31 protein-coding genes and 4 pseudogenes are annotated in these 43,434 nt (G+C 69.8%); 10 read left to right on the top strand and 25 right to left on the bottom strand.

The features are described from left to right. From ACFYXM_RS33185 to ACFYXM_RS33140, 10 genes are all read right to left on the bottom strand, one after another. Positions 1 to 660 (bottom strand): alpha/beta hydrolase (locus ACFYXM_RS33185; RefSeq protein ID WP_389295061.1); only part of this gene is annotated, 660 nt, incomplete at its 3' end. Between the two features lie 449 nt (positions 661 to 1,109). Continuing rightward, positions 1,110 to 3,230, bottom strand: coding sequence for a xanthine dehydrogenase family protein molybdopterin-binding subunit (locus ACFYXM_RS33180; RefSeq protein WP_389295059.1), 2,121 nt, complete (start codon positions 3,228 to 3,230; stop codon positions 1,110 to 1,112). Next, positions 3,227 to 4,219, bottom strand: a complete 993-nt coding sequence (locus tag ACFYXM_RS33175; RefSeq protein ID WP_389295057.1) for an FAD binding domain-containing protein — start codon at positions 4,217 to 4,219, stop codon at positions 3,227 to 3,229. The genes ACFYXM_RS33180 and ACFYXM_RS33175 overlap by 4 nt, the downstream gene beginning before the upstream one ends. Then, complete coding sequence (locus ACFYXM_RS33170; RefSeq protein WP_389295055.1) at positions 4,216 to 4,818, bottom strand: 2Fe-2S iron-sulfur cluster-binding protein; 603 nt, start codon at positions 4,816 to 4,818, stop codon at positions 4,216 to 4,218. Before ACFYXM_RS33170 ends, ACFYXM_RS33175 begins: the two co-directional genes overlap by 4 nt. A gap of 295 nt (positions 4,819 to 5,113) precedes the next feature. After that, the gene (locus tag ACFYXM_RS33165; RefSeq protein ID WP_389295053.1) at positions 5,114 to 7,003 is read right to left on the bottom strand and encodes a glycerophosphodiester phosphodiesterase; all 1,890 of its coding nucleotides are present in this window, start codon (positions 7,001 to 7,003) and stop codon (positions 5,114 to 5,116) included. A gap of 342 nt (positions 7,004 to 7,345) precedes the next feature. After that, positions 7,346 to 8,950: an MDR family MFS transporter gene (locus ACFYXM_RS33160; protein ID WP_389295051.1), complete on the bottom strand. Its 1,605-nt coding sequence runs from the start codon at positions 8,948 to 8,950 to the stop codon at positions 7,346 to 7,348. 57 nt (positions 8,951 to 9,007) lie between these two features. Next, on the bottom strand, positions 9,008 to 9,613 hold the full coding sequence (locus ACFYXM_RS33155; RefSeq protein ID WP_389295049.1) for a TetR family transcriptional regulator: 606 nt from the start codon (positions 9,611 to 9,613) through the stop codon (positions 9,008 to 9,010). A 553-nt stretch (positions 9,614 to 10,166) separates the two neighbouring features. Further along, positions 10,167 to 10,610: a DUF6083 domain-containing protein gene (locus ACFYXM_RS33150; protein WP_389295047.1), complete on the bottom strand. Its 444-nt coding sequence runs from the start codon at positions 10,608 to 10,610 to the stop codon at positions 10,167 to 10,169. Positions 10,611 to 10,825: 215 nt separating this feature from the next. Continuing rightward, the gene (locus ACFYXM_RS33145) at positions 10,826 to 11,362 is read right to left on the bottom strand and encodes a hypothetical protein (RefSeq protein WP_389295045.1); all 537 of its coding nucleotides are present in this window, start codon (positions 11,360 to 11,362) and stop codon (positions 10,826 to 10,828) included. A 108-nt stretch (positions 11,363 to 11,470) separates the two neighbouring features. Continuing rightward, positions 11,471 to 11,905, bottom strand: coding sequence for a hypothetical protein (locus tag ACFYXM_RS33140; RefSeq protein WP_389295043.1), 435 nt, complete (start codon positions 11,903 to 11,905; stop codon positions 11,471 to 11,473). Between the two features lie 9 nt (positions 11,906 to 11,914). Here ACFYXM_RS33140 and ACFYXM_RS33135 point away from each other — a divergent pair, with 9 nt between their 5' ends. Further along, positions 11,915 to 14,407, top strand: a complete 2,493-nt coding sequence (locus tag ACFYXM_RS33135; RefSeq protein ID WP_389295041.1) for an alpha/beta fold hydrolase — start codon at positions 11,915 to 11,917, stop codon at positions 14,405 to 14,407. 671 nt (positions 14,408 to 15,078) lie between these two features. Here ACFYXM_RS33135 and ACFYXM_RS33130 read toward each other — a convergent pair. Together ACFYXM_RS33130 and ACFYXM_RS33125 are read right to left on the bottom strand one after the other, a co-directional pair. Next, on the bottom strand, positions 15,079 to 16,239 hold the full coding sequence (locus ACFYXM_RS33130; protein WP_389295039.1) for an alanine racemase: 1,161 nt from the start codon (positions 16,237 to 16,239) through the stop codon (positions 15,079 to 15,081). Positions 16,240 to 16,431: 192 nt separating this feature from the next. Beyond that, on the bottom strand, positions 16,432 to 17,190 hold the full coding sequence (locus tag ACFYXM_RS33125; RefSeq protein WP_389295037.1) for a GntR family transcriptional regulator: 759 nt from the start codon (positions 17,188 to 17,190) through the stop codon (positions 16,432 to 16,434). Between the two features lie 264 nt (positions 17,191 to 17,454). Between ACFYXM_RS33125 and ACFYXM_RS33120 the strand changes: the two genes are divergently transcribed. The 6 genes from ACFYXM_RS33120 to ACFYXM_RS33095 all read left to right on the top strand — a co-directional run bounded on the left by ACFYXM_RS33120 (position 17,455) and on the right by ACFYXM_RS33095 (position 24,137). After that, positions 17,455 to 18,564: an ABC transporter substrate-binding protein gene (locus ACFYXM_RS33120; RefSeq protein ID WP_389295063.1), complete on the top strand. Its 1,110-nt coding sequence runs from the start codon at positions 17,455 to 17,457 to the stop codon at positions 18,562 to 18,564. Further along, positions 18,561 to 19,487, top strand: a complete 927-nt coding sequence (locus ACFYXM_RS33115; protein ID WP_389295035.1) for an ABC transporter permease — start codon at positions 18,561 to 18,563, stop codon at positions 19,485 to 19,487. The genes ACFYXM_RS33120 and ACFYXM_RS33115 overlap by 4 nt, the downstream gene beginning before the upstream one ends. Then, a complete protein-coding gene (locus tag ACFYXM_RS33110) occupies positions 19,475 to 20,302 on the top strand; it encodes an ABC transporter permease (RefSeq protein WP_389295033.1) in 828 nt (275 codons plus the stop codon). Before ACFYXM_RS33115 ends, ACFYXM_RS33110 begins: the two co-directional genes overlap by 13 nt. Continuing rightward, positions 20,299 to 21,435, top strand: a complete 1,137-nt coding sequence (locus ACFYXM_RS33105; protein ID WP_389295031.1) for an ABC transporter ATP-binding protein — start codon at positions 20,299 to 20,301, stop codon at positions 21,433 to 21,435. Before ACFYXM_RS33110 ends, ACFYXM_RS33105 begins: the two co-directional genes overlap by 4 nt. Positions 21,436 to 21,553: 118 nt before the next feature. Continuing rightward, positions 21,554 to 22,243, top strand: coding sequence for an HAD family hydrolase (locus tag ACFYXM_RS33100; protein WP_389295029.1), 690 nt, complete (start codon positions 21,554 to 21,556; stop codon positions 22,241 to 22,243). Positions 22,244 to 22,247: 4 nt separating this feature from the next. After that, on the top strand, positions 22,248 to 24,137 hold the full coding sequence (locus ACFYXM_RS33095) for a phosphocholine-specific phospholipase C (protein ID WP_389295027.1): 1,890 nt from the start codon (positions 22,248 to 22,250) through the stop codon (positions 24,135 to 24,137). A gap of 346 nt (positions 24,138 to 24,483) precedes the next feature. On the opposite strand, the gene ACFYXM_RS33090 is transcribed toward ACFYXM_RS33095, so the two are convergent. Then, positions 24,484 to 24,990 carry an RICIN domain-containing protein gene (locus ACFYXM_RS33090; RefSeq protein ID WP_389295025.1) on the bottom strand — a complete coding sequence of 169 codons (507 nt, stop codon included), beginning with the start codon at positions 24,988 to 24,990 and terminating at the stop codon, positions 24,484 to 24,486. 224 nt (positions 24,991 to 25,214) lie between these two features. Continuing rightward, positions 25,215 to 25,532 carry a hypothetical protein gene (locus ACFYXM_RS33085; protein WP_389295067.1) on the bottom strand — a complete coding sequence of 106 codons (318 nt, stop codon included), beginning with the start codon at positions 25,530 to 25,532 and terminating at the stop codon, positions 25,215 to 25,217. A gap of 143 nt (positions 25,533 to 25,675) precedes the next feature. Between ACFYXM_RS33085 and ACFYXM_RS33080 the strand changes: the two genes are divergently transcribed. Beyond that, entirely contained in the window at positions 25,676 to 25,867 is a 192-nt protein-coding gene (locus ACFYXM_RS33080) for a hypothetical protein (RefSeq protein ID WP_389295065.1), read from the top strand. Here ACFYXM_RS33080 and ACFYXM_RS33075 read toward each other — a convergent pair. Beyond that, positions 25,807 to 26,202 (bottom strand): annotated as a pseudogene (locus ACFYXM_RS33075) (TniB family NTP-binding protein); the annotation flags it as partial. The gene ACFYXM_RS33080 and the pseudogene ACFYXM_RS33075 sit on opposite strands and share 61 nt — an antisense overlap. Positions 26,203 to 26,222: 20 nt before the next feature. Beyond that, a complete protein-coding gene (locus tag ACFYXM_RS33070) occupies positions 26,223 to 26,633 on the bottom strand; it encodes a hypothetical protein (RefSeq protein WP_389295023.1) in 411 nt (136 codons plus the stop codon). 280 nt (positions 26,634 to 26,913) lie between these two features. On the opposite strand from ACFYXM_RS33070, the pseudogene ACFYXM_RS33065 reads away from it, so the two are divergent. After that, positions 26,914 to 27,469 (top strand): annotated as a pseudogene (locus ACFYXM_RS33065) (PIG-L deacetylase family protein); the annotation flags it as partial. Positions 27,470 to 27,526: 57 nt separating this feature from the next. On the opposite strand, the gene ACFYXM_RS33060 reads toward ACFYXM_RS33065, so the two are convergent. The 6 genes from ACFYXM_RS33060 to ACFYXM_RS33035 form a co-directional block, all read right to left on the bottom strand. Beyond that, entirely contained in the window at positions 27,527 to 29,452 is a 1,926-nt protein-coding gene (locus tag ACFYXM_RS33060; protein WP_389295021.1) for a glycoside hydrolase family 9 protein, read from the bottom strand. After that, on the bottom strand, positions 29,449 to 30,708 hold the full coding sequence (locus ACFYXM_RS33055) for a sensor histidine kinase (protein ID WP_389295019.1): 1,260 nt from the start codon (positions 30,706 to 30,708) through the stop codon (positions 29,449 to 29,451). Before ACFYXM_RS33055 ends, ACFYXM_RS33060 begins: the two co-directional genes overlap by 4 nt. 65 nt (positions 30,709 to 30,773) lie before the next feature. Then, the gene (locus ACFYXM_RS33050; RefSeq protein ID WP_389295017.1) at positions 30,774 to 31,439 is read right to left on the bottom strand and encodes a winged helix-turn-helix domain-containing protein; all 666 of its coding nucleotides are present in this window, start codon (positions 31,437 to 31,439) and stop codon (positions 30,774 to 30,776) included. A 598-nt stretch (positions 31,440 to 32,037) separates the two neighbouring features. Next, positions 32,038 to 33,372: a cytochrome P450 gene (locus ACFYXM_RS33045; protein WP_389295015.1), complete on the bottom strand. Its 1,335-nt coding sequence runs from the start codon at positions 33,370 to 33,372 to the stop codon at positions 32,038 to 32,040. A 373-nt stretch (positions 33,373 to 33,745) separates the two neighbouring features. After that, positions 33,746 to 39,631 carry a SpaA isopeptide-forming pilin-related protein gene (locus tag ACFYXM_RS33040; RefSeq protein ID WP_389295013.1) on the bottom strand — a complete coding sequence of 1,962 codons (5,886 nt, stop codon included), beginning with the start codon at positions 39,629 to 39,631 and terminating at the stop codon, positions 33,746 to 33,748. A gap of 193 nt (positions 39,632 to 39,824) precedes the next feature. Next, on the bottom strand, positions 39,825 to 40,400 hold the full coding sequence (locus ACFYXM_RS33035) for a DDE-type integrase/transposase/recombinase (protein ID WP_389295010.1): 576 nt from the start codon (positions 40,398 to 40,400) through the stop codon (positions 39,825 to 39,827). A gap of 662 nt (positions 40,401 to 41,062) precedes the next feature. Here ACFYXM_RS33035 and ACFYXM_RS33030 point away from each other — a divergent pair. Further along, positions 41,063 to 41,362: pseudogene (locus ACFYXM_RS33030) on the top strand (transcriptional regulator); the annotation flags it as partial. Here ACFYXM_RS33030 and ACFYXM_RS33025 read toward each other — a convergent pair. The 3 genes and pseudogenes from ACFYXM_RS33025 to ACFYXM_RS33015 all read right to left on the bottom strand — a co-directional run. After that, a pseudogene (locus ACFYXM_RS33025) lies at positions 41,360 to 41,488 on the bottom strand (XRE family transcriptional regulator); the annotation flags it as partial. The pseudogenes ACFYXM_RS33030 and ACFYXM_RS33025 sit on opposite strands and share 3 nt — an antisense overlap. Positions 41,489 to 41,518: 30 nt before the next feature. After that, positions 41,519 to 42,214: a hypothetical protein gene (locus ACFYXM_RS33020; protein WP_389295008.1), complete on the bottom strand. Its 696-nt coding sequence runs from the start codon at positions 42,212 to 42,214 to the stop codon at positions 41,519 to 41,521. A gap of 233 nt (positions 42,215 to 42,447) precedes the next feature. Next, a partial coding sequence (locus tag ACFYXM_RS33015; RefSeq protein WP_389295006.1) for a winged helix-turn-helix domain-containing protein occupies positions 42,448 to 43,434 on the bottom strand: 987 nt, incomplete at its 5' end.

Genomic DNA, 43,434 nt, shown 5'->3' with positions numbered 1-43,434 from the left:
AGGGCGGCTACGGCGGCGGCGACGACTGACCCGACCGCTCGACCCCACACACAACCCCGGCCCGCCGGAATCGGGCCGGGGTTCCGTGTGTTCACGGCGTCCACGAGGGCCGGGGGCGCGGCACCGGCAGCAGCGGAGACATCGGCGCCCGACACCGCGCCGACAGCGTGATGCCGGCTCACCCCCTCGACGAAGCCAACCGCAGGACGACTGTCCGCCCTGCTTGACGCAGCTCCGGTCCCCCGCAGGCAGCCTGCAGGTGGCCAGGTAGCGGTTGACCTGGTCGTCCACGCAGGCATTGCCGTACGTGCCGTACAGCGTGTGCCGGTTGGCGCCTTGGAGAGCGACCAGCCTGGAGCTGGGCAGCAGGCCGCGCAGCGCGACGCTGCCGGTGTACGGAGTGCGCGGGTCGTTGGTGGCGGCGATCAGGGCCGACGCGTCGTGACGCACCTGGGTGGGCTCCTCGCGAGGCCGGTCCCAGAAGGCACACGGCCCGATGTTGTTGGTGATCGGGCCGATGACCGGGTGCGCGGCACGGCTGCGCTCGATGTCCCGCCAGTACGACTCGGGGTCGTGCGGGGCGGCCACGTCCCCGCAGAGGATCGCGGACTGCGCACTGCCGGTCCGCGAAGCCTCACCGCCGAGCGTCGACCGGAGCATCGCCGCGAACTGGGGGAGAGCCGGGTCGGGTTTCCCTTCGCGGCCTCGGCCAGGACGGACACCTGCTCGCCGAGGACGGCCCGCGCCTCATCGGTGTCGTCGGCGATCCCGATGAAGACCACGAAGGGCACCTGTGTGTCGTCGAGTCGGAACACCTCGGGGCGGTACCGATCGTCAGCGGCTGCCGGGCGGCCGCGTCGGTGACGCGTTCGACCGTGGTGAGCACCTTGTCACGTGTGCGGCCGAGTCCGTAGGCGCTGTCGCGCCGAGCCGCGCACGGCGCGGTGCGCCGCCGCATGCCGTATCCACATGCCACGTGTCCCGTGCCTCGTGCGGCGGATCGGCCGACGTAGCCGGGAAGGGCTCGCGCCGCCCCCGACCACGCCGGGCGTGCCGGCCCGGCTCCGGTCACCCGGTGCCCGACCACGTCCCCCGCGCCCAGGCCGTCCTCAGGACGTGGTGAGGATCCGGTCCGGGCGGATCGGCAGGTGCCGGTGGCGTACCCCGGTCGCGTGCCACACCGCGTTGGCGATCGCGGCCGCGACGCCCACGACACCGATCTCGCCGATGCCCTTCATGCCGACCGGATCGTCCGGTACGGGATCGTCGACCCAGTCCGCCTCGATGAGCGGCACATCCGCGTGCGTGGCGAAGTGGTAGCCGGCGAGGTCGGCGCCGACATGGGCCCCGGACGCCCGGTCCCTGACCGCCTCCTCGTGGAGAGCCATGGACAGGCCCCAGGTCATCCCACCGATGAACTGGCTGCGGGCGGTGAGCGGATTGACGATGGTGCCCGCCGCGAAGATGCCGAGCAGCCGCCGCACCCGCACCTCACCCGTGCTGACGTCCACGGCGACCTCGGCGAACTGCGCCCCGAAGGAGTGCCGTTCCTTCTTCGCCAGTGAGCCGACGACCTCGGCGGTGTCCGACCGGGTGGTGATTCCCTCGGGCGGGATCCCGCCGCCGAGAGCCAGCCGCTCGACCAGTTCCTCCGCCGCGAGCGTCACCGCCCAGGCCCAGGAGCGCGTCCCCATCGAACCACCGGCGATCATCGCCGGGCCGAGGTCGCTGTCCCCGATGCGCACACGGACACGGTCCGGAGCCGCCTTCAGCACCTCGGCGGCCACGAGGACCATCGCGGTCCGCGCCCCGGTACCGATGTCCGCCGCGTTGACCCGCACGGTGAACGTCCCGTCCGTCTCCGCGGTCACGGCAGCAGTGGACGGGCCGACTCCGGACGGATAGGTGGCGGCCGCCGTTCCGGTCCCGAGGCGCCAGCGCCCCTCGTGGCGCACGCCCGGACGCGGGTCGCGGTCCGCCCAGCCGAACCTTCGGGCCCCCTCCTCGAAGCAGGCGAGCAGGTTGCGGCTGCTGAACGGCAGCCCCGACACCGGCCCCGTCACGGGTTCGTTGCGCACACGGAGCGCGATCGGGTCGATGCCGCACTTCTCCGCCAGTTCGTCGAGGGCGGATTCGAGGGCGAAGGACCCCGGTGCCTCGCCGGGCGCGCGCATCCAGGACGGGGTGGGCACGTCGAGCCGTACGAGCCGGTGAAGCGTGTGATGCGCGTCGGCGTCGTACATCACGCGTCCCAGCACGGCGCTCGACTCGATGAACTCGTGCACCGTCGAGGACAGATTCAATGCCTGGTGATCGAACGCGCGCAGCCGCCCGTCCGCGTCGGCACCGAGCCTGACGCGCTGCGCCGTGGGGCTGCGGTAGCCGACGAGGGAGAACATCTGGCGCCGGGTCAGTACGACACGGACCGGGCGGTTCAGCATGGTCGTGGCCATGACGGCGGCCACCTGGTGCGGGCCGACACCCTTCGAGCCGAAGGCACCGCCGACGTGCTCGGACCGTACGCGCACGCGAGCCGGGTCGAGCGAGAAGAGCTTGGCGAGTTCGCCCGCCACCCACGCGCTGCCCTGGTTGGAGTCGACGACCTCGAGCCGCCCGCCGTCCCAGCGGGCGGTCGCCGCATGCGGCTCCATCGGATGGTGATGCTCCTCCGGCGTGGTGTACTCCTCGTCCACGACGACGGCGGAATCGCCCAGCAGGGCCTCCACGTCCCCCTTCTCGGCCTCGGCCGGCACCATCGGGTTGTTCCGCGGCGTGTAGGCGTCGGTGCGCCCGGCGTCGAACGCCACGTCGTGCGGTTCCTCGTCGTACCGGACCAGCAGGGCCTGGGCGGCCTCCCGAGCCTGCTCGGACGTCTCCGCCACGACCAGCGCCACCGGCCAGCCCGCGAAGGGCACGCGGTCGTGCTGGAAGAGTCCGAGGACCGGGTTCGGCCGCCCCAGCATGCCCACGTAGTCGGTGTCGACGCGCGGCGCGTTCCCGTGGTGCAGCACGGCGAGCACGCCCGGCATCTCCAGGACGGGGGCGTCCTCGACCCGCCGGACACGGCCGCGGGCCACGGACGACAGCACCAGCCGGCCGTGCGCCAGATCGGCGAAAGAGATCTCCCCGGCATAGCGGGCCGCCCCGGTGACCTTGGCCCGGCCCTCCACACGGGCGTGCCCGGAGCCGACGGCTCCCGTCGGCGCGGCGGCCTCGGTCGTCGTGGTCATCGGGCGGCCTCCTCGGCGAGTTCGGTCAGAACGGTGACGGCCAGGTCACGCACCAGCGCCACCTTGTACGTGCTCCCCGGCAGCGGCCCGGCCGCCGTCAGCTCGGCGTCCGCCGCGGCGCCGAACGCCTCCGCCCCGGCCGGTCCACCGACCAGTGCCCGCTCGGCCACCCGGGCCCGCCACGGCCGGGACGCGACCGCCCCGAACGCGAGACGCACATCGCGTACGACACCCTCCCGGACATCGAGCGCGGCGGCGACGGAGCCGATCGCGAACGCGTACGAGGCGCGCTCGCGCACCTTCCGGTACCGCGAGCCGGCCGCGGAAGGAAGCGGCGGCAGCGTGACGCCGGTGACCAGCGCGCCGGGTGGCAGGGCGGTCTCGATGTGCGGGGCGTCGCCCACCGGCGGATACAGCCCGGTGATCGGCAACTCGCCCGGCCCGTCAGCCGTTTCGTACACGACGACGGCGTCGAGGGCGGACAGCGCGACCGCCATGTCCGAGGGATGGACGGCGACGCAGTGTTCGGACGCGCCGAGGATCGCGGAATTGCGGTGCTCGCCCGCGATCGCCGGGCAACCACTGCCAGGTGAGCGCTTGTTGCAGGGACCGCTGACGTCGGTGAAGTAGCCGCAACGGGTCCGCTGGAGCAGATTCCCGCCCACCGTGGCCATGTTGCGCAACTGGCCCGAGGCGCCGGCCAGGACCGCCTGCGCGAGCGAGGGGTAGCGGCGCCGCACGTCCGGATGGGCCGCCAGATCACTGTTGGTGACCGTCGCCCCGATGCGCAGCCCGCCGTCGGCCGTCGGCTCGACCCGGTCGAGGGGCAGCCGACGTACGTCGACGAGCAGTGCGGGCCGCTCCACACCGGCCTTCATCAGGTCGACGAGATTGGTACCGCCGCCGAGGAACCGGGCTTCGGGACCGGTGCCGCGAAGGGCGACCGCACTCGGGACGTCGAGCGCACGCTCGTAACCGAACTCCCTCACGCCACGGCCCCCTCGACCCCGGCCTCCGCCCCGACCGCGCCCGTGTCCCCGGCCTCCGCCCCGGCTCCGGCGACGGCTTCCGCGGCCCGCGCCACGGCGGCCACGATCGACACGTACGCGCCGCACCGGCACAGATTGCCGCTCATCCGCTCACGGATCTCCTCGGCGGTGAGCGCGGGCACCCCCGCTTCGGGCCGGACATCGGCGGTCACGGAGCTCGGCCAGCCCGCCGCGTGCTCCTCGAGCACCGCGAGAGCCGAACAGATCTGCCCGGGCGTGCAGTAGCCGCACTGATAGCCGTCCAGGTCGATGAACGCCTGCTGCACCGGATGCAACCGGTCACCGTCGGCGACGCCTTCGATGGTGGTGACCGCGGCCCCCTCGGCGGCGACCGCCAACTGGAGGCAGGAAACGACGCGGCGTCCGTCGAGCAGCACCGTACAGGCGCCGCACTGGCCCTGGTCGCACCCCTTCTTCGTGCCGGTCAGGTCGAGGCGCTCACGCAGGGCGTCGAGCAGTGTGGTGCGATGGTCGACGGGTAATGTGTGCTGCTCGCCGTTGACGCTCAGGGTGATGACGCTGGATGTCGATGGGGCCATGCTCAGCCTTCTTTCGCATTGCGGACGCGTGCCGGATCGAGACGGTCCCGCCGGGCGCGCCCGCGGAGGAGCGGACCCGAGGCGGGACTCGTCCGGGGGAGTGGGGCGACACGGGTACGGGAGAACCGGTGGCCGGGATCGACCGCTCTGCCGCACCGGACGGATCCGACGGCATGGTGCATTCGACCGGACAGCTGTCCGGCAGCCGTCGAACCTAGTGGACGGCTCTCCGCCCGGCAAGGAGGCCCCGCCCGCGATGCCGAAGGAGGCCGGACGCCGGACGCCGGTGTACGTGCTATCCGGCGGCCAGGGCTCGGGCCTCGGCGACGATCAGCGCGGCGCGAGCGGCGTTCAGGCCGTTCCCGGACTGGTGAGCGGCCCAGTTGGCGAGCTGGGAGTAGTGGCCGTGCCCCAGCATGGTGGTCATCGTGGCGACCCGGTTGGCATCGGCGCCCGAGGTCAGGATCAGGTGTGCCAGACCGGTCGGGGTGGCACGGACGGTGAAGGCCGAAGTCGCGTGCGCGGTGCCGCCGGGGCCGGTGGCCTCGGCACGCAGGGTGTGCTTTCCGGCGGCCAGCGCGGTGAGGTCGAGCGGCTTGCCGGGCGTGACGGCGTCACCGTCCAGGGTGAGGGAGACCTTGTCGGCGCCGGTGGCCTGGACCGCGGCGACCGGGGTCTGCGAGCGGTCCAACGACGCCGAGGCGACCGGGGAGGCGATGGTCACGGTCGGCGCGGCCGGCGGCGTGGGACGTTCCTGCTGCTGGGCCGCGTTCCAACCAGCCAGCTCGGCCGGGCGGTTGGTGATGATGCCGTCCACCCCACCGGCCTCCAGAGCCTGCCAGCGGGCCGGGCTGTCCACCGTCCAGACCATCACCGCGACGCCCGCACGGTGCAGGTCGGCCACGACGCCGGGCCGCTTGGACAGCGCGTTGTCCGACGGGTTGTAGGCGGCGAGGCCGAGCTCCTTGGAGAGGGCCACCGGGTCGGCGTCCAGAGAACCGCGCAGCAGGCCGAGCGGCAGCTCGGGCGCCAGCTCGCGGGTGTACTTCAGCGCGTCCACCTCGAAGCTCTGCACGAACACCCGGTCGGTCATGCCGTGGTCCCGGATGGTCTTGACGATCGTGGCGACCTCGTCGCGGGTGTGGGCTCCCTTGATCTCCAGCAGCAGGTTGCCGCCACGGCTCCGCAGGTCGTCGAGCTGCGCGGCCAGGGTGGGGATACGGGTGCCCGTGTAGGAGGGGCCGAACCAGGAACCGGCATCCAGCGCGTCCAGCTGGGACGAGGCCAGATTGCGGACGGCACCCTTGCCGTCGGTGGTGCGGTCGACGGTGCTGTCGTGCAGGACGTACGGGACACCGTCCTTGCTCGGCTGCACATCGTTCTCGATGTACTCGGCTCCGCCGCGCCGGGCGACCTCGTCGGACACCAGAGTGTTCTCCGGGGCGGCCGAGGAGGCGCCGCGGTGCGCGATCACGGTCATCGGCGAGCCGTCGGGTCGGATCCAGCTCCCGGAGGGGAGCTCGGTGACCTTCAGGTCGTCGAACGAGACCGTGGAACCGTTGACGACGAGAGCCTCGACGCCCTCGGCGGAGCGGGCGACACGGGTGGTGCGCATGGCCTCGCGGCCGTCGAAGAACCAGCGGGCCTTGGTGCCGTGGACCTCCACGGCGATGCGCACGTCGCGGCCGGTTCCGGCTGCCGAGGCCGCGGCGGCGGTGTCGGTGACGTTCCACGTACCGGTCGGGGTGCGCTGGGCGAACTCCAGGCCGTTGGAGGCGGTGGTGCCGCTGCGCATGGTGGCGATCGACCACGGGACGGAGCCGTTGGCGGGGACGTCCAGCCCCATCGCCGTCCAGCGGGCGGAGTCCTTCACCGACTCGAACCGGGCGGTCACCTCGATGCGGAAGTCGTTGAGGTGTTCGCCGAAGGTGATCCGGCTCTGCTGGCTGCTGTCGGCCGACGTGCCGTACAACCGGCCGTTCTTGACCTCCCAGGTGCCCCCGGCGGGCCGGAATCCCGCGGGCAGGGAGTTGCCGGAGAAGTCTTCGGAGACAACGACCCGGTCATCGGCCGGAGCGGAGCCGGACAACTTGGTTCCGGCACCGGCGGGCTGGGCCGCGAACAAGGGGACGAGTACGGCTGTGGTCAGCAGCGCGGAGGCAACGCGAATTGATCGACGAGACATGGCCGGAAACGTACGATCGCCAGATCAACAGCCTTTGACCGGCAGGGGAACGCGGGCTGGACGGTGCGCGGACGCTGAAGCCGCACCGGACGCCCGTCGGCAAACGACGGAATTCCGGTGAATGGGAAAATGCGGTCGCGCCTTCCCTCTCCGGATCACCGCCCAAGAAGCAGCGGGCGGCACGCCGTCGCGGGCCGGTGCTCGAAACCGGCCCGGACCGGCGTGCCGCCCTCCGCCGCCGTGCGCGTCGCACTCGCACGCGCAGGCCGCGGGAATGCGCGTCCGCGGATGGAGTCCGGGCCCGACGGCGCCTCCCGCGGAACCCGGTGCGATGCGATCCGTTCAGTGCGTCGCCGTGGCCGATGCCTTCGTCGCGGCGGCGTTCTCCTCCGCGAGCCGTTCCATACCGCTCGTCGTCTTGAGCGGCTTCTCCTTGATGAACAGCACGGCGATCAGGGCGAGGAACGCGAAGGGGGCTCCGACCAGGAACACCTCGGCGGTCGCGACTCCGTACGCGTGCTCCACCACCTGCCGGGCCGGTGCGGGCAGGGTGCTGAGGTCGGGGATGCCGTGCGTCGCGCCCCCGCCGGCCGCCCCGCCGAAGCTCTTCTCCAGCTCGCTCGTCACCCGGTGGCCGAGCACGGCGCCCAGCGCGCTCGTGCCGATCGCCCCACCGAGGCTGCGGAAGAACGACAGAACCGAGGTCGCCGAGCCGAGCTCCGACGCGGGTACGTCGTTCTGTGCCGCCAGCACCAGGTTCTGCATCAGCATGCCGACGCCGACGCCGAGCACCACCATGTAGACACTGAGCAGCCCGAACGAGGAATCCGCACCGATCGTGGCCAGCAGACCCATGCCCGCGGTCATGATGATGCCGCCCGCGATCAGGAAGCCCTTCCACTTGCCCCGGGCGGAGATGATCTGCCCGGCGACGGTCGTGGAGATCATCAGACCGAGGATCATCGGCAGGCTCATCAGCCCCGCCACGGTCGGCGTCTTGCCGAGCGAGATCTGGAAGTACTGGGAGAGGAACACCGTGCCGCCGAACATGGCCACGCCGACCAGCAGGCTCGCCACCGTCGCCAGCGTCACCGTGCGATTGCGGAAGATGTCCAGCGGGATGATCGGCTCCGGGACCCTGGACTCGACCACGACCGCGGCGACCAGCAGGACCACACCGGTGATGACCAGGACGGCGGTCTGCCAGGACAGCCAGTCGAACCGGTTGCCGGCGAGGGTCACCCACAGCAGCAGGGCGCTGACTCCGCTCATGATGAGGACGGCGCCGACATAGTCGATCTTCACATCCCGGCGGGCCGTCGGCAGCTTCAGGGTCAGCTGGAGAAGCACGATCGCCAGCAACGCGAACGGCACACCGATGAAGAAGCACCAGCGCCACCCCAGCCACGACGTGTCCACGAGCACACCGCCGATCAACGGTCCCGCGACCGTGCCGACGGCGAAGACGGCGCCGAACACCCCGGAGTAGCGGCCGAGTTCACGCGGCGGAATGATCGCTGCCATCACGACCTGGGCGAGCGCGGTGAGACCGCCCGCTCCGATGCCCTGCACCACGCGGCTCACGATGAGCAGGCCGACACTCTGCGAGAACCCGGCGACGAGCGAGCCGACGACGAACATCGACAGGGAGAGCTGGATGAGCAGCTTCTTGTCGTAGAGGTCGGACAGCTTGCCCCAGATCGGGACGGTCGCTGTCATCGCCAGGAGCTCGGCGGTGACCACCCAGGTGTACGAGGACTGGCTGCCGTTCAGATCGGCGATGATCCTGGGAAGGGCGTTGGAGACCACCGTGGAGGCCAGGATGGCCACGAACATGCCGGCCATCAGGCCCGACATGGCCTGGAGTATGTGACGGCGTGTCATGGCCTGCGCGGCCTCAACGGGCGCATCGGCGGCCCCGGCATCGGGTGTGACAGCAGCGGTCATCGGCTGACATTCCTCATTTTCTGATGAAAGGGCCCCGGCGGGGGACCCGGATGTGCTTCAGTCGCTCAGACCGGCGGCCAGCGAAGCGAATGCCTCGCGGTAGATGCTCTCGAACGTGTGGGTGCGCCCGGAGGCCACCCAGAGCTCGACGGCGGCGCGTACGGCGGCGATCGTCACGTGCGCGAGAAGCCTGGGGTGGAGGTCGGAGTCGGGATCCCGGCCGAGACGCTCCGCCACTACCGCGACCAGCGCGCGTTCGTCCGCGCCCTGGGCGGCCAGAAAGCCGGGCAGTAGTGACGGATTCCTCTTGAGTACGGCCGTCTGGAGCTCCCAGCGCTCGTGGTCCTCCTCGATATGGGCCAGCTCCTGCGCGATGGCTTCACGCAGGGCGTCGAGTGCCGAGAGTTCTTCGGGCGCATCGAGGACGGCCCGGCGAATCCGCTCGGCGTTGTCCTGGCCGGGCCGTGTGATGGCGTCTTCCAGACACGGGAAGTAGTTGAAGAAGGTGCGGACGGAGACGCCGACCGCTTCGGTGACCGCTTCCACGGTCAGGTTCTCGATTCCGCGGTCCGCGGCCATGCGCAGCGCCGCACCCGCCAGGGCGTCACGTGTCGCACGCTTCTTGCGTTCGCGCAGCCCGAGGGGTTGGTCGGCAGTACTCATGAACGTGCATGCTATGCAATTTTGCGCTGCATGCAAAATGATGCGGCCATGCATGGCACGAGGGCCGGAGGCGGCTGCGGGGGAGGAGCCCCCGGCTCTGGCCTGGCGGCGTCGTCGGAACACGGGGCCACGACTACGAGGCTGCAAGCTCCCGGACCGCCCCGAGGATCGGCACCGCCCGTCCGCTCCGGGGCGTTCCTGATCGCGGGATGGGCGGGGGCACGTGCAGCGTACGGGCATGCGGGAGCCTCGTCGTCGCGCGGGCGTCGGCGGGATACTCTCCGCCTTCCCGCTTTCCCGGAGCACGGCTGACGTGACGAAACGGTGACGGTCCGTGGTGCCCACGGATGCCGAACCCATGAATTGATCACGACTCGACAAGCGCCCTCATGCTCTGCTGCTCGCACGCGTGACACGAGACCGCGCGCGAGCAAGGAGGTCAGATCGGCCCGCACACCGGAGCCCGCCTGTCCAGAACCCCGATCCGGCGGTTCTTCGCGCCGCCGGGGTGCATCGTCGACGGGACTCGGACCTGTGGGGATCCGGGGCCCGCTCACGTCTCGTCCCGTATGGGGCGGACCCTCGGGGCCGGAAGCTCGAACAGCCGTTGCGAGCGGCGGTCGTTCTCCGCTCGCATCGTGGCACCCCAGGGCCAGGGCCATACAGCGCCGACGGTGGGACAGGGGCAGACGAGGTGGTGTGCGACATGGCAGAGGGCGCCAGGAGTGGGTTCGGCGTCCCAGGTGTTGATCGCGGTGCCGTCCACGCCGATCACCCATCGCCGGCGGGGCGGGAGGTGATGAGAGGGCACGGCGATGCCGGGTTCGAGGAGCACCCAGTGCCCTTCGTGGAGGGTGGGGTACCGGTCTTGTCGAAGGCCACAGTCCGGGCAGTCGGGCGGTTTTGGAGGCGGCGGGGCGGTGGCGCCTTCACGAAGAGCTTGGCGGTCGTCGTCGGGGCGGTCCGGGCCTGTCGGGAAGGAATCGGTGTCCCCCATACGGTTCAGGGTCCGGAAGGGCCGTCAGGTCCGGTAGGGCGCAATTCGGCCGAACTTCTCGAACGGCCCGCGCACGGAGCGCGGCGACGAAGAGCCGGCCGGCCGGTGAAGCCGACACCGGAGACGATCCGGGCGGTGAGCGGCGACGGGGAGAACGCGACGCCGTGCACGTCGAGCGGACCGGGCCCGGGCGGTCGGCCGCTGAGCTGTTCGGTCTACCGCCACCCCCGGCCTTGAGGGAATTGCCCCAGGTGTACCGCTCGGTGGACCACCAGCGCCAGCTCGCGGGCGTCCTCGGTGAACGTGTCGACACGGATCCTGCGGCCACTGTGAAGCGTGATGTCACAGGTGAAGCCCATTCCGCGGGCTTCGGCCAGAGGCCGGCTGTCGTCGCCGTGAGCACCCACCTGCGCGACGGCCTCCCAGGGAATCACACGGGCGGTGCCCGCCACCCGATGGGTCAACCCGCGTTCATGGATGTCGAAGCACTGCTCCCGGGTACGAAACGCCTGCACCATCCGCCAGATCCCCAGCCCCGCCCCTACCAGCCCGAATCCGAGCAACAGCCCCGCCAGCTGGGGCGCGCCGTCGGTGGTGCCGATCGAAGCGACTGCGACGGGCACCCCGAAGGCCAACCCGACGGCGCCGACGCCCAGCAGGATGCCCGCCTGCCGCAGCCGCCTGCCGCCGTCCGTGCGGTGTTCGCGGACGAAACCGCCCAACCGTCTGGCCGCCTCAGTGCGCCGCACCATGATCCCCCTACATCGCGGACGTCCCGAAGACGTGTCCGTGGACCGGCTGTTCATCCTCACGCCACGCCCACGGGAGCGCAACCACGCCGTGCTCCCGCTGGGGACGGCTCAGGGGCCGGGGTGCAGTACCGTCGCGACGAGTCGGGCCAGGTGGCCGCGGTACTGACGCTCAGTCAATTCGGATTCGAGGACGAGTTGTTCGTACCCTTCCGGGGAGAGGACGAAGGACAGGACAGCGGCGGTCTCCTCGTCCGCGGACACGTTCACGAGGCCACGGCGTCGCAACCGGCCGACGGCTTCCCGGATGTCGGCGCGGCGGTGGTCGAGCAGTTGATCAAGTGTGGCCCGGACGTCGGCCTCCGTGTCCGCGGCGCTGGCGAAGGCACGCCAGAGGCCGGCCGAGCGGGCGTTCGTCGCGGCGATGAGTTCGATGCCGGCGGTGAGGTACGCCTCGCCCTCCAGATGCTCGATGGCCATGAACTGCTCGCGCTCCAGCAGCGCCGCCGAGCCCTCGGATCCGGCGAAGGTCTGCCCGAAGGCCACGTCACTCCGTTGCTCGCAGTCGCTGGTGGTCTGGTCGCGGCCGGCCACCGCGTGGTGATGGTGACGGGCCGCCGCTTCGCCGAACGGGTCCGGGCCACCGGAGCCGACTTCGCGCCCTTGCCGGAAGCGGTGGACTTCGACGACACCTGGGCCGACTCCCATCCGGAGAGGGCCGTGAAACGCGGCCTCGCCGCGATGCGCTTCGACCTGGACCACATGTTCTTCCGTGCGGCCGAGCCGCAGTACGAGACCGTCACCGCGCTGATCGACGCCCACGGCATCGACGTCGTGCTGGCCGAACCGCTGTTCCTCGGCGCCGCCCCGCTGGCCCTGCTGCCCCGCGACCGGCGCCCGCGGCTGATGCTGGCGGGCATCGTCCCGCTGCCGCTGACGGGCCCCGACGTCGCCCCCTTCGGACTCGGCCTGCCGCCCATGGGCGGAGCGCGGGGCCGAGTGCGGAACCGGGCGCTGACCGCGCTGGTGCGGCAGATGGTCTTCCCGGCGCAGCAGCGGGACCTGTCGGGCCTGTGCCGAGGGACCGGTCGCCCGCTGCCGGGCCTGTTCCTCGACTGGCCCGCGCTGGCGGACGACCTGGTGCAGCTGACCGTCCCGGGGTTCGAGTACCCGCGCCCCGGTGCGACCGCACCGGTGCACTTCATCGGGCCGCTGGGCCGGAGCTCCGCCGGAGACCATCCGTTGCCCGACCGGTGGAGCGAGCTCGATCACGATCTCCCGATCGTCCTGGTCACCCGGGGCACAGCGGCCAACGCCGACTTCGACGAGCTGATCAATCCGGCTGTGGCGGCGCTGGCGGACGAGGACGTGACCGTCGTCGTCGCCGGCGGAGGCCGCGGAACACAGACATGGGCGACCGCGCTGCCCGACAACGTGAGAGCGGCCGCGTTCCTGCCGTACGACGCACTGATGCCCGGCGTCGTGCTGATGATCACCAACGGCGGACACGGTGGCGTGCACATTGCGCTGCGCCACGGGGTTCCGCTCGTGGTCTCCGGGGCCACCGAGGACAAGGCGGAGGTCGCCGCCCGGGTTTCCTGCCTCGCCCTGTCCGCCTTATCCTTCGCCGCCACCGCTCCGATGGTCCCCGGCACGGCGGTCGCCCAGGAGCCGTCCGGCGTCACCACCTCTGTCCCGCCGCTCAGTTGGGGCGCCTGTCCCGCGGCCGAGCCGCCCTACCCCGACCCCGGCCCGAGGGCGCAGTGCGCGACGGTTAAGGTGCCGCTGGACTGGTCGAAGCCGGAGGGCCCGAAGACCGGTATCTTCGTCGCCCGCTACCGGGCCACCGACTCCGCGCGGCGGATCGGCGTCCTGGTGTCGAACCCGGGCGGCCCCGGGACGCCAGGGGCCGATGAGGCGCTGTACGCGGACGACCCCGTCACCGGCTACTCCTCGGACATGCTCCGGCGCTTCGACATGATCGGTTTCGACCCGCGCGGCATCGGCCGCAGCAGGATTGCCGTCTGCGACGAGACGATCAACGAATCGATCCCGGCCCGCCCCCGCGACGCGGCCGAGTTCGGGCAGCTGCGCACCCTGAACGGCCGGCTGGCGGACAGCTGCCTGAAGCGGACGGGGCCGCTTGCCGCCCACATGGACACGGAGAGCGTGGCCCGCGACACGGACGCGATCCGCGCCGCCCTCGGCGAAAGCCGGATCAGTTTCATCGGCCACTCCTACGGCACCTCCCTCGGCGAGCGTTACGCGCGCCTGTTCCCCGGCAGGCTCCGCGCGCTGGCCCTCGACAGCGCGATGGACCCGGACCGGCCGGACGCCGAGCGCTACCTCACCGAAGCCAGCGTCACCGTCGACAACACCCTGAAAAGGCTCGCGGCCTGGTGCGAGAAGGACACGTCCTGCGCACTCAACGGCAAGGACCTGATCGCCGTCACCGATGAGCTGTTCGCCCGCGCCGACGCGGGCACGCTCCGCGAGCCGAGCCCGAACGGACCGACACGCACCAAGGTCGACGCCGACAGGCTTGCCGACTTCCTGACCTTCGCCGTCGGCAAGGGGGGCCGGGAGCAGACGGTGAAGCAACTGGCCGCCCTGTACACCGGCAAGGGCGAGGTCCAGTGGATCCCCAACGTCACCGACATGGCCTCGCGGCTCGTGCTGTGCCGCGACTACGACTTCCGGATCCGCGACTACGCCGAGTACCGGGCCATCCTCAAGCGGACTGCCAAGGCCGCCCCGCACGTCCGTTACAGCTCCCAGGCGCTGGACACCATTCTCGGCTGCCAGGGCTGGACCATGCTGCCCAAGCCCCGCCCCACCCGGGCGGAGGGCCCCCTCCCGCCCGTCCTCGTGGTCAACGCGACCCATGATCTGGCGACCCCTCTGCCCGGCGCGCGCCGCATGGCACGCTCCTTCCCGAGGGCGAGCCTGTTCACGATGGACATCGTGGGCCACTGGCTGTACCGCAGAGGCGAGACGGAGGAGGCGATGCGGGTCATCGACGTCTACCTCACAAAACCGAAGGGCTGACCCGGAGGAACGCGGGCGCGGAGCCGGGGAGGGCCAGGGGCCGTCCCCGGCTCCGCGCCCGCACCCGTCTGCCACAATCGCCCCAGGCCCGAGCACCACACCGACCGCGGCCATCTCCTGGACGACAGCCGGTCCGAGGCAGGCGCGTGAATTTCCGGAGAGGGACGGACGGGCAGGATCGCGATGACAAGCCGTCCGGACAGTCGAGCGTGTCCCTCAGCCGAGACCCGTAACACCCGTCCACAGCCTCCCGGGAGAAGACCTGGTCCGGCCACGGCCGGGACGACGGACCGCCGAGCGATGCGTGTCCGGCCCCGGGGGACTCCTGGTCCGGGCGCTTCTGGGGCGGGGAGGGGCTTGTCCAGCAGGAGCGCGGTGTACAGGCGCGGCTGCGAATGCGTGATGGCGTGCCCCGCGCCCCGGACGTGGACCGGCCGGGAGGCCGGCAGGGTCCGGAGGTACTCCTGGGTGACCTCGGCGTCGACAGTTCGGCGAACTCCTTTACCCCTGCGGCGAGTTCGGTCATTTCGGGGCAGGCGGCGGTGAGAACAGCCAGAAGACCGGTCTCCTTGGTGCGCAGGCTTTCGGGGTGGGTGAGCAGGAGCCGGGGCCGTTTACCCCTGACAGCCGGACTGTCGCCACTGGCAGCGAGGGCGGGGCCAGCAGGGGCGTCAGCGGAATCGGGGGCGCCACACGTCTTGGATGCGGCCTTCGTCGTCGATCACGGTGATGTCGGACCACCGGTCGAAGGCGGAGCACGGGTGTGAGATTCCGAGGTCGACCTCATCACCCACGTTCAGGCCGTGGGCATCCGTGAGGACCAGGTGGTGGTCGTAGATATGGGTTGCGGTGGCGCCTGCTGCCGGCTGCGGCGCACCGTGTGCGTCGCGGGAGCTGATGAGGATCGGCAGTCCGGCGTCGTAGGGCAGTTCTCGTTTTCCGGCGCCGACGACGACCTGTCCTGGCTCCGGTTCGGAGAGTACGACCGCCCGAACGGTCAGTGCTGGCCGCAGTCCCGGCAGTGGCGAGACTGCGGCATACGTGCCGTGGTCGTGTGTGACGTAGCAGCCCGATCGCAGGACGGGCACCACCGGCGGCCAATCAGGTGACTGGGCGAGTTGTGAAAAGGCGCGGACGACCCGGTCGGGGAAGGCGGAGCCACCCATGCTGAAGACGGGCCGCGCTGTTTGGAACAGCGGTGTCAGGCTGCGGAAGAGTGAGACTGCCTTCTGGCAGTGTGCGTCGACGTCCGCGATCGTGGCCGCGTCCCGGCGATTCGGCCGGATGCCCTCGTAACCCGCGACCCCGGCCAGGAGAAGTCCTGGCGATGCCTGGCATGCCGTGGCCAGACCATGCGCCGCAGCGGACTCCCGCACGCCGGTTCGTCCGCCGTGCACACCGATGTCCATGAGGATGCGCAGGGGATTGCGTGCCCCCTCCATGGCCGCCCGTGCCAGGCCCACGCCTGTCTTCGAGTCCGCGAAGCAGTAGAGCTCAAGATCAGGTGTTTCGTCGAGCCATCGCCTCAGGAGGGCGAGGTCGGGGCGGTGGATCACTTGGTTGGCGATGACGATGCGCCGCACCCCCCAGCCCAGTGCTATGCCGCACTGTCTCACCGTGGCGACCGTCACACCCCATGCCCCGGCGGCCATCTGCCGCTCGACGATGGGGCGTGTCATCGTGGTCTTGATGTGCGGACACAATTCCACGCCCTGCTCACGGCACCAGTCCGCCATGAGGCGCACATTGTGTTCCAGCGCCCGCACGTCGAGCCGAAGCTGGGGCATCTCAGGCACTTGGTGTGTGGTGAGTGCCGTGTTGTCGTGGTCCATCAGTCCTCCGGGTTCTCGGTAAGCGGCCGCGCGCCCGTGGTGGCCCCTCGGCCAGGAGCACCCGAACTCAGCTGAACCCGGTTCTCCGGTCGGCGGCACCGCACGTGGGCCGACTGCCATCGCGCGGCAGGCTACGGCAATGACGACCGGCTCGTTCGGTCAGGGCCGACGCGCCGTCTCTGGGGCGATCGGTCAGCCGCGCCGGCGCAGCAGAGCCGTCGTCGCCACTGAATTGTGCACCGTGAAGGCAATCGTTCCTGGAACAAAACGGTCGTCCGACCACAACAACGGTCTGCCCGCCTGGTCGGTGGCCCGCCGCCGCTCTCGCATCAGTGGCGCGTCCGGAGCGCAGCCGAGCAGGCGCGCATCGTCGGCCTCGGCGTGGACGAGGTCAATGGTGTGTTCCGTGTCCGCGAACACCACTCCCTCCTCCGTCAGCGACTCGGTGTGCGACATCGCATCGTGCTCAAGGCGGGCGATCATGGCACCGATGTGTTCGGGGTAGAGGGTCCGCTCGATCATGATCGGGACACGCGACAGCGTCCGTAGGCGTAGCACCCGGTAGATCTGCGCCCCAGGCCCGAGGCCGAGTTGCTCGCACTCCGACGGGTTGGCCGGGCAGCTTTCGATGTCGATCGTGCGGCCGCCCGGCTCTTCTCCGAGCGCGCGTGCCCAGCGGGTGAAGCTCAGCAGTTCGAAGAAGCTCTGGGTGCGTGCGGTGCCGAGCACGACGCGCCGCGTGCCCCGTCTGGACGTGACCAGGCCGTTGGCGCGCAGGACCGCCAGCGCCTGACGGACGGTGCCGCGTGACACGCCGTACTGCTGGGCGAGCTGTTCCTCGCTCGGCAGCCGGCCGTCCGACCCGAAAGAGCCGGCGGCTATGGCCTCACGCAAGTCGGCCGCCAACCGTCGGTACCGGGCTCCGGTGGTGTCGCCCCCCGCGACCGCCATGTCGTTCTCCTTTTCTCAGCCGCCCAGCGGCGCTCTGACGTGACCCTATCCGCTCACCGAGCCCGGCTCGCCGGCCAGACGCTCTCGCTGCGCGGGCTGTGAATGTCTTCCTCACAGGCTCCTCGGCCCGTTCCCCGGAGTTCACCTTCCCGACACGGCCCCCCGAGGTAATGGGTCAAGTTGTACAGCCAACTTTCGCCCTTTCGGGAGACCCCTGTGAGACTGCACCGCGCCCGCTCGGCGGGCCTTGCCTGCTCCCTCGCCATGGCTGCGCTCGGACTCAGTGCATGCGGCCTGACCAGTGCAAATGAAGCAAACGGCAGCGGCAGCAAGGCCGCGACCGCCACCTCGGCAAAGGACTTCGGCGGCATGGACGCCCTCGTCGCCGCCGCGAAGAAGGAGGGCAGGTTGAACGCCATCGCCCTTCCCCGTGACTGGGCGAACTACGGCGAGATCATCGACACCTTCGAGAAGAAGTACGGGATCAAGGTCGAGGTCGAGAACCCCGACGCCTCCAGCCAGGACGAGATCACCGCGGCCACCTCCCGCAAGGGCCAGGACCGGTCCCCGGACGTCATCGACGTGGGCAGCGCCTTCGCCGTCAGCGCGGCCGAGCAGAACGTGCTGGCGCCGTACCGGGTCAGCGCCTTCGACCAGATCCCGAAGACGCAGAAGGACGCCCAGGCCCGCTGGTACAACGACTTCGGCGGCTACGTCTCGATCGGCTGTGACGCGAACCGCGTCAAGAAGTGTCCCAAGACCTTCGCCGACCTGCTGGATCCGCAGTACAAGGGGCAGGTCGCGCTGACCGGCAACCCCACGAAGTCCAGCTCGGCCTTCGGCGCCGTGTACGCCTCGGCCCTCGCCCGCAAGGGTTCCTTCGACGACATCAAGCCCGGCCTGGAATTCTTCGCAGACCTGAAGAAGGCCGGCAACTTCAACCCTGTCGAGTCGACCCCTGCCACCATTCAGAAGGGCGAGACGCCGATCAGCATCACCTGGGACTACCTCAACACCGGGTACGCGGACGATCTTCGCGCCAAGGGCGTCGACTGGAAGGTCAGCGTCCCGTCCGACGGCACGTACGCCGAGTACTACTCGCAGGCGATCGTGAAGTGGGCACCGCACCCGGCCGCGGCGCGCCTGTGGCAGGAGTTCCTGTACAGCCCCGAAGGCCAGAACCTGTGGCTCAAGGGCCATGCCCACCCGGTGCTGATGCCGGCGATGCAGCAGTCCGGGACTCTCGACGCGGCCCTCGCCGCCAAACTCCCGCAGACACCCGGCAATGGCACGATCGCCTTTCCGGCCGAGGACCAGATCAGCAAGGCCAAGCAGGCCGTCGTCCAGGGCTGGGCCCAGGCAGTGGCCGGATGAGCGCCATCCAGACGGCCGGGGGCAACAGCCGGACCTGCTCCTACGGCAGCAAGGCCGGCCTCGGGCCGCCCCGGCGGCGCGTCCCGCGAGTGGTGGGTTGGCTCGGTGCCGCGCCGCTGCTCGTCTTCGCCGCCGTGGCGTTCGGCATGGTTCTCGGGACGATGGTGCTCGGAGCCCTCACGACGCCGGAGTCCGCGTCGGGCGGAGCCCGCCTCACCGGCGCGAACATGAGCGCCTCGCTGCACGGCCCCCACCTGACCGCGTTGATCGGCAGCGTCAAGCTCTCCGCCGTCTCCGCGTTGATCGCCACCGTGGTCGGCCTGCCGATCGCCCACGCGGTCGTGACCTCGCGCTTCCGAGCCCTGCGCGAGGCGGTCCTGGCCGCATCGGGCGTACTGGCGAACTTCGGCGGCGTGCCGCTCGCATTCGCATTCGTGGCCACGCTCGGCAACGCCGGTGTCCTGACGAGCCGATTCCATTTGCTCAGCCACGGCTGGAACCTGTACAGCTTCTGGGGCCTGACCTTGGTCTACCTCTACTTCCTGATCCCGCTCATGGTGCTCACGCTCACCCCGGCTCTGGAGGGGTTGCGGCGGCAGTGGCGGGAAGCCGCCCGCAACAACGGCGCGAACACCTTCCGGTACTGGACGCACGTCGCGCTGCCGATCCTCATGCCATCGCTGCTCGGCGGCTATGTGCTCCTGTTCGGCACCGCGTTCAGCGCCTACGCGACCGCCGCAGCGATGGTCGGCAGCTCGGTACCGCTGGTCACCATGCAGATCGCGGACGCGCTGTCCGGGAACGTCCTGGTCGGCCAGGGCAACGTCGCACTCGCGCTCGGTGTCGACATGGTGCTGGTCGCGGGGCTCATCGTGGCCATTCAGCTGCCGCTGCAACGCAGGAGCGCACGATGGCTCGCCTGACCTCGCTCCGATATGGGCGCGCCGCCGTGTTGTTGCTCACCGGCGCGTACTTCCTCGTCCCGCTCGCATGCGCCGTCGCCTTCAGCACCGGTGTCGGCGTCCCAAGCCAGCACATCGGCTTCGAGGCCTACACCGGCATCCTCACCGCCGACGGCTTCACCGACAGTCTCGCTCTGACTCTGAAGCTGGCCACCGCCACCATCGTGCTCGTTCTGGGGCTGCTCGTGCCCGCTCTGGTCACGGTACGGCTGGCCGCGCCACGCCTGCGCACACTCGTCGAGATCGTGTGCCTGCTGCCGCTGGTCGTACCCGCTGTCGCCCTGGTCGCCGGATTCAGCGCGGTGCTGCGCTGGGGATCGGACCATGTCGCTGGTACGCCGCTCTTCCAAGCCCTGGCCGCGCTCCAGAATCCGCACTTCCCCTTCGTCCTGGTGCTCGCGTACACGCTGATGGCGCTGCCGCTGGCGTACCGCACGCTCGACACCGGGCTCGCAGCCATTGACCTGCGCATGCTCGTCGAGGCCGCCCGGGCCTGCCGGGCGCCATGGTCCCGCACCCTCCTGCATGTGGTACTGCCCAACCTGCGCGGGGCGCTGCTCAACACGGCGTTCCTGACCCTGGCGCTGGTGCTCGGCGAGTACACCGTCGCCGCGATCCTCGGCTACCAGCCCTTCGCCGTGTGGATCCTCGCCATCAGCGGCTCGCAGGCCCAGATGTCGGTGGCCGTGTCGGTGATGGGCCTGCTCGTCACCTGGATGCTGCTGCTGGTCGTCGCCACAGCCGGACGTGCTCGCCGCCCCAAGGAGACCTCATGACCGACCTGACAAGCGATCTCGAAACCATCAGCCGGACGCGGACCGGTGCCACCGTCGAGTTCCGCAAGCTGCAACGCTCATTCGGCGCCACGACGGCACTGGACGGTCTGGACCTGACGATCGAGCCGGGCGAACTTGTGGCACTGCTCGGCCCGTCCGGTTGCGGCAAGACCACCGCACTGCGGACCCTCGCCGGATTCGACCGGCCCGACTCGGGCACGTTGCTCGTGGACGGCGAGGACATCACGGGCGTCCCCGCTCACCGCCGCGACGTGGGCATGGTGTTCCAGTCCTACAGCCTCTTTCCGCACCTGACCGCCATCGACAACGTCGCCTTCGGGCTGCGGATGAGCGGTGTCGGCAAAGCCGCGCGGCGGGCTCGCTCAGCCGAACTCCTGGAGCTGGTTGGCTTGCCGCAGCACGCCGACCGCTTCCCGCATCAACTGTCCGGAGGCCAGCAGCAGCGGATCGCCCTGGCACGGGCTCTGGCACTGCGGCCACGCGTGCTGCTGCTCGACGAGCCGCTGTCGGCGCTCGACGCACAGGTACGCCTGACGCTCCGTGAGGAGATTCGCCGCCTCCAGCAGAAACTGGGCATCACCACCCTGTTCGTGACACACGATCAGGAGGAGGCCCTGTCCATGGCCGACCGGGTCGCGGTGATGCGTGCCGGAAGACTGGAGCAGTGCGCACCTCCGGCGGAACTGTACGAACGCCCTGCGACCGCCTTCGTCGCCGAGTTCGTGGGCGTGATGAGCCGGATCCCGGCCCGGGCCGGGGCGCACGAGGGGACCGTGGACGCGCTCGGCCGCACGCTGCCCGTCCACGGCAGGCTCCCCGGCGCCGCCGAGGTCGCCGGAGGAACTGGTGAAGTGGACATCCTGGTACGGCCGGAGGCCATTGAGGTCACGGCGGCTGGAAAGGGCACGTCCCGCATCGTGGGGGCGACGTTCCTGGGTGCGACGACGCGGCTGACCGTGCGGCTGACCGACGGCGGCCAGGTGATGGCCGATGTGCCGACCCACGCCATGACCACGCTCCCGGTCGGTGCGGCGGTGACGCTGACACTGCCGGACCGCCCCGTGCTCGTGGATCGCCACCGCCGAGGAACCAGTGGCCGCGACGGGACCTGAAGGTTCCCGCCGACGACCTCGGCGGTGCCGGGGATTCGGACCAACCCACCTGACGCCCGGCAGCCGTCACGCAGAGCCCGCGCCTCTGCCCATTCGCCACACACCGGAGAAACTCACCTTGAACCATCGCATCGCAGCGCCCGGCCTTCCCGCTGCCGTCCTGTTCGACATGGACGGCACGCTCGTCGACACCGAACAGCTGTGGTGGGCCACAGCGGAACAGGTCGCCGACAGGATCGGGCGGCCACTGACCGACGCGGACATGCCTCATGTGCTGGGCCGCCCGGCCGCGCACACCGCCGCCCACCTGCACCGCACCGGCGGCCCGGCGGCCCCCGACCTCGCCACCCTCGCCACCGAACTGGATGCTGTCTTCGCCGCCCGTGTCGCTCGCGAGATCGTCCCGCGCCCGGGCGTACTGCGCCTGCTGAACGAACTGGCCGCGGCAGACGTGCCCGCGGCGATCGTCTCCGCTTCGCCGCGCCAAGTCGTCGACCTGGTGCGCAAGGCGCTGGGTGAGGACCGGTTCGCTCTGACCTTCGCAGTCGAGGACACCGCCCGCACGAAGCCCGCGCCCGACCCCTACCTCGCCGCGGCCGCCGCCCTGGGCGTCGAACCACACGCGTGCGTGGTCGTCGAGGACACACCCACGGGGGTCGCCGCGGCCGAGGCCGCCGGGTGCACGGTGCTGGCCGTGCCCTCCACCGTACCGATCCAGCCCGCGGCCGACAGAACCGTCCTCGACTCCCTGGAGCGTGCCGACCTGGCCCTGCTCGTCTCCCTCGTCACGTCAGCGAAAAGGAACTAACGCCATGGACGACATCCAGCACGTAGTGATCCTGATGCAGGAGAACCGCAGCTTCGATCACTACTTCGGCACACTGAACGGCGTGCGCGGCTTCGACGACCGCCAGGCCCTGACGTTCCCGAACGGCGACAGCGTCTTTCGCCAGCCCGCCCCGGCCCGGCCCGACGGCGGCTATCTGCTGCCTTACCGTATGGACTCCACGAAGTTCAACGCGCAAAACGCCGACGGCCTGCCGCACGACTGGGAGAGCGGTCATGAGGCTGTCAACAACGGCGCGATGAACCGCTGGACATCCGCCAAGGGCGAGCAGAGCATGGGCTACCTCACCCGTGACGACATCCCCTACCAGTACGCGCTGGCTGACGCCTTCACGCTGTGCGACGCGTACTTCTGCTCACTGGCCGGGCCCACCAGCCCCAACCGCCTCTACTTGTGGACCGGCACGGTCGGCCCGGGCTGCGACGGCACGACGGGCCCGTGGATCGACAACACTCCGCTGCCCGAAAGCCCGGTCTGCGACTGGACCACCTACGCAGAGCGCCTGTCGGCCGCCGATGTCACCTGGCGCGTCTACCACACGCCTGGTCCGGACGAGCGCTACGGCAACTACGAGGACAACGCCCTGGAGTACTTCGGCCAGTTCCACACCTTCGACGAGGACGATCCGCGTTACATCAACGCGATGACGAAGTGGGACCTGTCGGCGTTCGACGCGCACTGCAAGGACGGCACCTTGCCGACGGTGTCCTGGCTGGTCTCGCCCTACCTGTTCTGCGAGCATCCGACCGCCAGCCCCGCCTACGGCGCGCATTGGGTGAACACCGCTCTTCAGTCGCTGTTCGCGAACCCGGAGGTGTGGCGGCACACGGTGTTCCTCGTGATGTACGACGAGAACGACGGCTACTTCGACCACGTGGTGCCGCCGCTCCCGCCCGCGGGGACCCCTGAGGAGTTCGTGGACGGGCAGCCGATCGGGCTGGGCAACCGCGTCCCGCTGTGGGTGATATCGCCGTGGTCGCGCGGCGGCTGGGTCAACTCCCAGGTCTTCGACCACACCTCCGTGCTGCGCTTCCTGGAACTTGTCACCGGCGTGCGGGAGCCCAACATCTCGCAGTGGCGCAGGGCCGTCTGCGGTGACCTCACGAGCTGCTTCGACTTCACCCGGCCCGACTTCTCGATCCCCGTACTGCCTGACACCCGCGAACTGGTGGAGCACGCCGATGCGGCGATGGAGCTGCCGGCGGTGGAGCTCCCGGCGCCGGGAGCGCAGGTCATGCCCACCCAGGAGCCGGGTGGCACACGCCCGCACCGGCCACTGCCGTACCGCCCCTGGGCCGATGTCGCCGTGGACCGCGCCACCGGCAAGGTCACCTGCACTCTCGCCAACGAGGGAACGACGGCCTTCCACTTCACGGTATTCCCGAACATTGCCCGGCCGTTCGCCGGAACGCCGTTCACCGTCGCACAGCACAGCACCGCCGCCTACGTGTGGGACGCCATACGTACCGGCGGACGCTACGACTTCACCGTCCATGGCGCCGACGGATTCGTCTGCCGCTTCGTGGGGACAGTGGCGGGAGCCGACCAGGACGACATCGCCGTCCCTCGGGTGGCGGCGGTCCCGGAGAACAGCGATCCGGACAACGCGTCGCTCGAGTTGCGGCTGGGCAATGACGGCGGGACCGCCGTGTGCTTCACACTTGCCCCGAACGACTTCGGCGGTACGGCGCGCACGCAGCTGGTCGGCCCGCGCGAGCAGGTCACCGTGACATGGCCCACGGACGACGGGCGGTACGACATCACCATCACCGCTGACGGCGACACGGGCTTCGCCCGGCGATACGCGGGAACGGTGCACGCGGCACCGGACGCGAGTGCGGCCACTGCGGCCTGACCGGTGGAGATCATCGTCCCTGTCACCAGGGCCGAGGCGAACCTCGTGCTCTTCGAGTACGTCGACGGCTTTCGACGGCTTCTACAACCTCCGCCGCATTCAGAAACGACTCGGCTACGTCAGCACGATCGAGTACGAGGAGAAGCACCACGCCGACCAGGCAACGACCGAACCAGTGAACCTGGAACCACGTCAACCCACCCTGACCAGCCGGTCAGCCACACCCGCTCAGAGGGGGAACCTCACGGCTCTGTCTCGACACTCCCGCCGCAGCAGCAGCTATGTCAGCCTGGCCGACGAACCGAGCCCGTTCACGTCGCCGGCCAGGCACCTCACTGAAGCGAGGTCAGCGGACGTCGAAGGAGTGGGTGGAATACCCGTTGGCGGCGTTGCAGGCGACGAGCCTGGCGTATGCGTTGGCCCCGGAGCTGTAGGGGTTCAAGCACTTGTTGTGCGCCTGGTTCTTCAGCAGGTACCGGCTGGGCTTGTTGGAGTCCTCCAGGGAGAAGACCTGCTCGTCCCACCGAGGATCACACGGACGCTGCTGGAGGGCTTCCGTGTCGCCGCCGCCCAGAGCGGTTGCACACATGTCGCTGTTGAGGTTGCGCAGCACGAAGGTCGTGCTGGTAACCGGGTCAACGGCCCACTTCTGGGCCAGCTCTTCCGTGTCGTTCTGGTACTGGATCTGGGCACCGCCGACGGTGGAGTTGGTGGCGACGCCGAGAACGAGGCCGGTCTGCCAGTTGCGGACCTTGGTGCCGCTCAAAGGCCCCGTCGCGTCGGCCGTGCCCGCCCCGAGTACGGTCGCGGCCAGCGCTACGGCGACGCCGACGCAGGCAGATCGAATGCGCATGAAGAACTCCTCTACTTTGAAGCGATTACCGTGCGTGTTCACGCGGGTACGCACAGTATCGTGTTTGGGGTTGGGAATATCCGCCCACAACCGAAGATCACGATGAAAAAGCGCAAATGATGGAACGCGACCGCTCGGGCTCCGGCAAAGCGCGCTTCAGGCCCGCCGCACTCGGCCGCCGGCCGTGAGCCGCCCTGGGTTTCGTAGAGTCCGATGATCTTGTTTCAGGCGGACTGCGGGGTTTGCTCCTGGCTCCGCCAGGAGGCTTCCTCGTATTCGGCGGGCGGCCCAGGACCAGGACGGCTGTGGTGCGTCAGGTGGGGCAGGGCGCGGGTGAGGTGCGCCAGCGGGATCCGGCCCTGGACGGCGACACGGTGAGCGGCGTCGGGCGTCAGGTACAGGCCAGCCGCAGGTGAGGTGCCGTGTCCGTGGACGGTGATACCGCTGCCGTCGAGGAGTTGCGGCAGCGTCGGCCGGTAGGCACCAGCGAGGCGCTGTAGATATGAGGCGGTCGCTTCGAACAGCAGTGGCCGCCCCGGCACACCCCCGGTGCCGGGGGCGGGAACTGTACCAATCGCCCGGCGACAGACCCGCTGCCGCGCGCGGCACGCGGGAGCGGCCGCCCAAGAGGCCGCGCGAACGGTCTGGCTCACCGGGAGGTCTTGTTCCAAGCGCGGGGGCGGTAGTGCTGTTCGGCGAGGTGGTCGAGGCGGACCTGGTGAAGGGGGGCCTGGTGAGCCGTTCGGTGCCGTCGACCAGCGCGGTGCCGGTGACGTCGATGCCCGCGTACACGAACGTCGCACCGATGCGTTCGGTGAGGTCTTTCAGCAGGTCGGTGGTTTCCGCGCCGGTGGTGATGCGGGGGTTGAGCCGGTGAATCTCATCGATCATTACCAGAAGCACGCCCACCTTGTTGCAGGTGTGGCAGACGGCGTCGGTGATCTGAGCCTGGGTCATCGGGCCGGTGACAGGGATGCCGAGGTAGCGGGCGAACTCGGTCGCGAGGGCTTTCGCGGTCGCCTCGGGCAAGACCAGTACATAGGCGACCGGCACCGGTGCATTTGTGGTGGTGGCCGGTGCGTGTTGTTGAGTGTGGGCGAGGTGGCAGGCGCGCTCGACGTGGAGCAGCGCGGTGGTCTTCCCGGCCGCTGCCGGGCCGGTGACGATCAGCGAGGGCCGTGCGGTGGTCTGCTGATGGCGTCCCAGGATCACCAGCGTGCGCACGCCGGTGGTCAGGGTGTCGATCGCCAGGCTCCGCACCGTGACGAACGCGGAGTGGTAGGCGAGGCGTTCCTCCACGCCGCGTACCGGTCCCCCGGGTGCGGGCGGCTGCGGGGGAGGGGTGGTTGCGAAACGCTGAGGGCGTCGGCGAGGCCGGCTCCGGCCCGCTCGGCGTCCGCGCCTGCAAGGTAGGCGGTGGCGGTGCGCAGGTACTGCCAGTCGCGGTCGTTGAACGGTTCGTGGGCGTGTTCCCGGTGGATCCACGGGATCTCGGTGAGGAGGTCGTGGTCGTAGGTGCGGTGGTGCAGCCGGATGCCGTGCTCGGTGACGGCCTGCCACCGCACGGGCAGCAATTCCAGATAGTCGTTCCCTGCCAACGGCACAGGTACGTGTCCGGCGACCGCGACCAGGGCAGCCCACATCTGGTTCGGGACAGCGTGGCCTTCGGCAGCATGGGATGCCGCAGCCCCTGGTGGGGGCGGTGATGGAAGTGCACGAGCCATTCGTCGAGCAGGTCCTGCAACTGGGCGACGCTGTAACACGCATGGCGTGCCACGTCTTTGCCCCGGCGGGGTAGTACTTCATGACCACGAGATGTCCGTCCTCAGAATTTCAAGATCCAAGTTCTCGTGTTCAAAGCCCAGGGCATGGGCCTACCGTGGCGGGCCGTGCCGCCATCGTCATCGACCAGAAGGGGTCGTGATGCCGACCGAGAACGCCGCCGTCAGCTCTCTACGCCCGATGCCTGACGACTGGCAGTGGGCGCTGGCTGTCGTCGCCCACCCCGATGACCTCGAATATGGCGCGGCGGCAGCCATCGCCGAATGGGCCGACGCCGGCCGGGAGATCTGCTACCTCCTGGTCACCCGCGGCGAAGCCGGCATCAACGGCCTCGCGCCGCCCGCGTGCGCTGCGGTCCGCGAGGCCGAGCAGCGCGCCGCCGCAGCCCATGTCGGCGTACACAGCGTCGAGTTCCTCGACGGCCACCGGGACGGCGTGATCGAGGCCGGCACAGCATTCCGCCGAGACCTGGCCTCTGCGGTCCGCCGGTACCGCCCCGAGCTGCTGATCACTCTCAACCACCACGACACCTGGTTCGGCAGGCAGTGGAACACTCCCGACCACAGGACGGTGGGCCGCGCCGTCCTGGACGCCCCGGCCGGCCGACGCCGCCAACCGCTGGATCTTCCCCGAACTCGCTGACGCCCAGGGCCTCACCCCCTGGTCCGGCGTCCGCCGGGCGCCGGTCACCGGCAACGGCCCGAACCGGCCCGACTTCGACAAGCACCGGGTCGAGTCCTTCGAGCAGGGACGCCTACGTCAGCGCGAAGGCCAGCAGTGCCGTCGTGGTGAAGTCCAAAGATGGTTCTACGGTCTGCCAGGCGCCCACGTCGTCCACGTACCGCGCCCCCTTGCCGTCGAAGTCCGTCCAGGCTCCGGTTGGCGGGGCGGCGGTGCACTTCTTCATAGTGGGGAAGCTGTTCAACTCGGCGAGTTGCGCAGCCGCGTTGGGGCCGTTGACCACGGCGCCCCGCAGGATGGCGCCCTTGCCGTCGTGACTGCCCCGGAGGTTGGCCAGCTGGTGTTCCGGGCAGTGCGGGTAGACCTCGCCTGCACCGATCATGAAGCTGGTCCCCCAGGGATTGGCACCGAGGGCCCAGCCGCGCTGCCGGCCGGCGAAGGCCTCGTAACGGGTGTCGCCGGTGGCCCTGGCATAGAGGCGGGCGGTGGCCACCAGGCCGAAGGTGTGCGGTACGGCGTCGAAGCCGTCGTAGACCGCGCCGGCGCCGAACGGGTCGTGCCCGGCACGGTCGACGCCGTCGTCCAGCTGGCGGCGCAGGTCCTGGTACAGGTCCGCCTCCCCGATGCCGTCGGTGCGGGCGCCGTCGAGGGCGGTGGCCAGGTCGGCGTGGGCCAGGGCGCTGACGTCCGCGACATCGAGGGTGCCCTTGACGTCGGAGTCCAGGTAGGCGCGTGCCCAGTGGGCCGCGTCGGCCGTCCAGTCGGCTTCCCTGTCGTCACCCAATTCACGTGCGATCAAGGCGAGTTCGGCACCGGCGAACTCCATGTCGTCCTGCCAGGAGCCCTCGGGGTAGAAGGCGCTCGGGAAGGCGGTGAAGAGCGGCTCGTCGGGGTCCGGGTCGGTGTCGGCCAGGTCGTAGACAGCGGCGGCCTTGTCCAGCCAAGCCCGTGCCTCCTCCGGGTCCGTGCCGGCCACGCGCTGCGCGGCGAGGGCGAAGGCCGCGGCCACCCGTCCCGCCAGACTGGGGGTGATCGGCTCGCCCGGCTCGTTCGCGCGGAAGACCGGACGGTGCTTGATCGTGTAGTCGGGGTCACCGGGTGACACGTCGAGCCGGTCGTCGGCCTCCGGAAGCCGCCATACGTCGTGGTCGGTCCGTACGGCTTCGTTGCCCGCGCCGATGCCGACCTGGGCGTAGAGCGTCCCGCTGTCGTCGTCCCACATCTTGTCCAGCCAGTCCAGCCCGTGCGACGCCTCGGCGGACAGCTCTCGCATGTGCGGCAACTCTCGCTGTGCGATAAGGAGTTCGGCGACCGAGTAGGAGGTGGTGCCGGTGAACTTGAGGAAGTCGCCCGCGTCGAACCAGCCGCCCGAGACGTCGGCCCGGGCGCCGGTCGGGGTCAGCCGCTCGTCGAGCAGTTCGGTGCCCTCCTCGTCGTAGTCCGGATCGGCGTAGACGGTCGCGTCCTCGTCGGCCAGATGGGACGGGCCGCGCTCGAGGGCGCCGCTGGGAAGGACGTCGGCTCCGTCGCGCTGGGCCTGGAGGAAGCGGATGTTGTCCCGGACCAACGGGGTCATCAGCTCGCGGGCACCGGCGATCCGGAAGGCGGGCGAGCGGCCGGACGCGGTGCCGGTGAGGACGACGCGGTAGGTGCCGGGGGTGTTCAGGGCGGAGAGATCAGCGGTGCGTACCGAGGGGTACTTGGCGTTCCAGTGGCCGGTGACGGGACCGAGCCGGCCCGCCGCGACCACCTTGTCCCCGCGGGTGTCGACGACCTTGAAACGGGCTCCGGCCAGAGCCTTCGGGGATCCCATGACGTAGGCCTGCTTCGTCTCCCCTCTCACATAGCCGACCTGGTCGACCCGGACGGCCACGTCGGTCGAGGGCGGTGTGCGGGCGCCGCCGAAGGGCATGCCGAACAGGTTCACGGCGACGAGCAGGGTGCCCAGGCCGGTGACACCCGCGGCGATCAGCAGCCCGGGGGTGCGCAATGAGTTCATGCGCCCACGGTGCCGGGGCGTTCATGAGATGACGATGAGGACGCCGGTGCCGTGCGGGCCGGGTGCACCGGCAGCCTGAGCTCGGCGAGCAGCCCGCCGCCAGGGGCGTCCGTGAGACGGGCGGTGCCGTGGTGCAACTCGGCGACCCAGCGCACGATGGCGAGCCCGGCGCCCGTGCCTCCGGCGACACCCACGCCGGCCCCTTTGCCGACCGTGACGCCCCGGCGGAACACCCGCTCCCGATCTGCCGCCGGCACCCCCGCCCCGTGGTCGCGCACCGTCACCAGCCCCGGCGCGACCGTGACCTCCACCGGCGCCATCGCCGGGCCCCCGTGCCGCTGGGCGTTCTCCACCAGGTTGCGGACCGCCTGGGCCAGCAGGTCGGGATCGCCGAGGACCACCACCGGCCCGGACGCCACCGTGACGCTCTCGTGGTCCGGCAGTTCCTGGACCGTGGTCTCCACCAGCTGGTCCAGGCGCAGGGGCACCAGTTCGACCCGCTGCGCGCCCGCCTCCAGCCGGGCCCGGGCGAGCAGCCCGGTCACCAGCCGGCTCAGCCGGTCCACCAGCCGGAGGGCCTCGTCGGAGGAACCGCCCCGCTCCACCACGAGCCGCAACGTCGCCAGTGGCGTGCGCAGTTCGTGTGCCGCCTCCGCCAGGAACTGCTCCTGTTGCGCCAGCCCGCGCACCGCGGGCCGCATGGCCCGGCCGGACAGCAGATGCCCGACGGCCGCCGCGCAGCAGACCAGCGCCGTACAGCCGAGCGCCAGCCACCGCACCAGGACGTCGTGATCGTGCTCGCTGCGCGCCAGCTCTGTGCCGACCAGCACGGCTGCCCCGATCCGGTCGTCGTCCCAGACCGGAGCCGCCGCCCACCGCAACCGCCCGCCTCCGGCGGACGGCGCGCTGACGACGACGGTCTCCTGTTCCTCCAGGACGCTCCGCCAGATCCGGTCCAGCCCTTCCGTATCGGGCAGCGCCGAGCGCGCGGGGACGACGTTCCGCACCGACGGCGACTTTCCCGACCCCGCCTGGAGGACGGCCAGCACCTGTGCGCCCCGGGCGAGTTCGTCCTCCCGCAGCGGCTCCAGGTGCAGCACACCCGCGTCGAACCACACCGCCCGCGACAGACCGGTGGCACGGCTGCCGACCTCGTGGTCGAGGCCGGAGCGGCGGGACCCGGCGTCGATACGGACGGCGACGACGGCGAGTACGACGAGACAGGCCGCGGTGGCCGAGGCGAACAGGAGCGTCATCAGCCGACGGGTGCGCCGCAGCCTCGCGACGGCGGGAGACGGGGCGGGCGCCGTCTCCCGACGTCTCACGCCTCGCCGCCCAGGTAGTAGCCGACGCCGCGCACCGTCCGGATCGGGTCGGGCGGACCGAGCCGGCGGCGCAGCTGGCCGATCAGGACGTCCACCACGTTGGACATCGGCTCGCTCGCCTCGTCCCAGCAGCTCTCGATCAGCTCGGTGCGCGTCACGACCTCGCCCGCGCGCAGCATCAGCACCTCAAGCACCGCGAACTCCTTGGCCGACAGGCTCAGCAGCACCCCGGCCCTGGACACCCGGCGCCGCGGCAGATCGACCTCCAGGTCACCCGCCCGCAGCACCGGCGGCCGCGCGGGCTGTTCCCTGCGGCACAACGCCCTTACCCGTACGGCGAGTTCGGCGAAGGCGAAGGGCTTGACCAGGTAGTCGTCCGCGCCGTGCTCGAATCCGGCCACCCGCTCGTCCACTGCGTCCAGCGCCGTCAGCAGCAGAAAGGGCAGCGCCGATCCCGTACGCCGGTGTGCGGCGAGCAGCGTGAGCGAGTCGCCGTCCGGCACCGCGCGGTCGGCCACGACACAGTCGTAGCGATTGACGGAGAGCTTGAGGTCCGTCTCCGCCAGAGTCCGCGCGAGGTCCACGGCGAAGCCCTCCCCGCGCAACCGGGCAGCGACGACGGGGCCCAGCTCGGGATCGTCCTCCAGGACCAGAATGCGCATGTCCGGGAGCTTAGCCTTCGGCTTGCTCGGCGGTTTCGGCGCGTTCGACCGTGTGACCGACGATGTAGCGGCTGAAGATGTCGCTGATCACGTAGGCGTGGAATCAGATGCCCTTGGCCGGACCGGGCAGCCGGGTGATGTCCCAGGCGAACACCTGAGAGGGCCCGTGCGCGACCAGTTCGAGGATCGTTCTGGGTGGGTGGCCTGTCGGCGGTGTTCGCCGTTCTGCCCGGCGGCGGACAGGATTCGGTACATCGTCCGCTGCGAACACCAGTAGTTTCCCGCGTCCAGGCGGTGTGTTGCGCGGACCGCCTGGGCTCCCGTACCCGGCCGCGCACCGTCGCCGTGCCTGCCGCCTCGAGGTCGCGCCTGCGGCACTCAGGTGCCTGGCTGTGGTGACGATGCCGGGCATCGTCCACTGAGCGGAACTCACGATGTTCTGCGTCCAGTGGCGATGCACGACACCGGGGTGGAGCCCATCGAGTGGAGTCCACCCGATGGGCTCCGCCGAGACGAACCTGTACGGCCTGGTCAGCGTCCGCCCGAGTGCAGGAGCGCAGCTTGCGGGCCCGTCGTAGGCGGAAGCGGGCTGGATCGGTCAGGGGGTCCTTCGCTTCATGATCATTCTGAGGTCCCGCGGCCTGAGCGTCAGACGCGCCCGGGGTTCCGGCCGGTTTCCGGGCGCGGCCTTCCAGTGCCATCGGTTGGTGACGGTGGCGATGGTGAGGAGGGCCTCGGTGTAGGCGAAGCGGTCGCCGATGCACTTTCGGGCGCCGATACCGAACGGGACGTAGGCGTCGCGTTGGCTGGTGCTCGTTCGGTTCGGTTCCCAGCGGCCGGGGTCGAACCGTTCGGGATCGGGATGGGCGCTGGGCTTGTAGTGGAGGAAGTGGTTGCTGAAGGCGATCTGGGTTCCCGCGGGAATCGCGTGGCCCGCGAGCCGCGTGTCCTGCGTCGTGACCCTCGTCATGAACCATTGCGGGGGACGGAGGCGCAGTGTTTCGTCCAGTACCTGCTGGGTGTAGGGGAGCTGGTCGATGTCCTGGTACGTGGCGGGGCGTCCGGCCAGGACCGCGTCCACCTCGTGCTGGAGACGGGTGTGGATCTGAGGGTGGCGGGAGAGGAGGTCGAACGTCCAGCTCAGGGTGCCGGCGGTGGTCTCGATGCCGGCGGCGAAGAAGGTGATGACCTGGTTTGCGACTTCGGTGTCGGACAGTCCTTGCCCGTCGGTTTCTTGGTCGCGGGCGGCAAGGAGCAGGGACAGCATGTCGCTGCCTGGGGTGGCTTCGGCGTGCTTGTCCTGGATGAGTGTGTGCAGGGTGCGGTGAAGGTTTTTTGTGGCTGTGTGGTAGCGGCGGTTGCCGGGAAGGGGGAGCTGGTTGAATGCCGGTGGCGATATCGACCGCCGGAACACTCCGTTGAGGATGGCGTCCAGGTCGGCGGTGGCTCGGGTGAGGCTCGCCTCGTCGAGCGAGCTTCCGAGGACCGCGCTGATCAGTACGCCGGAGGTGAGCTTGGCCATCTCGGCACTCACGTCGATGGCTTGGCCGTCCCGCCAGGAGTCGCTGACAGCGAGGATTCGGGCTGTCATGTCCGTGGCGTAGTCCGGCAGGCGGGCCGGGTGGAAGGCCGGCTGGACCAGGCGCCGCTGCCTTTTGTGGTGGCTGTACGGGCACGTGAGCAGGTTGTTGTCCGCGACGTCGTTGATCCGTTCGAAGAAGATTCCGCCTTTGTCGAAGAGTCGGCTGTCGAAGATGACCTGGCGGGTCAGCTCGGGGGTGCACACCATGACGGCCGCATGGGGGCCGATGCGGATGCGCACGACGTCGCCGTGGGCGGGGAGCGAGCGCAGGAAGCCCAGGGGGTCCCGCAGGATTTGGATGCCGTGACCGAAAATCGGAAGGGAGCCGGGGGCCTGAGCGATGGCGTCCATGGGGTGGCGTTCCTTTCAGTGAAGGGGTGGGCTGGGCACTCCGCGTCCGGGGCACGCGCTGCCGGTCGTCGCGTTCACCGCTCCGGACCGGGTCACCCGGCGGGTGCGGCGGGGCTGAGCGCTGGCAGGCGCGCAGGGTGAGAGGGCAGCGGCGAGGGTGGTGACGCGGCGCTGGCGACGGGGTAGGGCGGGAAGGCGCGGGCCGCCCCTTTTCTCCGCGATGGTGCCGGCACGGGTCAGCTGGGCAGGCGGCCGCGGACGGAGAGCATGACCAGGCTGCGACCGTGCTGGTCGCAGCCATCAACGAGTGGCTGCGACCAGCGCTTTCGAAACACGCCCCAGAACCCAAGGGGGTCAGGCCTGGGGGCGCATGTCAGAACAGGTCGTCGATGGCGGCCCCCTCCTGACTGGCACCGGTGGCACCGTCACCGGGCTGGCGGCGTTTGCCGCGCACGACTATCCAGACGCCGAGCCCGAGCAGTAGGGCCGCGGCGAGTGCGGCGATCGAGATCTGGACACCGGTCCTGGGCAGGAACCCGCCCGGCCCCTCGGTTTCCGGCGTGGCCGACGGGCGGGTCGGATTCTCGGTGCACAGGGGGTTCTCCGGGACGCACTTGGTCGGCGGCTCTTGGCCGGTCGGGGTGAGGAAGTTCCCGAGGCGGTGGTCACTCTGGTCGCCATGGGCCTCGACCTTGACCTGATATGTCACGGTCACAGTCTGGTCGGGTGCGACGGTTCCGTTGATGAGCAGAGTGTCTTCGGCCGGTCCGGTCACGGTGAGCCCGTCACTGGCGGTGACGTTTCCTACCCATTCGGCGTCGTCGAGCACACTGGTGAGGTGATCGGTGTAGTCGACCGGGGCGGGGCCGCGTCCGGTGTTGGTGAACGACAGGGTGTAGGTGAGGACCTGCCCGCCGTCGACGGGCGTGCCCGTCTTGGGGTCGACCGACTTGGCCGGGGCGATGTCTCCGACGGGGTTGGTGGTGCAGTCAGGCAGTTTCCCCTTGCCCGGCTCGCACACCGGCTTGGTGGGCGGCTCCTGTGAGGGGGCGAGCAGGTAGTTCGCGAGCACGTTGTCGCCGCGCTCGCCGGTTGGGTTGACCTTGACGGTGTAGGACACCGTGATGGTCTGCCCGGACTCAAGCTCGCCATGGATCCCGATACGGTCGCCGTCCCTGGACACCTTGAAGGCGTCGTCGGAGGCGGCCGGTTCGCTGGTCATGGTGGCGTCGTCGAGCACATGGGTCAGGTCGTCGGCCTTGTCCACGACGCCGGTGGCTTTTCCGGTGTTGGTGAACGTCAAGGAGTAGGTCAGCTCTTGGCCTGGGACCACGGGGGTTCCAGAGGCGGGGTTGACCGACTTGGTGTCGACGATCTCCGGGATCGGGTGCTCGGTGCAGGACACCCCGTTCTCACCGCACTCCAAAGCGGTGTTTTCGGTATTCGCGAGGATATTCCCAAGCCGGTTGTCTCCACGCTTCCCGTCGGGCTTCACGGTGACCGTGTACTTCACGGTCACGGTCTTGCCGGGTGCGAGCGTGCCGGTGACCCGGATGATTCCGTCCTGACCGGACGTTGCCGACAGGGCCGGGTCCGACGAGGCCGGGGCTTTGGTGAGGTCGGCGTCGTCCAGCACCTTCTCCAGATGGTCGGAGTGGTCGACCGGGCCCGCTGCTTTTCCGGTGTTGGTGAACGTCAATGTGTAGGTGACCTCCTGATCCGCGACGACCGTCGAGCCGGACTTGGGGTCGGAGGACTTCATGGCGGCCACGTTCGGCAGCGGCGTGACTGTGCAGTCCGCGCTCCCCTCGGCGCACTCCGACGGCGGCTGTTGGCCGGTGGGGACCAGGAAGTTGTCGGCGGTGTTGTTGCCTCGGTCGGCTTCGTCCTTGACCGTCACCTGGTAGGTGACGGTGACGGTCCGTCCCGGCTGGAGTTCTCCGGTGACCGTGAACGAACCATCGGCGACCGGCGATACGCGGAGCATGTCGTCGGATGCCTTCGGGGCGCGGGTCAGTTCGGCGTCGTCGAGCACTTCGGTGAGGATGTCGGTGTGGTCGACGGCCGACGGGGCTTCGCCTTGGTTGTCGAAGGTGAGGGTGTAGGTCAGCACCGTCCCGGTCTGGACCGGGGCAGTGTCGGCGGAGACCGCCTTGCCTGTCAGGAGCCGCCCGATCGGGGTGACGGTGCAGTTCGGACGCTCCGCGTCGTCGGGCTGGCACACCGGGGAGGTCGGGGGGACCGGCGGGTTCTTCGGGTCGTCGGGGAGCAGGAAGTTCGCCGCGATGTCGTCGCCGCGCTCGTTGTCCTCCTTGACCGTGACCTGGTAGGTCACCTTGTAGGTCTTTCCCACGGGAACCTCACCGGTGATGGTGATGCGGTTCCCGTCACGGGCGACCGTGAGACCGTCCGAACTGGTGGGTTCGGTGGTGATGTCCGCGTCGTCGGTCACGTGGTCGAGCAGATCGACGCTCTCCACGGTCGCGGGTGCTTTCCCCGTGTTCTCGAAGAACAGCGTGTACGTCAGGACCGTCCCAGCAGCCACCGGAGTCCGGTCGGCCTCGACGGCCTTCCAGGAGTTCAGCAGCGGCACCGGGTGCTCGGTGCAGGAGACGCGCTCGTCCTCACAGTCGGGGTCGGTTGTGCCGGTGGGCGCGAGGACGTTGCCCAGGCGGTTGTTGCCTCGTTGTCCGTCCCGCAGCACCGTCACGGTGTAAGTGACCGTGTGTGTGGCGCCGGCGGCCAATTCGTCCACGTTCCAGGTGATCGTGCCATCCGATGCCCGGACCGCCCGGCCGTCGTCGTCGTTGGTGAAGGAACCGAACGTGGCGTCGTCGAGGACATCGCTCAGGCTGTCGGTCAACGCGATGCCGTGGACCGGGTACTTCGAGTCGTTGGCAACGGTCAGGGTGTAGGTGATCTTGTCCCCGGCTCTCACGGTGGTGCCGGATGGCGGGTCCGAGGTCTTCGACAGGGTCCACTCGCCCTGACGCGGATCGTTCTTGATCTTCCCCAGGTCGAGCAGGTAGGTGCCGCGGTCGACGCCAGCGGGATCGACGCTCACCCCGATCGGGTCCTTGAGGGGCAGATATCCGGATGGTGTCGTGGTTTCGGTGAGCGTGTACTTGCCCCACGGGACACCGGCCAGGCGCAACCTTCCAGGCGCCGGGTCCTGATCGGCATCCGAACACCCCGCGTCGGTGCAGTCCGTGATCGTCCGGGGCCACCCGTCGGGTATCTTCTCGCCGTCCCCGAGCACCGGGGTGAGGGTCCACTCGGAGCCCGAGAGGAGGTCCCCGGTGCGGCTGTCAGTCTTCTGCCAGGCGATGTCCGGCAGGAGCTTCAGCCCGACGGCCGATGCCTCGGTCGGCAGGACCGGCCTTCCCGACGATGCTTCGACACCGGCGACGGCGGTGTTGTTCCACGCGATGCCGTCGAGGCCGGCACTTGTGGCCGTGTTCGGGCCTGCGGCCTTGACGGCGAGCACGGTGTTCTCGGCGTCCCCAGGTGCGAAGACTCGGGACCCGAAGTCGATGCGCAGGGCAGTGACCGCTTCGTAGTCGCCGCCGGGCGGCGTGGCCGCCCAGTCGTTCTCGCAGCCGGCGGGTGCGCTGTCCACGGCGCCGCCGCCGGTGCCGGCGAGGTCGCCGCGGCAGGGGTTGGCGCTGGTGGAGTACCGCAGGGTCGCGCCTGCGGGCGCCTTGACCGGTTTGGTCAGGTACACCGGGAACGCCGAACCCCGGCTGCCTTCGGCGCCGGGCAGGATCAGAGAGTCACCGACCCGCGGCAGCACGTCGTAGGCGACCACGTCGCGGATGTCCACCGATCCCGAGTTCGCGACACGGACGGTGTACTCGGCCTTGCCGGACAGGTCAGTGCTTCCCACACCGGGGGCGCCGATCGCATCAGCGTCGTGGACACCCTGCACCGTCTTGCTCGTGTTCACGCCGGGTACGGGGAGGACGTTGAAGCTCGCGGAGGCCAGGCACCCGATGGCGGCAGCGCGGTCGGTGGTCGGCCGCAGGTCGGCATCGACCAGTTTCCCGAGCCCGCACTGCAGGTAGGTGTCCTGTACGCCCGGCCCGCCTTCGGCGCCGGTGAGAAGGTAGTCGTTCGCGTAGACGCCCGCGGGGACACCCTGCTTGACGCGAACCTGGAACCGCACGTAGGAGGTCCGGCCCAGGGTCGCGTTCGAAGTGATTTCGGCGTCCGGGAACGTCACCGTGACCCGTTGTCGCTGCTCACCCAGGTAGTCGACCGTCTTGACGGCGACGTCCGGTTTGCCGAGCGCGGTCGTGAACGTCGCGTCTCCCGCGATCTGGAGCGAGTCCTCGACCATGGTGAGCGCGGCCGGGAGGTACTCGGTCACGGTCGGGGTGAAGGTCGACGCGTCGAGGACCGCTCGGTCCGCGTTCCATTGTGCCCGGTTCATCGCGAGATCGACGGTGAGTTGGTCGCCGGTCTGCACCGCGGGGGTTGTGGGGCGGGAGCCTTCGGGGATCGCGGGATCATACATCGACTTGACCGGTCGCAGCGAGAACGGGTTGGTCATGATCTGCCGGTAGCCGCAGATACCGGCGGCGCTGTCCGCCGTCTGTGGTTCGTACGGAAGGTACTGGCGTCCGCCTTCGAAGGTGATCACGTTCTTGACCGGGCAGTTCTCCACCGTGACATACCAAGGGTGGACGTCGGAGCGGTCCACGTCGAGGTTCGGGTTGTTGTACACCGTGTCGACGTTGCTGAACGGCACATGCTGGGAGGCACGGCCGTGGATGAAGAAGCTGCCGCCACCGAACGGAGGGATCTCGGTGTCCACCTCGATCTTCGTGATCCACTCACCTGCGGGCACCGGGGTGGGCGTGCTGCCGTCAGTGCCGTCGCAGTAACGGTTGGCGGTGTCACTCATCGACGAGCCCGCGGCGATCGTGCACGATCCTGTACTGCCCGCGTTCGTCGTCCAGTTCACCTGCAACTCGGGAAGATACCGGTCCGCGGAGAACTGCAGATCCACGAACGCGGGGGTGGCGCAGTCGATGTCGTCGTCATTGGTCGGCGAGGTCAGCGCGCACGGCATCATGTCGGTGAACGTCCACCGGCCCGTGGTCGGCTCGTTCGAGGTGCCGCTCAGGGAGTAGATGCTGTTGTTCTGGGTGTGCACGGTGCGGTAGAGGGGCGATCCGATCGCCCAGTCGTAGCCGGGCCTCTTCTCGACACTCGCACCGGCAGCACCCTCGCGCAGGGCGTGCGAGGCGGAGCTGTCCGAGGAGAGCGTTTCGGAGGACTGGCCCCACGCGTTCGCGGTGGCCACGACCGAGTTCGTGACCGCGCTCGGGTCCGGGTCGGCGCTGAACTCTCCATCGGGGTAGACGATGGTCGCCTTCAGCGGCAGACCCGTCCAGCTCGTGTTGCCGGAGTACGGCACGCAGGCGTAGGGCGCGGTGTCTTTGACCGAGGAGCCGAGACTCCAGGTGATGGTGTTCGTCGCCGCTTCGTACACACCGCCGTGCGTGGCGCTCACGAACCGCGCCCCGGTGGGAAGAGTGTCAACCACGGTCAGGTTCTCAAGCGCCTGCGTTCCGGGCTCGGAGCAGACATCCGCCATCGTGCGGGCATACTGGATGGGAGCGCCCGTGGTGGGGAACTGGGAGTCGTAGCCCACCAGGATCGAATAGGTCACCTGCTGATTGACGTACGGGACGCTGGTGGGGTCGAACTTGACCTTGGAGACGTTCAGGGAGACGTCTGAGGTCACGGTCGTGGTCGCCGAATCCGTGACCGGCGCCGTGCCGGTGGCCGCGAAGGTCACCTCCGGGGTGATCTTCGCCCCATCAGGCGTGACCGAGTTCGGCGGGGTGAGCGTGAAGGACACGGCGTCGGAGGTGCCGGTCGCCACGGTCGCCGGGAAGGTCCACACAAGCTTCCGGTCCGGGCCGGTACCGACGATCGTGGCCGCCCCGGGCACAACAACCCCGTTGATCTGGAGCGAACTCTGGCTCGTCACCGTCAGAGGAACACCATCGGGGAACGCATCCGACGACGCCAGCGCCGTCGGTACCGGAACCGAGATCGTCGCGGCATCACATGTACCACTGCCGCTGCACGTCCACTGCACCCGGAAAGACGCGCCCTGACCGGACTTCACCGTCTCCTGGACCGCCTCCACCGACACGTTCAGCGTGCCACCGGCGGCCTGGGCAGGCGTATGGACAAAGAGAACCGGCACAGCCAGTAGTAACGCGAGCACCGGCCTCAGCACCATACGCAGACAACCCCACCCCCCTTCGCGCGACATCGTCCAAGGGCATCGCCCGGAGGTACGCGTGGCTATTCGCATCGAGGCCTCTCTCCCCTTTGTCCACCCCTGACCCTCGACCAGAGCACAACCACAGGAGTGGACCCTGCCTCCAAAGCGAGGGCCTGCCCAGAGTGATCTGGCGTGCACTCCGGGCAAGCTAGAGCATGCTCGTAGCGTTTATGTAGGAAAATATGGAAATATCACCCATATGGACCCATGATCCTGCTCGTGGCGACGCGTTCACCAGCGGGTCCCAGCTTCGGCCCGTCGCGCTCCGGCGACGGGCGCCCGGGGCCGCCGTCTGCGGACTTTCGCTGAACGGGTTCTCGTCGCTCACCCTGGGGCGGGAATGGCTCCTGGTGACACCGAGGCCGGTCAGCAGCTGGGAGACCTTCTTGCTGGTCATGAGGGTGCCGCGTCCCGCGTGGACGGTGTGGGGCACGATGCCGTCGCGTTCGATGGTCTCGCGGATCAACTCCTCGGCTTGCTCGGCGGTTTCGGCGCGTTCGACCGTGTGACCGACGATGTAGCGGCTGAAGATGTCGCTGATCACGTAGGCGTGGAACCAGATGCCCTTGGCCGGACCGGGCAGCCGGGTGATGTCCCAGGTGAACACCTGAGAGGGCCCGTGCGCGACCAGTTCGAGGATCGTTCTGGGTGGGTGGCCTGTCGGCGGTGTTCGCCGTTCTGCCCAGCGGCGGACAGGATCCGGTACATCGTCCGCTGCGAACACCAGTAGTTTCCCGCGTCCACGCGGTGCGTCGCGCGGACCGCCTGGGCTCCCGTACCCGGCCGCGCACCGTCGCCGTGCCTGCCGCCTCGAGGTCGCGCCCGCGGCCGTTCCACTCGGACCGGAAGGCCGGCCGCGTCCCGGAAGCAAGGGACTGACGTCGACACGGTGGAGCAGACCCGCCGGACGCTCGCCGAGGCCGTCCTCGCCAGGGTCCAGGAAGGCGTCCGGGAGCGTGCCCTCGCCCACGGCCCCCGACCGCAGCCCGTCCCGGCGACGGTCCCGTCGCCGCACACTCACCAGCTCAGCACACACCGGGCTGGACCACAGGAGGAGTTGCCGGCCGTCTCGATCCCAAGAGTGACCAAAGGCCCTACCCGACAACGACCAGCGGGCACCCTTGCCGGCCGGGAATGCGGCGACGGGGTAGTACGGGCAGCGTGCACGGCGGGGCGCCGAGCGCGCCGACACGGCGGCAAGCGGAGCCCGAGACACCCAAGCGGAACATGACCGCCGAACCCGGTGATCGCATACCGGCCCGGTTCCCGGTGCTCGGGGCGCCCCCGGTGGTGCCCCCGCTCCTGGTGCACCGGTGCCGCGGCGCCCCAGCGTGGACCGAGAAGCAGGCCCGCGGCGAGGGCGCCGAACCTGCCTATGTGACACCTATCGTGCTGGACGCGCGCCTGCCCAGCCCGTTCACGCCCAGCGGGCAGCGACCGGAGGGCCCGGCCTGGTACCGGACGCACACCGTCACCTACGCCCAGGAGCTCGGCTACAACGTGGCTCCGATGGAGGCGTGCCTGCGCCGGGAGACGGGCGCGTACCTGGATCCGTGGCACGACCGGCTCAAGACCGCCTACGTCGACACCATGGCCGACCTCGGCGTCACCAAGAACCTCACGGACGAGCAGTTCCTCGCGGCGATGGAGGGGCACAAGCAGGTCGACCCCGGCCTCGTGGCCATAGCGCTCGACGGAGCGCTGGCTGATGCCGAGTTCGGCGGCGACGGCCTTGGTTGTCTTGAGCTGCTTCATCAGGAAGTTGATCTGGGCCTGGAGGCTCTTGGGCGGGGCGGCGGTGAACGCGTCCTGGGCCCACCGGCCTGATCGAGAACGTCGAGTTCACTCAGCTCCTTCACCGCGTTCGTACCCAACGGATGACTTCGAACCGGGTGACTGGTCGAGGGTGCGCTGCCTGCTTCCCATCGCCAGGGACGCCGTCACGACCGCCATCAGCGTGAGCACTCCGAGGGCCGTCCCGACGACGGGTGGCGTGAGCCAGGGCCAGGGCGCCGTCGCATTCAGGAAGTCCAGGCGGTTGTACGGGTCGACGTATACGCGGACGTGGTCACCGACGCGGGTGGACACGCCGCAGGCCTCCCTGTCGGTCAAGAACTTCGTGCGGCCGTTGGGGAGACGGAGCATGCAGTGGTACTTCTCACCGGTGCCTGCCGAACGCTCAATGTGGACGATCTTGGTGACCGTCGCGGGCATCTCTTCGCCGCGCCAGTTCAATATGGCTTGACTGACACCCAACGACGCCACAAGCAGGAGGAACATCAGGCAGAGCCCCAGAGCCAGCGACCACATGCCCTTCCTCACGAACGTAGGCGTGACCCCCACAACGATCGCCACCAGGAACAGCGGCAGCGCGACGAGCGGCCTACTCTGCACCGTCACGATGAACGCCAGCCCACATCCCGCCACCACCAGCGCCGCGCCGAGGCCCAGCGCCGCCCCCACCAGGCGCGGCCGGTGCGACGCCCACTGGCCCACCCGCCGCGCGAGGCGCCTGGCACGCGACCCGTCCCCCGTCATGCTGCCCCCTTCCCCACCGGAGCATCAGCCCTGCCCGGCTTCGCACTGCACGTGATACTCACCCGTAGCCGATACCCGTGACACACCCCTCAACATGCGGGCACCGGCTCGGTCGGCGAAAGGAGTGTCATGAATCAGGTGACTCCTTCGGGAAAGATCACACCTGATTCATGACACTCCCTCGGATTCGTCTTGGCCGTCGCTCGGGCAGGGCTGTCCGTCGCACGCATTTGTCAGGGCAGTTGGATTCCCTCGGTGCCGGTGCCGGTGCCGGTTGCGGTCGAGATGAGTTTGGTTCCCAAGGCGGTGGTGGTGTGTCGCATTGTGTTGGCTTGTCGGAGGCTGGTGACGAGGCCGGCGTCTCGTAGGGCGGTGACGTGTTCCGAGGCTGTGGCGGGGGAGATGGCGAGGGTCTGGGCGAGTTGTTTGGTGGTGTGGCCGGTGGGGGATGCCAGGGCTTCCAGGGCGGCTGCGCGGGTGCGGCCGAGCAGTGTCGCCAGGGCTGTGGATGAGCGTGGCCGGGTGTCCGGTGGTGTGGCGACGAGGCTGTCGCTCTGGAGATTCCAGGCGGGCGCGTACACAAGAACGGGGGTGCCGACCTCGTTGAGCAGTGCCCGGGGGCGGGAGCCGCAGAAGATGTGGGCGGACAGGAGGAGTCCGCGTCCCTCGAGGTGGAAGTCGATCTGGCCTTGTCCGGGTGGGCCGGGGAGTTCCAGCACGGGTTCTTCCCAGCGCACCTGTGGGTGCAGGCCGGCCAGTACGGCGCCGACGCCGAGGTGTGCCATGGTGTGCACCCGCCAGGCACGGTCGGCGTCCAGTACGGCCTGCATCCGGTCGACGAACGGGGTTACCGCGACGTCGTAGTAGGCGGCCAGTGTGTCGGTCACCGTGTCCAGCGTGTCGCGGTCGCCGTCGGCCAGCAGCTGTGTCCAGGCGGGCAGGCGGTGGCTGCTCGACAGGCGGCGCAGTTCGGCCGTGAGACGTCTTCGCGGTGTGGCTCGTATCGCTTCGAACGCCCCTGTGGTGGGGGATGCGTGGTCGGGGCCGGGGGTGAGGAAGTCCGGGGCCCAGCCGGAGGCCGGCACGAGGGAACCGAGCAGCGACGCCCGCGCGGGCAGCTGCTTTCCGACGGCGTGCCGCCACGCGGAGAACCGCGGGCCCGAACGATGACGGAGCGCTTGCAGACTCATCACGGCCTCACTCACCGGCAGCGAGCTGTT

This window comes from Streptomyces sp. NPDC002476, from assembly GCF_042889785.1.
Lineage (GTDB): Bacteria > Actinomycetota > Actinomycetes > Streptomycetales > Streptomycetaceae > Streptomyces.
This window is presented reverse-complemented; position numbering and strand designations above follow the sequence as displayed.

Bases quoted from the DNA above. Each gene is read 5' to 3' on its own strand.
- ACFYXM_RS33165 (WP_389295053.1), bottom strand. From the start codon at position 7,003: ATGTCTCGTCGATCAATTCGCGTTGCCTCCGCGCTGCTGACCACAGCC.
- ACFYXM_RS33130 (WP_389295039.1), bottom strand. From the start codon at position 16,239: ATGGACCACGACAACACGGCACTCACCACACACCAAGTGCCTGAGATG.
- ACFYXM_RS33050 (WP_389295017.1), bottom strand. From the start codon at position 31,439: ATGCGCATTCTGGTCCTGGAGGACGATCCCGAGCTGGGCCCCGTCGTC.
- ACFYXM_RS33180 (WP_389295059.1), bottom strand. From the start codon at position 3,230: ATGACCACGACGACCGAGGCCGCCGCGCCGACGGGAGCCGTCGGCTCC.
- ACFYXM_RS33055 (WP_389295019.1), bottom strand. From the start codon at position 30,708: ATGACGCTCCTGTTCGCCTCGGCCACCGCGGCCTGTCTCGTCGTACTC.
- ACFYXM_RS33115 (WP_389295035.1), top strand. From the start codon at position 18,561: ATGAGCGCCATCCAGACGGCCGGGGGCAACAGCCGGACCTGCTCCTAC.
- ACFYXM_RS33150 (WP_389295047.1), bottom strand. From the start codon at position 10,610: ATGGGGGACACCGATTCCTTCCCGACAGGCCCGGACCGCCCCGACGAC.
- ACFYXM_RS33170 (WP_389295055.1), bottom strand. From the start codon at position 4,818: ATGGCCCCATCGACATCCAGCGTCATCACCCTGAGCGTCAACGGCGAG.
- ACFYXM_RS33160 (WP_389295051.1), bottom strand. From the start codon at position 8,950: ATGACCGCTGCTGTCACACCCGATGCCGGGGCCGCCGATGCGCCCGTT.
- ACFYXM_RS33145 (WP_389295045.1), bottom strand. From the start codon at position 11,362: ATGGTGCGGCGCACTGAGGCGGCCAGACGGTTGGGCGGTTTCGTCCGC.
- ACFYXM_RS33045 (WP_389295015.1), bottom strand. From the start codon at position 33,372: ATGGACGCCATCGCTCAGGCCCCCGGCTCCCTTCCGATTTTCGGTCAC.
- ACFYXM_RS33105 (WP_389295031.1), top strand. From the start codon at position 20,299: ATGACCGACCTGACAAGCGATCTCGAAACCATCAGCCGGACGCGGACC.
- ACFYXM_RS33095 (WP_389295027.1), top strand. From the start codon at position 22,248: ATGGACGACATCCAGCACGTAGTGATCCTGATGCAGGAGAACCGCAGC.
- ACFYXM_RS33020 (WP_389295008.1), bottom strand. From the start codon at position 42,214: ATGACGGGGGACGGGTCGCGTGCCAGGCGCCTCGCGCGGCGGGTGGGC.
- ACFYXM_RS33155 (WP_389295049.1), bottom strand. From the start codon at position 9,613: ATGAGTACTGCCGACCAACCCCTCGGGCTGCGCGAACGCAAGAAGCGT.
- ACFYXM_RS33040 (WP_389295013.1), bottom strand. From the start codon at position 39,631: ATGGTGCTGAGGCCGGTGCTCGCGTTACTACTGGCTGTGCCGGTTCTC.
- ACFYXM_RS33120 (WP_389295063.1), top strand. From the start codon at position 17,455: ATGGCTGCGCTCGGACTCAGTGCATGCGGCCTGACCAGTGCAAATGAA.
- ACFYXM_RS33070 (WP_389295023.1), bottom strand. From the start codon at position 26,633: ATGTGGGCTGCCCTGGTCGCGGTCGCCGGACACGTACCTGTGCCGTTG.
- ACFYXM_RS33125 (WP_389295037.1), bottom strand. From the start codon at position 17,190: ATGGCGGTCGCGGGGGGCGACACCACCGGAGCCCGGTACCGACGGTTG.
- ACFYXM_RS33060 (WP_389295021.1), bottom strand. From the start codon at position 29,452: ATGAACTCATTGCGCACCCCCGGGCTGCTGATCGCCGCGGGTGTCACC.
- ACFYXM_RS33110 (WP_389295033.1), top strand. From the start codon at position 19,475: ATGGCTCGCCTGACCTCGCTCCGATATGGGCGCGCCGCCGTGTTGTTG.
- ACFYXM_RS33090 (WP_389295025.1), bottom strand. From the start codon at position 24,990: ATGCGCATTCGATCTGCCTGCGTCGGCGTCGCCGTAGCGCTGGCCGCG.